Annotated in this window: 54 protein-coding genes and 1 tRNA gene (1 of these 55 cut by a window edge); 29 read left to right on the top strand and 26 right to left on the bottom strand. The window is 41.8% G+C overall.

Annotation, left to right across the window (positions count from 1 at the left end):
* Positions 1-356 precede the first annotated feature (356 nt).
* Positions 357-1388 (top strand): hypothetical protein, encoded by a 1032-nt coding sequence (locus H6G69_RS20850; protein WP_190691035.1) that lies wholly within the window; start codon positions 357-359, stop codon positions 1386-1388.
* A gap of 100 nt (positions 1389-1488) precedes the next feature.
* On the opposite strand, the gene H6G69_RS20845 is transcribed toward H6G69_RS20850, so the two are convergent.
* The 3 genes from H6G69_RS20845 to H6G69_RS20835 all read right to left on the bottom strand — a co-directional run bounded on the left by H6G69_RS20845 (position 1489) and on the right by H6G69_RS20835 (position 6551).
* On the bottom strand, positions 1489-3837 hold the full coding sequence (locus H6G69_RS20845; protein ID WP_190691034.1) for a filamentous hemagglutinin N-terminal domain-containing protein: 2349 nt from the start codon (positions 3835-3837) through the stop codon (positions 1489-1491).
* Between the two features lie 438 nt (positions 3838-4275).
* Positions 4276-4539: a hypothetical protein gene (locus H6G69_RS20840; RefSeq protein ID WP_190691033.1), complete on the bottom strand. Its 264-nt coding sequence runs from the start codon at positions 4537-4539 to the stop codon at positions 4276-4278.
* 437 nt (positions 4540-4976) lie between these two features.
* Complete coding sequence (locus H6G69_RS20835; RefSeq protein WP_190691032.1) at positions 4977-6551, bottom strand: alkaline phosphatase; 1575 nt, start codon at positions 6549-6551, stop codon at positions 4977-4979.
* A 126-nt stretch (positions 6552-6677) separates the two neighbouring features.
* On the opposite strand from H6G69_RS20835, the gene H6G69_RS20830 reads away from it, so the two are divergent.
* A complete protein-coding gene (locus H6G69_RS20830) occupies positions 6678-8144 on the top strand; it encodes an aminotransferase class I/II-fold pyridoxal phosphate-dependent enzyme (RefSeq protein WP_199336174.1) in 1467 nt (488 codons plus the stop codon).
* A 274-nt stretch (positions 8145-8418) separates the two neighbouring features.
* Here the strand turns inward: H6G69_RS20830 and crcB are convergent, their stop codons facing one another.
* The gene (gene crcB, locus H6G69_RS20825; RefSeq protein WP_190691031.1) at positions 8419-8817 is read right to left on the bottom strand and encodes a fluoride efflux transporter CrcB; all 399 of its coding nucleotides are present in this window, start codon (positions 8815-8817) and stop codon (positions 8419-8421) included.
* Positions 8818-9081: 264 nt separating this feature from the next.
* On the opposite strand from crcB, the gene H6G69_RS20820 reads away from it, so the two are divergent.
* The 5 genes from H6G69_RS20820 to aspS all read left to right on the top strand — a co-directional run bounded on the left by H6G69_RS20820 (position 9082) and on the right by aspS (position 13643).
* Positions 9082-9948 carry a M48 family metalloprotease gene (locus H6G69_RS20820; protein ID WP_190691030.1) on the top strand — a complete coding sequence of 289 codons (867 nt, stop codon included), beginning with the start codon at positions 9082-9084 and terminating at the stop codon, positions 9946-9948.
* 39 nt (positions 9949-9987) lie between these two features.
* On the top strand, positions 9988-10392 hold the full coding sequence (locus H6G69_RS20815) for a hypothetical protein (RefSeq protein ID WP_190691029.1): 405 nt from the start codon (positions 9988-9990) through the stop codon (positions 10390-10392).
* A gap of 156 nt (positions 10393-10548) precedes the next feature.
* Positions 10549-11022 (top strand): DUF29 domain-containing protein, encoded by a 474-nt coding sequence (locus H6G69_RS20810; RefSeq protein WP_190691028.1) that lies wholly within the window; start codon positions 10549-10551, stop codon positions 11020-11022.
* Positions 11023-11071: 49 nt separating this feature from the next.
* Positions 11072-11635, top strand: coding sequence for a shikimate kinase (locus H6G69_RS20805; protein ID WP_190691027.1), 564 nt, complete (start codon positions 11072-11074; stop codon positions 11633-11635).
* A gap of 220 nt (positions 11636-11855) precedes the next feature.
* A complete protein-coding gene (gene aspS, locus H6G69_RS20800) occupies positions 11856-13643 on the top strand; it encodes an aspartate--tRNA ligase (RefSeq protein WP_190691026.1) in 1788 nt (595 codons plus the stop codon).
* 59 nt (positions 13644-13702) lie between these two features.
* Here aspS and H6G69_RS20795 read toward each other — a convergent pair whose 3' ends face one another.
* Positions 13703-14098, bottom strand: a complete 396-nt coding sequence (locus H6G69_RS20795) for a hypothetical protein (RefSeq protein WP_190691025.1) — start codon at positions 14096-14098, stop codon at positions 13703-13705.
* Between the two features lie 240 nt (positions 14099-14338).
* On the opposite strand from H6G69_RS20795, the gene H6G69_RS20790 reads away from it, so the two are divergent.
* Positions 14339-14725 (top strand): 6-carboxytetrahydropterin synthase, encoded by a 387-nt coding sequence (locus H6G69_RS20790; RefSeq protein WP_190691024.1) that lies wholly within the window; start codon positions 14339-14341, stop codon positions 14723-14725.
* Between the two features lie 434 nt (positions 14726-15159).
* Entirely contained in the window at positions 15160-15375 is a 216-nt protein-coding gene (locus tag H6G69_RS20785) for a hypothetical protein (protein WP_190691023.1), read from the top strand.
* Positions 15376-15481: 106 nt separating this feature from the next.
* Here H6G69_RS20785 and ribD read toward each other — a convergent pair whose 3' ends face one another.
* The 4 genes from ribD to H6G69_RS20765 form a co-directional block, all read right to left on the bottom strand.
* Positions 15482-16693 (bottom strand): bifunctional diaminohydroxyphosphoribosylaminopyrimidine deaminase/5-amino-6-(5-phosphoribosylamino)uracil reductase RibD, encoded by a 1212-nt coding sequence (ribD, locus tag H6G69_RS20780; protein ID WP_190691022.1) that lies wholly within the window; start codon positions 16691-16693, stop codon positions 15482-15484.
* 260 nt (positions 16694-16953) lie between these two features.
* Positions 16954-17568 carry a rod shape-determining protein MreD gene (mreD, locus tag H6G69_RS20775; RefSeq protein WP_190691021.1) on the bottom strand — a complete coding sequence of 205 codons (615 nt, stop codon included), beginning with the start codon at positions 17566-17568 and terminating at the stop codon, positions 16954-16956.
* 32 nt (positions 17569-17600) lie between these two features.
* A complete protein-coding gene (gene mreC, locus H6G69_RS20770; protein WP_190691020.1) occupies positions 17601-18428 on the bottom strand; it encodes a rod shape-determining protein MreC in 828 nt (275 codons plus the stop codon).
* A gap of 94 nt (positions 18429-18522) precedes the next feature.
* Entirely contained in the window at positions 18523-19530 is a 1008-nt protein-coding gene (locus tag H6G69_RS20765) for a rod shape-determining protein (protein WP_190691039.1), read from the bottom strand.
* 372 nt (positions 19531-19902) lie between these two features.
* Between H6G69_RS20765 and H6G69_RS20760 the strand changes: the two genes are divergently transcribed.
* The gene (locus tag H6G69_RS20760; RefSeq protein WP_190691019.1) at positions 19903-20265 is read left to right on the top strand and encodes a single-stranded DNA-binding protein; all 363 of its coding nucleotides are present in this window, start codon (positions 19903-19905) and stop codon (positions 20263-20265) included.
* Positions 20266-20317: 52 nt separating this feature from the next.
* On the opposite strand, the gene H6G69_RS20755 is transcribed toward H6G69_RS20760, so the two are convergent.
* Positions 20318-21055 carry an SIMPL domain-containing protein gene (locus H6G69_RS20755; protein WP_190691018.1) on the bottom strand — a complete coding sequence of 246 codons (738 nt, stop codon included), beginning with the start codon at positions 21053-21055 and terminating at the stop codon, positions 20318-20320.
* A 99-nt stretch (positions 21056-21154) separates the two neighbouring features.
* Positions 21155-21304, bottom strand: coding sequence for a hypothetical protein (locus H6G69_RS20750; protein ID WP_190691017.1), 150 nt, complete (start codon positions 21302-21304; stop codon positions 21155-21157).
* A gap of 195 nt (positions 21305-21499) precedes the next feature.
* Here H6G69_RS20750 and H6G69_RS20745 point away from each other — a divergent pair, with 195 nt between their 5' ends.
* From H6G69_RS20745 to murI, 5 genes are all read left to right on the top strand, one after another.
* Positions 21500-21919 carry an EVE domain-containing protein gene (locus tag H6G69_RS20745; RefSeq protein WP_190691016.1) on the top strand — a complete coding sequence of 140 codons (420 nt, stop codon included), beginning with the start codon at positions 21500-21502 and terminating at the stop codon, positions 21917-21919.
* A gap of 146 nt (positions 21920-22065) precedes the next feature.
* Positions 22066-23445, top strand: a complete 1380-nt coding sequence (locus H6G69_RS20740; RefSeq protein WP_190691015.1) for a cation:proton antiporter — start codon at positions 22066-22068, stop codon at positions 23443-23445.
* A gap of 573 nt (positions 23446-24018) precedes the next feature.
* Positions 24019-25875 (top strand): N-acetylmuramoyl-L-alanine amidase, encoded by a 1857-nt coding sequence (locus tag H6G69_RS20735; RefSeq protein WP_190691014.1) that lies wholly within the window; start codon positions 24019-24021, stop codon positions 25873-25875.
* A 636-nt stretch (positions 25876-26511) separates the two neighbouring features.
* Positions 26512-28383, top strand: a complete 1872-nt coding sequence (locus H6G69_RS20730; protein WP_190691013.1) for an N-acetylmuramoyl-L-alanine amidase — start codon at positions 26512-26514, stop codon at positions 28381-28383.
* A gap of 149 nt (positions 28384-28532) precedes the next feature.
* Entirely contained in the window at positions 28533-29399 is an 867-nt protein-coding gene (gene murI, locus H6G69_RS20725) for a glutamate racemase (RefSeq protein WP_190691012.1), read from the top strand.
* A gap of 60 nt (positions 29400-29459) precedes the next feature.
* Here the strand turns inward: murI and H6G69_RS20720 are convergent, their stop codons facing one another.
* Positions 29460-29672 (bottom strand): hypothetical protein, encoded by a 213-nt coding sequence (locus H6G69_RS20720; RefSeq protein ID WP_190691011.1) that lies wholly within the window; start codon positions 29670-29672, stop codon positions 29460-29462.
* Positions 29673-30935: 1263 nt separating this feature from the next.
* On the opposite strand from H6G69_RS20720, the gene sds reads away from it, so the two are divergent.
* The gene (gene sds / locus H6G69_RS20715) at positions 30936-31907 is read left to right on the top strand and encodes a solanesyl diphosphate synthase (protein ID WP_190691010.1); all 972 of its coding nucleotides are present in this window, start codon (positions 30936-30938) and stop codon (positions 31905-31907) included.
* Positions 31908-31990: 83 nt separating this feature from the next.
* Here the strand turns inward: sds and H6G69_RS20710 are convergent, their stop codons facing one another.
* Complete coding sequence (locus H6G69_RS20710; RefSeq protein WP_190691009.1) at positions 31991-32467, bottom strand: hypothetical protein; 477 nt, start codon at positions 32465-32467, stop codon at positions 31991-31993.
* A gap of 201 nt (positions 32468-32668) precedes the next feature.
* On the opposite strand from H6G69_RS20710, the gene hetZ reads away from it, so the two are divergent.
* The 5 genes from hetZ to gmk all read left to right on the top strand — a co-directional run bounded on the left by hetZ (position 32669) and on the right by gmk (position 38786).
* The gene (gene hetZ, locus H6G69_RS20705) at positions 32669-33874 is read left to right on the top strand and encodes a heterocyst differentiation protein HetZ (protein ID WP_190691008.1); all 1206 of its coding nucleotides are present in this window, start codon (positions 32669-32671) and stop codon (positions 33872-33874) included.
* A complete protein-coding gene (locus H6G69_RS20700) occupies positions 33867-34844 on the top strand; it encodes a PatU (RefSeq protein ID WP_190691007.1) in 978 nt (325 codons plus the stop codon). The genes hetZ and H6G69_RS20700 overlap by 8 nt, the downstream gene beginning before the upstream one ends.
* Before the next feature lie 373 nt (positions 34845-35217).
* The gene (locus tag H6G69_RS20695) at positions 35218-37530 is read left to right on the top strand and encodes a DUF3488 and DUF4129 domain-containing transglutaminase family protein (protein ID WP_190691006.1); all 2313 of its coding nucleotides are present in this window, start codon (positions 35218-35220) and stop codon (positions 37528-37530) included.
* 223 nt (positions 37531-37753) lie between these two features.
* A complete protein-coding gene (gene remA, locus H6G69_RS20690) occupies positions 37754-38020 on the top strand; it encodes an extracellular matrix/biofilm regulator RemA (protein WP_190691005.1) in 267 nt (88 codons plus the stop codon).
* Positions 38021-38186: 166 nt separating this feature from the next.
* Complete coding sequence (gene gmk, locus H6G69_RS20685; protein WP_190691004.1) at positions 38187-38786, top strand: guanylate kinase; 600 nt, start codon at positions 38187-38189, stop codon at positions 38784-38786.
* A 229-nt stretch (positions 38787-39015) separates the two neighbouring features.
* Here the strand turns inward: gmk and H6G69_RS20680 are convergent, their stop codons facing one another.
* The 3 genes from H6G69_RS20680 to H6G69_RS20670 are packed head-to-tail and all read right to left on the bottom strand — an operon-like array spanning position 39016 to position 40275.
* Entirely contained in the window at positions 39016-39534 is a 519-nt protein-coding gene (locus tag H6G69_RS20680) for a photosystem I reaction center protein subunit XI (protein WP_190691003.1), read from the bottom strand.
* Between the two features lie 57 nt (positions 39535-39591).
* Positions 39592-39741 carry a photosystem I reaction center subunit IX gene (gene psaJ / locus H6G69_RS20675; protein WP_062296705.1) on the bottom strand — a complete coding sequence of 50 codons (150 nt, stop codon included), beginning with the start codon at positions 39739-39741 and terminating at the stop codon, positions 39592-39594.
* A gap of 39 nt (positions 39742-39780) precedes the next feature.
* Positions 39781-40275, bottom strand: coding sequence for a Photosystem I reaction center subunit III (locus H6G69_RS20670; RefSeq protein ID WP_190691002.1), 495 nt, complete (start codon positions 40273-40275; stop codon positions 39781-39783).
* 176 nt (positions 40276-40451) lie between these two features.
* On the opposite strand from H6G69_RS20670, the gene tsaD reads away from it, so the two are divergent.
* A complete protein-coding gene (tsaD, locus tag H6G69_RS20665) occupies positions 40452-41492 on the top strand; it encodes a tRNA (adenosine(37)-N6)-threonylcarbamoyltransferase complex transferase subunit TsaD (RefSeq protein ID WP_190691001.1) in 1041 nt (346 codons plus the stop codon).
* Positions 41493-41561: 69 nt separating this feature from the next.
* Here tsaD and H6G69_RS20660 read toward each other — a convergent pair whose 3' ends face one another.
* The gene (locus H6G69_RS20660; protein WP_190691000.1) at positions 41562-42494 is read right to left on the bottom strand and encodes an alpha/beta fold hydrolase; all 933 of its coding nucleotides are present in this window, start codon (positions 42492-42494) and stop codon (positions 41562-41564) included.
* Positions 42495-42765: 271 nt separating this feature from the next.
* Entirely contained in the window at positions 42766-43485 is a 720-nt protein-coding gene (locus H6G69_RS20655) for a hypothetical protein (RefSeq protein ID WP_062296711.1), read from the bottom strand.
* Positions 43486-44030: 545 nt separating this feature from the next.
* Between H6G69_RS20655 and H6G69_RS20650 the strand changes: the two genes are divergently transcribed.
* The 6 genes from H6G69_RS20650 (at position 44031) to H6G69_RS20625 (ending at position 49009) form a co-directional block, all read left to right on the top strand.
* Positions 44031-44579, top strand: a complete 549-nt coding sequence (locus H6G69_RS20650) for a GNAT family N-acetyltransferase (protein WP_190690999.1) — start codon at positions 44031-44033, stop codon at positions 44577-44579.
* A gap of 235 nt (positions 44580-44814) precedes the next feature.
* Positions 44815-44888 (top strand) — tRNA-Pro (locus H6G69_RS20645).
* Between the two features lie 653 nt (positions 44889-45541).
* On the top strand, positions 45542-46348 hold the full coding sequence (locus H6G69_RS20640) for a Tic22 family protein (protein WP_190690998.1): 807 nt from the start codon (positions 45542-45544) through the stop codon (positions 46346-46348).
* Between the two features lie 3 nt (positions 46349-46351).
* A complete protein-coding gene (gene prmC, locus H6G69_RS20635) occupies positions 46352-47284 on the top strand; it encodes a peptide chain release factor N(5)-glutamine methyltransferase (RefSeq protein WP_190690997.1) in 933 nt (310 codons plus the stop codon).
* Between the two features lie 134 nt (positions 47285-47418).
* Entirely contained in the window at positions 47419-48015 is a 597-nt protein-coding gene (locus H6G69_RS20630) for an L-threonylcarbamoyladenylate synthase (protein ID WP_190690996.1), read from the top strand.
* Between the two features lie 52 nt (positions 48016-48067).
* Positions 48068-49009 carry a sensor histidine kinase KdpD gene (locus H6G69_RS20625; protein WP_190690995.1) on the top strand — a complete coding sequence of 314 codons (942 nt, stop codon included), beginning with the start codon at positions 48068-48070 and terminating at the stop codon, positions 49007-49009.
* On the opposite strand, the gene H6G69_RS20620 is transcribed toward H6G69_RS20625, so the two are convergent.
* The 8 genes from H6G69_RS20620 to H6G69_RS20585 form a co-directional block, all read right to left on the bottom strand.
* Complete coding sequence (locus H6G69_RS20620) at positions 48960-49418, bottom strand: GNAT family N-acetyltransferase (RefSeq protein WP_190690994.1); 459 nt, start codon at positions 49416-49418, stop codon at positions 48960-48962. The two genes, H6G69_RS20625 and H6G69_RS20620, sit on opposite strands and share 50 nt — an antisense overlap.
* 111 nt (positions 49419-49529) lie before the next feature.
* A complete protein-coding gene (locus H6G69_RS20615) occupies positions 49530-49922 on the bottom strand; it encodes a hypothetical protein (RefSeq protein ID WP_190690993.1) in 393 nt (130 codons plus the stop codon).
* Between the two features lie 75 nt (positions 49923-49997).
* Positions 49998-50966, bottom strand: a complete 969-nt coding sequence (secF, locus tag H6G69_RS20610; protein WP_190690992.1) for a protein translocase subunit SecF — start codon at positions 50964-50966, stop codon at positions 49998-50000.
* Positions 50963-52384 carry a protein translocase subunit SecD gene (gene secD, locus H6G69_RS20605; protein ID WP_190690991.1) on the bottom strand — a complete coding sequence of 474 codons (1422 nt, stop codon included), beginning with the start codon at positions 52382-52384 and terminating at the stop codon, positions 50963-50965. The genes secF and secD overlap by 4 nt, the downstream gene beginning before the upstream one ends.
* 228 nt (positions 52385-52612) lie before the next feature.
* Positions 52613-53596, bottom strand: a complete 984-nt coding sequence (locus H6G69_RS20600; RefSeq protein WP_190690990.1) for an alpha-ketoacid dehydrogenase subunit beta — start codon at positions 53594-53596, stop codon at positions 52613-52615.
* 233 nt (positions 53597-53829) lie between these two features.
* Complete coding sequence (locus H6G69_RS20595; RefSeq protein WP_190690989.1) at positions 53830-54120, bottom strand: DNA-binding transcriptional regulator; 291 nt, start codon at positions 54118-54120, stop codon at positions 53830-53832.
* A gap of 328 nt (positions 54121-54448) precedes the next feature.
* Complete coding sequence (hemB, locus tag H6G69_RS20590; protein WP_190690988.1) at positions 54449-55429, bottom strand: porphobilinogen synthase; 981 nt, start codon at positions 55427-55429, stop codon at positions 54449-54451.
* Between the two features lie 301 nt (positions 55430-55730).
* Positions 55731-56072 carry a DUF4870 domain-containing protein gene (locus tag H6G69_RS20585; protein WP_190690987.1) on the bottom strand — a complete coding sequence of 114 codons (342 nt, stop codon included), beginning with the start codon at positions 56070-56072 and terminating at the stop codon, positions 55731-55733.
* A gap of 191 nt (positions 56073-56263) precedes the next feature.
* Between H6G69_RS20585 and prfC the strand changes: the two genes are divergently transcribed.
* Positions 56264-56472 carry the beginning of a peptide chain release factor 3 gene (gene prfC, locus H6G69_RS20580; protein ID WP_190690986.1) on the top strand. It continues 1420 nt past the right edge of the window, so the window shows 209 of its 1629 coding nt (coding positions 1-209); the start codon lies at positions 56264-56266; its stop codon lies beyond the right edge, outside the window.

Raw genomic sequence — 56472 nt, 5'->3', positions numbered from 1 at the left:
GAGATTTTACCGCAGACCCATGAAACATTTGTGCAAGTTGCAATGATTCGGTTAATGCTGAGAAGACTGGCTTAATTGATTCGTTTAATACTTTCCAAACATCCTCTTAGGGGTAAATATTGCGATCGCCTTTAAGAGATTTTTTCTAGCTACAGGAAGACAAGAGTAGACGCAAGCTAAAATTTGAGCTTTACTTTTTAAACTCTCTCAGTAATTGGTTTAAGCGTGTTATGAATGCTTAGGGAGGTTTTCTTTAAATAGAAATCGGTATCACTCCCTATTGCCTCTTCCCCATTCCCCACTCGCTAAAGATTGTGTCATAATAAGCCGACGCATACCCTAGTCAGTTATCCACCGTGCAAGATACCGACGCTATTAATGACCTTGCTGCTGCCCTACAACAGCCCACTGATCTTAGTTTTGAACTACCAGACCCAGAAGATGAGCAAATTCCTGAGTCTGATTTTTTACAGCAGTTAGATATAGCTTGGCAAGTATGCGATCGCTTTGACCTGCAAACAGAAATTTGGCGAGGAAGAATTTTAAGGGCTGTACGTGATAGAGAAAAAAAAGGTGGTGATGGGCGGGGTACGGGCTTTCTCAAATGGCTCAAAGAAAGAGAAATTAGCAAGAGTCAAGCTTATTCGTGGATTCAACTAGCCAATAGTGCCGATACACTTTTAGAAGAAGGTCGGCTAGAACCAGCCGCAGTCAATAACTTTAGCAAACGCGCCTTTGTCGAAACGGCGAAATCTGCGCCAGAAGTACAACAAATGGTGAGTGAAGCTGCCCAAAAAGGCGATCGCATCACCCGGCGCGAAGTCCGCCAACTCACCGATGAATGGATGGCGATGTCTTCCGATTTAATCCCGGAACCAGTCAAGGTAAAAGCTGCAGACAATTCCTTACCACCCCGCTACATTGCGCCACTAGTCAAGGAAATGGAAAAATTGCCAGAACAACATCAAAAGTTTATTCAAAAAGAAATTATTGCCAACCCTGACGTAGACACCATCAAGCAAGTAACGACGGAAGCGCGTCAGTTAGCCAAATATCTCAAATCTGCGGCGCAAGTCCAAGCACTAGCTAAAGAAGATGTAGACATAGAAACCGCCTTAGAAGAAGCCCACAGAGTTGGCTGTTTAAGCGTTGCGGCTGATTTAGTCAATCAAGCTTCCCAAATGGAACAACTGATTGGCAAGTTATACATGACATGGAAACGCATCAGCAGTTTAGCCGATAGATTGTATGTCGATACAGGTGCAAGTACGCCAAACCTGCGATCGCTTTTGAGTTGCATTGAACCTCTGGGTACAGAAATCATGGAACTGCAACTCAGTGGCACAACCGATCATACAGTCCGTTTGCAAATTCAAGAAACGAATTAGAGTGCTGAGTGCTGAGTTAATAGTCATTTGCCGTTGTTTCTTCTCTCTTTCTATCCCCTCTGCTTCCTCTGCTTTTTTACACCCCTACACCCATACACCCCTAATTAGCCGCACAAGACGCAGAACTCAGTATTGGACTATGGGGCGTAACTGTGGGTGCTTGAGCTAACAGAGTCACGTTACCTTGATTATCCATTACCCAACCTTGGGCAGGGTTGATTTGCTTTTCATGATTGACAGAATCAATTTTTTGTGTATTAACTTGTTGCTTAGTGCTGGCACTATTGGTATTTTCGGAATCTAGGTTAATCCAGCCTGCTAAGACAGCATCTTCCATCAATGGTTCTGTGGGACTGGTGGCAATTCCTCCGCGGCCTGTGGCGACAAGGGAACCTTGTTTAAGTTTACCGCCTGGTTGACAAGCAGCAACGATTTGCTGGGATGCGTCAACTGGTTCGGTGGGTAGTTCTAATAAACCTTTGCTGGGGTCAACATCTGGGGTGTTGATTTGGATAGTACCGTTTAACGAGGGATTTTGTTGAGAAAATGCGGTGATATCGCTGGTTGGAACTCTGTTGGGGTCTAGTTGTGTGGGATCGTCGGTTCCTAAGATGCGGACTAAATCGGCGCGATCGCGGCGCACAAATCCAAATATAGTATTAGCCTTGATGGTAATCTTACCCCCAGCACCAGAAAAAGCATTGGCGGTAATGTCGTTATTTCCTAAAGGAGTAGCCACCACAAAGCCTCTAGGTGCATTGATGGTAATGTTGCCACCATTCCCTGGTGCTTCGGACGTACCAGCGTTGGTGGCTATTCGACTATTGCGGCGCATCAACAAGGCATTCCGCACTTGTAGCGAAATATTTCCACCTTGGCCTGTTAGACTATTGGAGGTTAGTTTTCCTTGATTATCTAAAAATACAGAGTTAGCTTTAATAATTAATTCACCTGGTATTCCTAGATCATTTACATTACCTAAATATATATAAGGAAAATTAGGATTTGGGAGTTGACTACTGACATTAATTGCTGCTCCGTCTCTAACTGTCAATCTTCTGGTGTTGACTGTTATTTTTCCTGAATTTCCCGGGCCTAAAGTTCTCGCCAACAAACTACTAGGTGAGCCTGTTGGTGAAGTTCCAATTAGCTCTACAGAATTGGAAGCATTGATATTTAAATTTCCGCCATTACCTGTAGCTGGCTGAAACCCAAGGGATGAACCGACTAAAACGAATCCTCCAGTAGAACCTGAGGATATTTCTGCTCCGTTTTGCAGACTTAATTTTTGAGTATTAATTGTCAGTTCACCTGCACGACCTTCACCAAAAGTTGTGCTTAACAATACACTGATAGTATTTGCTAAGGTGGGGCTACCAACTAGCTCCACAGATTTAAAAACGTTGACATTTAAATTTCCGGCTCTTCCTTTACCAGAGGTAGATGTCCTAACTTGCGCGCCATCTCTTAGAGCTAATTGTTGGCTAGTAATATTGACATCTCCGCCATCGCTAACACCCTGTGTCTCACTTCTTAAGCGTACAGACTTACCAATTAGTTCGACTATGTTACCTTGTACTCCAATGCTACCACCGCTACCTAAACTACTAGCCTCTACAATTGACCCGACTTCAGAACCATTCTGAACTTTCCTTTGGATCAGTTGAATATTTTGAAAATTCTTGACACCTTCATAACTAAAAGTCCAACCTTGATTTGTTGGCTGGAGACTCACTAAGCTATTTCCCGCAACACTTCCTAATTCAATATGTCCTGACTCTGCTGTTAAATTTCCTCCTTCTAGGATCAAATCACCACCTATTAATGCTAAAGTTTTGCCAGATGGGACTTTTAAACCAACAACTTCACCAAACACAGTCTTTTCACCATTTGGACTGGCTTGAGATTGATTACGAATAGGAGCAACTTTAGCTGGAAATTGCAATCCTATAGGTATGCTCGTTGATAATAAAGGTGTGGATTGAGGTTCAGTTGCACTAAATTTTTTTCCGTCTGCAAAATTAATGCTACTGGCTGTACTGGCAATAAATGAACCACCTATATTTAACGTCGCATTCTGACCAAATACAATGCCATTGGGATTAATTAAAAACAAGTTACTGCCAAATTGAGTTGCAATTGTACCATCAATTTGGGAAATTGAATTACCTGTTACTCTGCTAATAATATTTTGTACATCTGCTGTATTTGCAAAACTGGCTGTAGTGCCGTTAGGAATAGAAAATTGCTGAAAGCTGTGGAAGAGATTATTGCCAGCGCGAGTCCCACCTGTAATGAGATTAATATTATTCCCAGAATTCAATACTTGAGAGTTTTCTGGCAGAGTATTATCTGGGATGATTTGGGCGATCGCAAATTCTCCACTATTAATAAAAACACTAGCTGTTGTAATAATTATTCCCCAAATCCAGTTATAATTATTGCTCATACTTAATTTCGATGTTGATATTGCTTTTTATTTAGCAGAGTTGAGTGAATTAATACATAACACACATTATCACGTAGTTACTGAAGCTAATAAAGATTAATTTATTTTTTATGATTACAGAGTAAGAGGATGTTTTAAAAGTTTTGGGCGAATATAATTCGCTACTACACAAGCAAAGTCCGCACTTCGACAAGCTCAGTGACCACCTGCGCGGACTAATGAAAAATCAAGGGGTTTGAACCCACGAAGGTGGGTTTTTTCTGTGTAGCCACGCCACTGCGTTGGGCGGGTTCCCCGACTCCCTCAGTGGCGCGCGATTTCTAATTGCCAAGGAAAGTGATAAATTCAACTTTTAAAACAACCTGTAATTAAACATTAAAAAACCCAATTTCTTTGAGAAACTGAGTTTTGATGTTTGCTCAATAATTTAACTAATACTTAACAAGGAATTATTGTCCCATTAGGTAATCTGCAATCTAAGAGTCTCTTACCAGGAATTGTTAGGGAATGATTATTTGTATTTGACTCAATACCATATTGAAAGTGAAAGTTACTGTCCTCTAATGAAAGACCATACTTTTCTAGTATTTGCTGTACATTCGAGTTCTTCAAGACTTGACTAATTTCCTGGTGAATTTCCTCGTTTAATTCTTGTAATTTTTGAGCATCTAGGACTGTTGCTTGTGTTTTTTGGGATTGCATAAGTTTTGGGTGTGCTGTTAACTGAGTAGATCAACGAATTCATCTATTTAGGATTGCAGAGTTACAAATCACGCTTTAGGAGTGAAATTGTTCTCCATAATTATGACTTCAGCGCAACTCCTGAAAATTACGCAGAAATTTACAAAACTTTATATTTTTATCTGTACAATTACTCAAATATATGCAAAAGACAGGGTTTTTAGCTTCTACAGAAATGCAGAGTCAGCATCTGCTCATATCATTTCACATTCATGATGAATCTGAAATAGTATCACCTAGAGAATCTGTAGAGACGTTGCATTGCAACGTCTCTACAGATTCGGAAACATCACGAGTAACCTTAACCCAAGCGTATTGTCTGATGAGGCAGGTATTGTACTTGCTCTAGCAAGAACGGACAAGTCCCAGAAAATAAAATCATTCTGCCAACACAAGATTTAAGCTTGTCGATATGCCCCTGGTTGCCCATCTTGAACAACAAAGGAGGCTAAGGTTCTAACAGAAGCATTGGGGTCAACTATGCTAGAAACAGCCCGATAATCGCTCTGCCACTGTTTGTGAGTAAGTTGACAGCGCACATACCCCCGGTATGTCCCATCAAAAAACTTGGTATGGGGATTAGCACTTAAAGCTGCTTGCACTGGGGCAATAAATGAAGTGGGAAAGTCGGAAGTAATAGAAGTCCCGACAAACTCAGTCCCCACAACTGGTGAGGATGGTTGATTAAAATCAAGCTTTAAGTCATGTACCCAACTAGAATGAATATCGCCAGCAATCACGACAGGGTTACAAGGTCGTCGCTGGTTGAGAAAATTCAAGATTCGCTGACGTGCAGCTACATAGCCATCCCATTGGTCTAAATTAAACACTCCTATTTCTGGGCGTGGATCAAAATCATATTGGGCAAACATAACCTGTTGGGCAATAATATTCCAACGGGCGGTGGATTTGTCTAATCCTTTAAACAGCCACTGTTCTTGTTCTGTACCTGTGAGAGTTGCATTTTCATCAAAGGCTTGCAGACAACGTGGGTTGAGTCCATCATTACAAGGTTGGTCTGTGCGGTATTGGCGAGTATCCAAAACGTTGAATTCGGCTAAGTTACCAAATCTCAAACGTCGATAAAGCTGCATATTAGCCCCATTCGGCAGGGAAGATAGACGTAATGGCATATGCTCATAATAGGCTTTGTAAGCATTAGCGCGTCGTTGGGCAAATACTTCTGGGTTAACGTTATCTTCAGAAATTAAGTTGGCGTAGTTGTTTTCTACTTCATGATCATCCCAAGTAACTATCCAAGGAAAAGCCGCATGAACGGCTTGCAAATTGGGATCAGTTTTATAAAGTGCATGACGATCGCGGTAGTCAGTAAGAGACATAATTTCTGGGCTATTATGCTGACGCGGCCCTCCTGTTTGTGGCCCATATTCGTAAATGTAATCACCTAGATGCACAACTAAATCAAGGTCTTCATCTGCTATGTGTTTATAGGTTGTGTAATAGCCATTTTGCCAGTCTTGACAAGAGACAAAGGCGAAGTTTAGTTGTTTGGTGAAACTATAAAATTCTGGTGCTGTACGAGTCCGGCCAATGGGGCTAAGTTCTTTGCCGACACGAAATTGATACCAATACCAACGGTCAGGTTCTAACCCTTTAACATCAACGTGTACAGAGTGCGCTAAATCAGCCAGTGCTAGGGTTTTACCTCGCTGCACTACTTTTCGCATATTTTCGTCTAGGGCAATTTCCCAATGCACCATCACATTTCTAGTGGGCATACCACCGCCATTTAATGGGTCTGGTGCTAACCTTGTCCATAACACCACACTATCGGGTAAAGGGTCGCCAGAGGCTACACCTAGGGTAAATGGATAGCTAGAAAACCTGATTCTGGCTAAGACTGGTTCCCATTGGCTAGTAATTGCCAAGCCTGTAAATAATCCCGCACCTAATAAAAAACTCCGCCGTCTGTAGCGATTTGATAATAGGCGATCGCACTTGATAAAATCCATATCCACTCTCTAGCAAGTTTCCGCATAATTGCAATTAACTTACCAATCAGCGATCACACTTAGATTAAGAAAGTGTTAAAAAGTATGAAGTGTGAAGTATGAAGTATGAAGTATGAAGTATGAAATATGATGCTCATTCCAATACAACATCAAACGCCTTTATTAGATGCGATAAAAGCTTGTGCAGCCCATCACCACGCTCCTTTTTACACACCAGGCCACAAGCGGGGAGAGGGAATTTCGCAACCATTGGCTGATTTGCTCGGTGCAAGGGTTTTTCAAGCAGATTTAACAGAATTAGCTCAATTGGATAGTTTGTTTTCACCCCAAGGTGTCATTCAACAAGCCCAAGCACTGGCGGCGGCAGCGTTTGGTGCATCACAAACATGGTTTCTTGTCAATGGTTCTACCTGCGGCATTGAAGCAGCGATTTTGGCTACTTGCGGTACTGGCGATAAAATTATTCTGCCGCGAAATGTGCATTCATCTGCGATCGCAGGTTTAATTCTCTCTGGTGCAATGCCAATTTTTGTTAATCCTGAATATGACCCAGTTTTTGATATTGCTCACAGTATCACACCCAAGGCTGTAGCAGATGCCTTACAACAGCATCCTGATGCCAAAGCAGTTTTGACAGTTTACCCCACATATTACGGTGTCTGCGGAGATTTAGTTGCGATCGCACAAATTACCCATCAATATGATATTCCTTTACTTGTAGATGAAGCCCACGGCGCACATTTCACTTTTCACCCCCAACTACCTACCCCAGCCTTAAAAGCAGGTGCAGATTTAACAGTCCAGTCCATTCACAAGGTACTGGGTGCAATGACGCAAGCATCCATGCTGCACATCCAAGGAAAAAGAATAGATAGCGATCGTGTAAATAAAGCTTTGCAACTTGTCCAGTCTACCAGTCCTAGCTATATATTGTTAGCCTCCTTAGATGCCGCACGTCAGCAAATGGCGATAGATGGGCATAATTTAATGTCTCGCACTTTGGAACTAGCAGATATAGCCAGAAGTAAAATTAGTCAAATTCCTGGTTTATCAATTTTGCCACCAAAAATCTCACCAGGATTTAAGGAATTAGATAAAACTAGGCTAACTGTCAACGTTAGTGGCTTAGGTTTAACAGGCTTTGAGGCTGAGGAAATTCTTGACGAAAAATTGGGCGTAACTGCGGAATTTGCCTCATTGCAAAACCTTACTTTTATTATTAGCCTGGGTAATACGATCGCAGATATTGAACAATTAGTGCAAGGTTTAACAATTTTGGCTCAGAAGTATCAAAACCATCAGATAAATAACTCACACTACCATCATCTTGCTATCAATTGGGAGTATTCTATGCAGATATCTCCCCGTGAAGCTTTTTTTGCTGCTACTGAAACATTACCAATAGAACAAACAAGCGATCGCATCTGTGCCGAAATTGTCTGTCCCTATCCCCCAGGAATTCCTGTCTTGATGCCAGGAGAAATAATTACTCACGATGCTTTAAAATATCTGCAACAAATTCAAGCTATGGGTGTCTTTATTAGTGGTTGTGCCGATACCAGCTTGCACACTCTAAAAGTAGTTAAAAACTAAAACGCTAACGCCGTGTGCAACTTTCTCTCAAACCTAACCCCCGTAGGAAAGGGGAGCAAGATTCAAAGCCTCTCCCCGCTTCGGAGAGAGGTTTGGAGAGGGATTCCAAGAATAAGTTGCACATCGCGTAACCCTATTAAATTTATATAAGAACTCATCAACCTCTCTGCGTCTTTGCGCGGCAGTCGCTTTAAGTCGGGGAACCCGCCCAACGCGCTGCCTTGCCTCTGCGTGAGATAAATTCTTCCATACTAGTTGTCTTTTTTGCCCTCATTTAACGCCACAATTTCGCCAAAAACACACCCAACTGCACACTAATAACTCCTAATAAAGCACTACCACCCCAGTAAATAAATGCTGATAAAAAAACGCGACCACGTAATAAATTAATAGTTTCTAAACCGTAAGTAGAAAAAGTTGTGTATGCTCCTAAAAATCCTGTAGCTACCATTAAGCGAATTTCTGGAGAAATAATTGCCATCTTCTCTACAGCTAAGGTCATAAAAAATCCCATAGCTAAACAACCGCTGAGATTAATAAAAAAAGTACCGTAGGGAAAACTAATACCAAATCGATCAGCAAACCATAATGTAATATAGTAGCGGCTTAAAGCTCCAGCGATCGCACCCAAACTAATTGCGATCGGATAACGTAAATTCGGGTCTTGCAGCATAGTAAAATATTGAACTCCCGTTTTAAAGATTATGCCGGAAATATCTCAATAGTAAACTTGGTAATTTAATATCTAAAATCTAAAATTCAAAATAGTATAAGTTATTATTCGCTAACTTAAGCGTGAAAACCGTACTAAATTGGTGCAAAATTTCTACCTGATGCATATGATTTTGGGTGGATACAATCTATGTGTAGCTTAAGTAATGCTGTTATTTAAAAAAGCTAAATAATATCACAACAGCATTATCAGGAGAGCGAAAATATGGGAAATCAATTCAAAACACTTGCTTTGCTTGCTGCACTCAGTGGCTTATTGATTGCTATTAGTTACTGGATAATTGGTGGTACTGGTGGCTTGATTATAGGAATTGGTTTAGCAGCAGTTACAAACCTATTTTCTTGGTATCAATCAGATAAGATTGCCCTAGCAGTCTATCGCGCCCAGCCAGTGAGTGCGGCACAAGCACCAGGACTTTATCGGATGGTGGAAAAATTAGCTGCACGCGCTAATATCCCTATGCCAGGAGTTTACATCGTTCCCGGTCAAACGGCTAATGCCTTTGCCACAGGACGCGACCCCGAACACGCGGCTGTCGCTGTTACCGAAGGCATCTTAAATATCCTGCCAGAAGATGAATTAGAAGGCGTAATTGCCCACGAACTGACTCACATTATTAACCGTGACACCTTAACTCAAGCAGTAGCCGCTACCATTGCTGGGGCTATTTCCTTCTTGGCGCAAATGGTAAGTTATGGCTTATGGTTTGGCGCAGGTTCCCGCGATGATGATAGAGGTGGCAATCCTTTAGGACTTTTGTTAACAGTATTATTAGCACCCATCGCCGCCACAATTATTCAGTTAGGCATTTCTCGTACCCGTGAATTTTCTGCTGATGCTGGTTCGGCCAGATTAACAGGTAATCCCAGCGCTTTAGCCCGCGCCCTACAAAGATTAGAAGCGGCATCACGGCAGTTACCTTTAGATGCCAACCCAGCATTTGAAACCTTATTAATTATCAATCCTATCTCTGGTAAGTTTTTAGGCAATTTGTTTTCCAGCCATCCTGATACAGAATCTAGAGTTGAACAATTGCTGAAGCTAGAAAAACAACTATCAAAATCATATTAGTCATTTAGTTGTCAAGTTTATCAAGGAGATATTGTAAGTATGAGTGGTAACAATTTTGAACCTATTGAATCTACCGTCGTTGTAGAAATTAGTTCTCAAACTAACGAAGTAGTAGAAGCTGAAATGGCTGGTGAAACTGACGAATTAAAGCGCGAAACCAAAGCTTTAATTGAAGCACTCAAAAGACGCGCCAAAGCTGAAGCAGAATCAGCAGGTACTCTCACCCGTGAAACTTATTTAAATGCAGTGCGCCAAGCCAGAGAAGCCATTGAAGGGGAAAAATTAATTGAACGCGATCGCTTAGAAAATGCTTGGACTGTGATTCAAGAAGAAGCTGAGAAAAACTGGCACTTACTTTGGAAAGAATTTGCTGATTTTAGCGATCGCCTCCAAAGCGCAGCCAAAGCCGCCTGGGAAACCTTCAACGCCCCTCGTAATCATTAATTTAGTTAATTGATAAATTTTTTGTAGGGTAGGCCGAAAAGCCTGCCCGTTTTTTTAATTAAATTTAAAATTCAGGTTCGTGAACGAAATATTTCTATAATTGCAGTATTACTCACTAATTCAGCCAATAGCTTTATCAAATTTCACAATTGCTTTATGACTAATCAACTGTATGATCAAGATTTTAATCTTTGGCGAGAAAGTATCATTGATCAAATTAAACAACACCGTTTTAATGAAATAGATTGGGAGCATTTAATTTTAGAATTAGAAGACATGGGAAAAGCAGAGAAACGGTCTTTTAAGAGTAATTTAACAATTTTGATTGCTCATTTACTAAAATTAACTGTTCAAGCTGATGCTCCTGAAACCATGAAAGGAAGTTGGTATAGTTCTGTGACAGAACATCGTTTTCGTATCAAAAAAGATTTAGAAGAAAATCCTTCTTTTAAAAGTTATATTAATGAAATTATTTCTCAAGCATATACCGATGCGCGAAAATTAGCGATTAAAGAAAGTAAAAATGCCAAATTAGGAGTGAGACAACCTTCAGAAGCAGAATATCCCAGCGATTGCCCTTATCTTTTAGAACAGTTATTAGATGAAGATTTTTATGGAGAAAGTGATTAAATCTCTATAAATATTAATCAATCACGCCTAATTTTTTAATTTAAAAAATATGGTATCAAATATTATCTTGATTGGCCCTATGGGTGCAGGTAAATCTACTATTGGTGAAGTGTTAGCAAATCAACTTGGTATTCCTCAATGCTCAATGGATGAATTACGATGGGGCTATTATCAAGAAATTGGATATGATGAGGAATTAGCAAAACAAAAACGTGAAACAGGAGGCTTATGGAGTATTTGCCAATATTGGAAACCTTTTGAAGCTTATGCAGTAGAAAGATTATTATCAGAACATCAAAACTATGTAATAGATTTTGGTGCAGGTCATTCTGTTTACGAAGATACTTTTTTATTTCAAAGAGTTCAAAAAGTTTTAGAACCGTTACCTCATGTGATCCTTTTGCTACCATCTCCTGATTTACAGGAATCGCTGCAAATTTTAAACGATCGCAACGAATACATCCCTGATGGCAGTCCCAACATTAATGAACACTTTCTGAGCCATCCCTCAAATTATCTTCTAGCAAAGTTTATTGTATACACAAAAGATAAGACACCACAGGAAACTTGCAATGAAATTTTAAATTTGTTGGGCTATTGCGATAAAACTTAGAACTTTTAAATCTGTAACTTATTCTATGTACCCTGTAATCTGGGTAGAAAAAGCATTTCGCACATAGAACCAGTCAAACACAAGCAATCCACCGCCCGTCACCAGCCTTCTGCTAAGATATTGTGTCATCGGTTCTTCAATTAGATACTATTGATGCTAGATAATGGGAAAGCTTTGACTTTTATTGACCCATCTAGCCCGGAAGAACACATTAACTACTATGCGAACTCACTATTGCGGCGAACTCCGAAAAGAAGATATTGGAGAAACTGTTACCTTGTACGGATGGGTAGACCGTCGCCGCGATCATGGGGGCGTGATATTCTTAGATTTACGCGATCGCTCTGGTACAGTCCAAATTGTCAGCGATCCGCAACGCACCCCCGATTCCTATGAGCAAGCCAATGCTTTGCGGAATGAATACGTCGTCGAAATCATCGGCAGAGTAACGCAACGTCCTGAAGAATCTCTGAATAACCGCATTCCCACAGGTGAAGTGGAAATTTATGCGGATAAAATTTCCTTGCTGAATGCTGTCCGTAAGCAGCTACCATTCCAAGTTTCCAGTGCTGATACCGAATCAGTGCGGGAAGACTTAAGACTAAAATACCGTTATTTGGATTTACGGCGCGATCGCATGGCGCGGAATATGCATCTGCGTCATCAAGTTGTCAAAGCTATGCGTCGCTATTTAGAAGACGGCGAAAATTTCATAGAAGTAGAAACACCCATCCTCACCCGTTCCACTCCCGAAGGTGCGCGGGACTATGTTCTACCCAGCCGTGTCAACCCTGGCGAATGGTTTGCTTTACCACAATCACCGCAACTATTTAAACAAATTTTGATGGTATCCGGTATGGATAGATACTATCAGATTGCCCGTTGCTTCCGGGATGAAGATTTGCGCGCCGATAGACAGCCAGAGTTCACCCAACTAGACATGGAAATGAGTTTCATGTCTCAAGAAGAAATTATTGAACTCAACGAAATGTTAGTTTGTCACATCTTCAAAACCGTTAAAGGTATTGAATTACCCCATCCATTCCCCCGCTTAACTTATGCTGAGGCAATGGCACGTTATGGCAGCGACAAACCCGATACTCGCTATGATTTAGAATTAGTTGATGTTTCTGATATTCTTAAAGACTCTGGTTTTAAAGTCTTTAAGGATGCTGTCGCCCACGGTGGAATCGTCAAAATTCTCCCTATTCCCAACGGTAACGACAAAATTTCTAACGTCCGCATTAAACCAGGCGGCGACATCTTCAAAGAAGCCAGCGAAGCCGGGGCCAAAGGTTTAGCCTACATCCGCGTCAGAGAAGATGGGGAAATTGACACCATTGGTGCAATTAAAGACAACCTCACCACCGAACAAAAAGCTGAACTTCTCCGCCGCACAGGTGCAGAAGCTGGACACTTGTTATTGTTTGCTGCTGGTGATGTTGCTACGGTTAACAAAACTTTAGATAGATTACGGCAATTTGTTGCTAAAGAATTTGGGTTAATTGATCCTGAAAAGCTCAATTTGTTATGGATTGTTGATTTCCCAATGTTTGAGTGGAATGCTGACGAAAAACGCTTAGAAGCATTACACCATCCATTTACCGCACCCCATCCCGATGACTTGCACGACTTAAAAACCGCCCGCGCCCAAGCTTATGACTTGGTATTTAATGGCTTTGAAGTTGGCGGTGGTAGTTTGCGGATTTATCAGCGAGAAATTCAAGAACAGGTGTTTGAAACCATTGGCTTGTCGCCCGAAGAAGCTCAAAGTAAATTTGGTTTTCTCTTAGAAGCTTTTGAATACGGTACACCACCGCATGGTGGTATCGCTTACGGTTTAGATCGTTTAGTGATGTTACTGGCGAACGAAGAATCTATCCGCGATGTCATTGCTTTTCCGAAGACACAACAAGCCCGTTGCTTGTTAACAGACGCACCTTCTGGAGTAGATGTCAAGCAATTGAAAGAATTACACGTTGCTTCCACATACAAGCCCAAAGCTTAACCAGCAATCAAAACCCGCTTAGACGGGTTTTGAAAAATTAAGTAGTCATTGAGTTTCGCTTATATCGAGTTTCGATGTCTGATGAAAAGCTGTTCGACACATAACAAGACGATAGTTAGCGTCGTTGCTGCTTGTCCGATGGCATAATTTGTCCAGTTTTCAGTCAGCACGATAAAGACTAACGAAAAAAGCGTTGTGGCAATGATTAGCCAGGGGGCAATCGCGCCTAGTTTTTGCCTCCATACAGCTTGCTCACGGAGTCTACTGTGACTAGTGAGAAAGTATTGCGGCCAAAACTCAAAAGTACTAAGCACTGCAAAAAGATACAATAGCCCTACATTAACGAACAGAACATTTTTCAGCTTTGAAGCCGTGTCAGGTTGCTGAAGCGCAATTGCGGCTAAACAAGTTCCTACGGTTAGATACAAAAGTGTAAACACAGTCAAGCGACGCATTGCTCTATCCTGTCAAAATTTGTTCTAAGTATTAACATGCTCCACCCTAGATTTGATTAAGGGTGAGGATTCTAAATTTTACGTCAGCACTTGCTCTACCATCTCTAACGATAGGTATAACTCCTGTAGACACCAAAATTTTTAACCGCAAATTGTTGCTAAATATCTTTTTCATCACTTTCGTTAAGATAAGGTGACATAATAATCAACCTAATAAATTACTTACGAGGTGATACTAAAATGCCCAAATGGAAAGTAGTCACAGAATTTTCTTTTAATAGCGCGCACTACATCAAAGATTATGATGGCCCTTGTGGTCGGATGCATGGGCATAATTACCAAGTCCGTATAGAAGCAATTTCTACACAACTGCACTCTTCCCAATACTGCCCACATCCAGTTATGGTTGCTGATTTTAGAACCTTACGTTGGGCAAAACAAGATGTTACAAAGGGAGGACTTGATCACTGTATTCTTAATGAAGTTTTGCCACCAGAATATGAGACTACTGCGGAAATGATTGCTAAGTATATTTACGACGAAACTAAGAAACGATTGCCAGCCAATGTACAGTTAAAAGTGCAAGTTTCCGAAACACCAAATAGTTGGGTAGAGTACGAGGACTAGAATATCATCTCCTACAAGGACTGCTATATATTCAACTATAGATTCTTGACAACTAACTCGCCAAAATGTTGAAAGCTAAACTGTAAGAATAATAACCTCAACAACAATACAGATAAATTCTCGAGATTTATCTGTATTTTTTTGAAATATTTTTATTTTTTAATCACTACTTAACCAATATATTACACAATAATTAATTAGAATATGACTTAAGAGATATGCTATTTAAAAAGCAGTATGATAAATCATTCATTGTATCAATTAATTTTTATTAAAAGATAGTGTAACTACCTCATTTCTGAAAGTTCATAAAGTTATAAATCCTAATATTAATTTTTTAATAATACTTGTCTCAAGTTCTACATTCATGCCGTAAATTACTGCCGAAATTGTGTAACCTAAAAACAGCTAGGCTAATCTTCAATTGAGGTCTGATGACTCCTAAAATTCTGCGTCAGCTTTGGTCTGTGGTTGAAACTTCCCACACCATGACCCTTTTGCAGCTGGACGATGCTAGCTTGGTGCAATGGTTAGTAAAACAAACCACAACACAAGTGTTGTTAGATCCTAACGAGACTGATTTTCTCTGTGATTATATTCAATCTCGACTGACTCTCATCCGTGACATGGCTTATGAACGAGAGTATTAACTATAGGACTTAGGCATAAAAACCAAAAATCAAGGGTTTTGGCAAGAGTATAAGGGTGTAAGGGTGATGTATGTATCTAAAACTCTTACACCCTATACCCTGTTAATCAAAACTTTTGAGCTAGATAACCTTCAACCAAGCAATCGGAACCAACCACACGCCAACGAACACGCTCTAAGGGCAAAGCTTCTGTCATATTAGTAAGTCCTAAGTCACCAACTGGCGTAGGCGCATGACTACCACCAATGATTTTAGGCGCAATGAAGGCCAAAACTTTCTGTACTGCTCCTTGAGCGATCGCACTAGCGGCTAATGTACCACCACACTCCCATAAAGCACTGCAAAAACCTCGTTCATATAAATGTGCCATTGTTTGTTCAGGTGTGAGCGCGGGTAATTCCACCACTTCTACCCCTCGTTTCACCAAGAACTTTTGAAAATCAGGGTTAGCTCCTACCTCGGTTAACACTAATGTGGGAGCTTCGGCGGTATCCCACAAGCGAGCGTTTTCTGGCAAATTCAGTTGGCGGCTCATCACCACCCTTAAAGGATTATGCGCCCCTAACTGATGGCTAGTTAAGTAAGGATTATCTTGTCGGACTGTATTACCACCAACCACAATCGCATCACAAGCAGCCCGTAGTTGATGTACTTCATTACGGGCTGCTTGGTTTGTTACCCAAGCACTATGACCAGAATTTGTGGCAATTTTGCCATCTAAAGTCATGGCATATTTCAAAATGCCCAAAGGTTTTTTGTAGAGAATGCGATGCACAAAACCTTCATTTAGTTGCTGACAAGCTTCTGTTTCTACTCCTACCACTACCTCGATACCAGCAGCGCGTAAACGCGCAATTCCGCCACCAGCAACCAAGGGGTTAGGGTCAACCATACCCACCACCACCTTAGCTACATCAGCCGCAATTAACCCTTCCGAACAAGGAGGAGTGCGTCCATAGTGGTTGCAGGGTTCCAGGCTGACATAGACTGTAGCACCACGAGCGCGATCGCCTGCTGCCCTCAATGCAAAAACCTCCGCATGAGGTTCTCCCGCGCGGGGATGAAACCCTTCCCCGACAATTTCCCCATCTTTGACCACAACAGCCCCCACCAAAGGATTCGGTGAAGTGCGTCCCAAAGCACGGCGGGCCAGTTCCAAGCACCGCTGCATCATCCGGGAGTCAAAATCAGCTTCACTACTCATACTGTTCTGCGTTTGTGAATTAGATATGACTGCCGAACGCCCTAGCAGCCTATTCTCTTGAGTGTAAATGGTTGAGGATGTATCTGCTTGCACAACGACTGGAGAATTATCCATAAATTTTGGCTAATAATTTCAATATTTTGCACCTTGTCGGTTTGTTGTTACTTCAACAGTAATATCTCTCGGCTCTTGTTCGCCGTCATGGTGCATACTTATATGGTTTTCTTTGCGTTTTATACATTTAGACAAGCAGGCGGATAAATTAACTCAGCACTTTTTACTATTGACCTATGAGTATTAAAAAGAGCGAGGATTTAGAGCCTATGCCCGTCATTCCTCACTCCTAAATGTAAAAATTCCAAGTTAATACCTATTTACGACTGTTGCTCTAGCATTTTCCGTTTTTGCCACCAACGATTTAGGGGATAGTAAACTACAGGGGCCCAAAGACTACTAAGAATTGCCGAAGCTAGAGCAACTCGTTTGTAATAAGCCCAAATGTATTCCACCTGGCGATCGCCAGTCAAGCTCAACTGCAAACCGAAAATTGTTTCTGCCAAAATTGCCATTAAAAAGACAATTAAAGCAATAGAAATAAAGTCTTCTTGAATAAATCGCTGCTTTTGCAGTAAGCCTGTGATTAAGCCTACTAAACCCAGAGTTATCGCATGGGTGGGATCGGGTGATGTCATGGCATCTTGTAGGAGTCCTAAAACTATACCAGCGATCGCACCTTCCCACATGGAACGCTTGACGCTCCAAGCAACGACCCAAATTAACAACCAATTCGGCCCAATTCCCAACAATTCTGTGCCAGGTAAGCGTGTTGGCAGTAACAGCAAACATAACAGCACAGAACCAACCGTTACAGACCAATCTACCAGTTGAACTACGCGGGGATGCCAACGGGCATTTGGTTGGCGATAAGCCTTACGCTCTGAAGACTTAGGCTTGCTTTGTCGGCGACCATTTAATGAAGGTATCTTCATTGTTTTTAGCTATTTCCTCGCCTCTAATTAGACTATTGCAATTTTTGGCTAGCCTGTTCTTGCTTTGCCGACTGTTGGTTTTCCGGTTCTGGGTTTGTCTGTTTTGGATACACAGCCACCCAATCTAATGACCTAATTGGGGGGAAAAGTTCAACCTTCGCCACCGATGCAGGAAGTTTCTTTAAATCTAAAGACTTGATTCTACCTACAGCTAAACCAGAAGGAAATTTCTGACTGTAAGTTGAAGTAGAAACTAAATCGCCTACTTTCACATTAGGAACTTTTTCATAAAATTCCAGCACGGCTTCTGCTGAAGAATCACCCCGCAAAACTCCTTTAGCTGAAGTCCGCGCAATGGTGACACCTACTTGACTTTTGAGGTCACTAATTAATAACACACGGCTGGTGTTAGGAGTAACACTATCTACCAAGCCAACTAATCCACCCTCAGCCCTGACAATAAAACCTTCTTGAATGCCAGAATTAGAGCCACGGTTGAGAGTAACTTGTTGCCACCAATGATCCGCACTGCGCCCTACTACCTGGGCGGGAATGGGACGTGATGACGCAGGCTGGGCTTGCACGTAGCCTAACAAGTTTTGTAGTTGTTTGTTTTGGTTTTCCAGTTCTTGGATACGCGTTTGCATTTCCATAAACTGGGCATCCTTTAAGCGTTCTTCCAAACGTTCTTCTGGGGTTTGCCCAGAACGCAACATTTGTAAAGGTTGAGTAACTACTTGGTAGACTTCCAGCAGCATTGCCCCTTGAGTCTGTCGTAAAATTCCAGCACCACCTAATACCAGGGCTAGCAAACCAAATTGTAGCCCTTTGCGACCCCACCAACGACGTACAGTAACCATTTATACCTATTTCTATAACTAATGAGATATCGGATTCTATTTATATAGAACCCAAATCACAGCCAAATAGAACCCAACATGCAAATATTTTTGGCTACATATTTCGAGAACGAGCGCTGAATACGCGTTCTAGCTGCTTGAAGTTTTCTAACACACGGCCTGTACCCAACACAACACAGCTGAGAGGATCGGCAGCAATATGAGTGACAATTCCAGTCTCATGGCTGATCAGGGTATCTATCCCTTTAAGCAATGCTCCACCACCAGCTAGCATGATGCCGCGATCGATAATGTCAGATGCTAGTTCTGGTGGTGTCCGTTCTAGCGTCCGCTTGACAGCTTCTATAATTACTGATAGCGGTTCCATCATGCTTTCTCGGATTTCTGGACTTTTGATAGTCACCGTGCGCGGTAAACCAGAAAGCAGGTGTACGCCGCGGACTTCCATCATGGCTTCATTATCATCATTAGTGGGATAGGCTGAACCTAGGCGAATTTTGATATCTTCGGCTGTACGTTCCCCAATTACCAAGTTATGAACTTTCTTCATGTATTGGATGATGGAGTCAGTGAGTTCATCGCCAGCAATGCGGACTGATTCACTTAACACAGTCCCTTGCAAACTCAACACAGCTACTTCAGTTGTGCCACCACCAATGTCAATAATCATGTTTCCTGTAGGTTCAGCCACAGGTAGCCCTGCTCCAATAGCTGCTGCTACAGGCTCATCTATTAAATATACTTCTCTTGCGCCAGCTTGAATTGCTGCATCCATCACAGCCCGTCTTTCGACTCCTGTTACCCCACTGGGAATCCCAATCACAATCCGGGGTAAGATTAACGATCGCCCCTCATTAACACGTTGAATAAAGCTTTTTAGCATTAACTCTGCCGTATCAAAATCTGCAATTACACCATCGCGCAAAGGGCGCAGGGCAATCACATTTTCGGGCGTACGACCGAGCATTTTTTTGGCATCTTCACCTACTGCCAACGCCACCTTTTCGATTTGATCAATTGCCACTACCGAAGGTTCTTGCAGTACAATGCCTTTACCAGATACATAAACAAGGGTATTGGCAGTACCGAGGTCGATACCCATATCCCATGATGAGCGAAAGTTCCTAAACAGCCCCACGCTTCTCTACGCCCCCTATTCGCAATACTTTTTGACTATAAAAAAATGTTAGAGTGAATCGTGCTGGATTCTATTACGTTTTTGATCCTCAGTCTAGTAAAGTTGGCTAGTTTTTATGGGAATTTTAGCCACACTTGCTAACTTTCAAGCATTCACGTCTTTGATATTCTCAGACGAATTCCATATATCCGTACAGTTTTTTTGTTTTCCCAAGTGATAACTCAAATTTTTATAGCCTGCAAGGTTGTTAAGTTTTTAACACATTTTCAATAGCTTCACAATTGGCTATTATAGAAGTCAAAATAAATAAGTACGCCCGTACTAAAAGGAAAGCACATGACTATTAATATAGTCCACCTCATTGGTCGTGTAGGTGGCGACCCAGAAATGAAGTATTTTGACTCTGGTAAGGTTAAGTGTAGATTAACACTGGCAGTAAACAGAAGAACACGTAACAGTGATGAGCCTGACTGGTTCGAGCTAGAACTGTGGGGAAAGACAGCCGAAGTTGCAGGGACTTATGTACGTAAAGGCAAACAAATTGCTGTCAAAGGTTCGCTGAAGTTTGACTCTTGGAACGATCGCCAAACTGGGGTCAGCCGTTCTAAACCAGTTATTCTCGTAGATCAATTAGATTTATTGGGTTCCCGCAATGAAGGAGACAGTGGGATGAACGATATGTCTCCAGATAATTTTTAAATTGTCATGAGTCATTTGTTAGCATCACTAACAAATGACTTATGAGCAATGACTAATAACTAATTTGCAACGTCACTGATGCTTCTACTTCCTGTTCGCCACCAACTACAGGAGTGGAAACGTCTTCCGCCACTTTCGCAGCTTGTAACAATACAGGCGGTGGAGGTGCGCTGGCATTATTAACTTGGATGGTCACTATTTCTTTGGGTTTGAGTCCTAAAGCAGCGAATACAGCATCAGCTTGCTGTTGAGCGTCTTGAGTGGCTTCTTTGAGAGCGACTTGACGAGCCGCAGCGATCGCATCATCACTAGCAATAAAACCAACGCCGTTAATTTGAGTCGCCCCTGCTTTGACCGCATCATCTAATAATGTACCTGCTTTCTCAGTAGGGATACGAAAGCTAACAGTATTACTAGCAGCATAACCAGTAATTCGCTGCACGTTATTGGTATAACTGTAAACCGGATTCAGCCTAATCCCTGTAGTTTCTAGCTTCTCGACATTTCTGCTTTTGAGTAAAGCAACTACAGCCGATGACCTTTTAGCGGCTTCTTGTTGGACTTCTTCAGCAGTTTTTCCTTGAATTTCTACGCCTAAATTAACTAACGACAAAGTAGTCGCTATTGATTCTGTACCACGTCCGCTCACAGTCAAAGTTCGCCACAACTTTTCTTTTTCTTGCGCGGATGCAGGTAAAACCAACGTCATAAATAACAGTAAAGCTAACGGTAAAGATTTCCAAAAATTGCCAGCAGAAAACTGTGAACCAGACAAAGCGGTTCTAGACATAAACTTGCACTCCTCTGAAAAATATATACAGATGCTAATAAGTAAACTGCATCCAGCAATCATCCGTTAACTGTTAAGTATTAATAGTTAACAGTCAGTTCAACTCAGAACTTTGGGTGCGATCGCTCGATAAGATTTGGATGTTTCTACTGTGACACTGCTGTAGTCAAAATCAGGTATTGTTACATTTTTGGAAACTAAAAAAATTACCAGCCTTTCAGGGATGGCACAGGGATAGGACTTACGCACAAAGATTGTCTGTGAAGACTGAGTTAATGGGTTTTGGATACATACACCCCTACACTCTTGCCCCCTTCTCCAAACCCTGGATTTTTCGTTTTCATACGTAAATCCTGAGGGAAAACAATAGTCCAAGCATATAAATCCTAACTGTTGCCCGTTCCCTGTTTCCTTCCTCACAACAAAACTTCTGGAGATTGACTCATGGCGTATTGGTTGCTGAAAACTGAACCAGATAAATATTCCTACGCGGATTTGGCGCAAGATGGCAGTACAGTTTGGGATGGAGTCACCAATGCTTTAGCTCTCAAACATATCCGCACCATGCTGCCTGGTGATTTGGCTTTGATTTATCACACAGGTAAAGAACGGCAAATCATGGGTGTAGCAGAGATTATTAGCCAACCTTACCCCGACCCAAAACTCAATGATGCCAAACTGGTAGTTGTCGATATACGCGCAGTCCGTCCAGTTTCCCAGCCTGTTAGCCTCACCCAAATCAAACAAGACGAGAAATTTACCGACTTTGACTTATTGCGACTGCCCAGATTATCTGTTGTCCCAGTATCCGAAGCTCATTGGCAACATTTAATTCACTTAACAAGAATAGAACTTTCGCAGTGAGATGAGAAATCACAAGGTTTGATAAATCTAAGTCAAACCCTTACACCCCACACCCTCATCCCCTGACACCCTATCTCAAGGGGTAAGTCCTGAGCTAGAATTGCCACAAAAGAGTAAAAATAAGGAGAAGGATTTTTGCGGAAACCATGCAGTTTTTAGTCGGAATCAACTTCTCTTTTCCTCTGCTCGCTACTAACGCAACAGAAGCAGCAGACGGCTCTATGGTAGTAGCAGCAGTCCTACTGAGTTTAGTGGTCATTTACCTTGCTAGCAAAGTCGGCGGGGAAATATCCAACCGAGTGGGCTTACCACCTGTGTTAGGTGAACTCGTAGGTGGTGTATTCGTAGGTATTTCTGTCGCCCACCTGTTAGTATTTCCTGGAGGCGGTGTAGATAGTTCTAATTCTTTAATCATCACTTTCCTCCAAGTTACTGCTGGTCTTAGCCCAGAAGCAGCACCACAGGTATTTGCCGCCCAATCAGAAGTCATCACTGTGTTATCAGAATTGGGCGTAATCATCTTATTGTTTGAAATTGGCTTGGAGTCTAACTTAAAAGACTTAATGGCAGTTGGTATCCAAGCCACAATCGTGGCAATCGTGGGGGTCGCAGTACCCTTTACTGCTGGAACTGTCGGTTTAATGACTTTATTTGGTATTGGTGCTGTACCAGCAATTTTTGCAGGTGCAGCGTTAACAGCAACAAGTATTGGTATTACCTCGAAAGTTTTGTCCGAATTAGGCAAGCTCAATTCTAAAGAAGGGCAGATTATTCTGGGTGCGGCAGTGATTGATGACGTACTAGGAATTATTGTCTTAGCTGTAGTTGCTAGTCTTGCCAAAGATGGCGTAGTAGATGTAGGTAAAGTTGTTTACCTAATTATCAGTGCAACAGGGTTTCTTTTAGGTGCGATCATTCTGGGGAATGTTTTCAATAAGAGCTTTGTGGCGATCGCTAATAGTCTTAAAACCCGCGGTGAGTTAGTCATTCCTGCCTTTATTTTCGCTTTTGTGATGGCATATCTAGCTGCCATCATTCAACTAGAAGCAATTTTAGGAGCTTTTGCGGCTGGTTTAGTTTTAGAAGAAACTGATAAGCGCCTAGAACTACAAAAGCAAGTGATTCCTGTCGCCGATTTGATGGTGCCAATTTTCTTTGTCACCGTTGGGGCAAAAACTGATTTAGGAGTGCTAAACCCAGCCATTCCTAGCAATCGAGAAGGTTTAATTATGGCTATTTTCCTGATTACAGTAGCCATTATTGGTAAAGTGATTACAGGTTTGAGCGTATTTGGTCAACCCCAAATCAATCGTCTGGCGATCGGCGTGGGTATGATTCCTCGCGGTGAGGTGGGATTGGTATTTGCTGGTGTCGGCGCAGCTAGTGGCGTTCTCTCAAAACCATTGGGAGCGGCAATTATCATGATGGTTATTTTGACAACCTTTTTAGCTCCACCTTTGTTACGTTTCGTATTTCCCGAATCTAGCAAACTGACAACTGATTCTGAGAAATTAATTCAAGATTAAGAATTAATGATTGGGGATAAGGAAGAATTCAGACTCAATTCTGGTGACTTTCTTCCCCAATCTCTCTATGCAAAGGAAACTTCTATTTCTCTATTTACGTCCACTAATATCGTTGTTTATATGCCTTTAGAGCCGATAATTCGCATTCAGAAAGTCATTAGTTGCCTAGATTACTTTGATGCTAATCCTTACTTAAAAGTGTCTTCGATAATTTAGAAACTAATAACTCCCATAATGGCAAAATTAGTTAAAAGCAGTTAAATTTTCACAATCAAAAAATTGTTTTTAAGCCCTATAAGAACCCAAAATCAATGTTTAATTAATCTTCCAATCCTTAAGGATTGACTGAGACCAGCTAATTCTGGTTAGATTTTTGTTGCGCCCTCATCTGTTGATCAAAAAACTTGACAGCAAAATTATATGTAAGCAATTTATCTCATTAACTGTTTTTTAACCAAAAACCGAAGTCAAAGTCAAATCTCCTAGCTCAAAATTAGCTAGTGACGATGGGAAAACTTACCCAGATGTGGAGATATTGACAAATCCCATGAATGTGAATCAGGAGAAAGGATTGTGAAATTACACTGGTTACTACCCGGTACTGTTGGGATGATCTGTTTATTGTCGTCGCCAGTTTTGGCAGGTAGATTAGATTCTTGGCGTTTTGATGCCAAGCAAAACCGCCTGGAGTTTAATACTGTAGGCGGTGTTCAACCCAAGGCGCAATTAATCTTTAATCCCACACGCCTGGTTATTGATTTACCAGACACAACCTTTGGCAGACCACAGTTAACTCAGCCTGTAGGTGGTGCAATTCGCGCTATCCGTGTTGGACAGTTTGAACCCCAAACGGCGCGAATTGTGGTGGAATTAGCTCCTGGGTACACTCTTGACCCGCAAGGCATCAAATTTGTGGGGATAACTGCTAGCCGTTGGACGGTACAACTACCAAGGCCAAAACTAGAGTCATTTCAGTCTTCCTCAGACAGTGTTTATAACGTAGTTACCTTAAACTCGAATAATAGAGCAGAGTTACCAAGAGTTGCCAGCACCACACAAGCAACAACACAAATAGAAAACGTGCAAGTTACAGGGGATGGTTTGTTTGTCCGGACTAATGGTGGCAATCCCCAAATTAGGCTTAATCGTAGCCGCGATCGCTCTACTATTTTTATGGATATCGCTAGCGCAACTTTATCAGGAAATTTAGCGCAACGAGATTTAAGCGTGAATAGACATGGTGTGAGTCGAGTTGAATTTACCCAACTCCAAACCTCACCCCCCACAGTCCGCATGACTTTGCGGGTAGATAAAAATAGCCCCGACTGGCGAGCCACCAGAAGTGGCACTAATGGTTTAATAGTCCTGCCCAATCGCTATGCAAGACTCCCAGGAAATAACTCAAACATTTCCTCAGACAATCAACCAGACTTTTCACCACCTAGCCGCATTGCGCGTGATGAACTAGCAACAATTGAAACTGTCGAACTTGATGATGAGCGTAAACAACTAATAATTAGAGCCGATCGCTCCATCTCTGCTAACGGAGGATGGGATCGCACGTCAGGGTTATATCGCATTACTATTAACAATGCTCGATTAGCTTCTCGCATTAAAGGCCCGACCTTTAACGCCAATAGCCCCATACTGCGGGTACGCCTGCAAACACCCCAACCAGATACAGTAGTTTTGTTAGTGCAACCAGCCGCCGGAGTCCAGATTGGGCGCATTAACCAAGACGGTGAGCAACTAGCACTACAATTACAAGGTTCTCGCCGAGTCGTCACTGTTCCCGGAACCTTGCCTTTTCCTTCAGAGCGAGGTCAATTACCAGACCCCAACGAAAATTCCCGGCCTCTTCCCCAACCAGGCACACGTCCCCTTCCCAGAGGTAGATTAGTAGTTGTAGTTGACCCCGGACATGGTGGCAAAGACCCAGGTGCAATTGGCATTGGTGGAGTCCGGGAAAAAGATATTATCTTACCCATTGGCAAAAGAGTAGCAGAAATTCTCCAGCAAAATGGTGTGCAAGTCATCATGACGAGAAATTCTGACTATTTTGTCACATTACCCGGACGAGTCCAAATGGCAGAACAAGCTAACGCTGATGTATTTGTGAGCATCCATGCCAACTCCGCAGGTGCAGGTCGTCCAGATGTCAGTGGTTTAGAAACTTATTATTATGACAGTGGTTTAAGTTTGGCTCGCGTTGTACATAGCACCATTTTGCAAAGTTTGAATGTGAGAGATCGCGGAGTCAGACGCGCCAGATTTTACGTCCTCAGAAAAAGTTCGATGCCTTCCATTCTGGTAGAAACAGGTTATTTAACTGGTCGAGAGGATATTGCTAAATTACGCACTTCCGCTTATCAAAATCAAATGGCAGAAGCGATCGCTCAAGGTGTACTTCAGTACCTCAGACGCAGATAATAATTCAATTACAAAAATCAGGTAAATCTACTTAAAAGCATTAGCACTCAGCCATTAATTACTTCCACGAATCGTCATCTTTCTAATCAGGAGCTAACATTTGAAGTATTTTTACTGAGTGAAAATTATTGTTCTCACTGCTGGCTAGTGGGAACAAGTTTTTTTAGTATCTATCAATACTTACATCCATAATATTGCTTTGAAAATGCTAGATTAAATCTCATCAGGTTTACCCAATCAATTGTTAGTCGTGGGAACTTTTTGGGTACATTGATTATCAGCAATCAGACAAATCAACACCAATTTTGACGGATTTTCTGTGTCCTGCACTGAAGTTATTTATTTACAGTTAATTTTGATTAGTTTTTATTTGGTGTTATTTCATGCTTTCTCAGTAGAATTTCTGACTAGGAATGCATGAAAAAATCTTATAGGCGTGCTAGTACCTTACGCCATTAACTATATTTTGAATACCAGAGCAAGATTTTTGGCGGACACGGAAGTTCTCATGAACAGTAAATACTGTACAGGCTTCAGAATAAAAACTAACTCAAGTCTGGTGGTGATGGTGTGAGGATTGACCAATACGTTTATATATAAACGGCTCCCATGAACGTGAATTAGGAGAAACATACTGTGAAACTACACTGGTTATTAACCGGTACTATTGGAACTATCTTCTTACTATCGTCGCCGACTTTGGCAGCGAAGTTAGAATCTTGGCGTTTTGATGCCCAGCAAAATCGCCTAGAAATTAATACTTTGGGCGCAGTTCAACCCAAAGCCCAACTGGTATTTAACCCTACACGCTTGGTAATTGATTTACCAGATACAGACTTTGGGCGACCCCAGTTAACACAACCAGTCGGTGGTAGAGTCCGTTCGATTCGGGTTGGACAATTTGACCCGCAAACAGCCCGAATTGTTGTAGAGTTAGCCCCTGGTTATACTATTGACCCCCAACAAGTGAAGTTTCTCCCGACTACAGGTAGCCGTTGGATAGTACAATTACCTACACCTACAGCAGAACCACTTAGCTCATCGGCAGATATTTCACTACAGCCAGAAACCAAACCACCAAACTCAACATCTAATTCTGAGTTACCGCCGAGAAATGTTTATAGTGTAATTACCACAGAACCTCCAACTACCCAAAGACCTGTTGGTAACACTATCGCCGCAGTCACCCAATTAGAAAGCTTCCGAGTCACAGGGGATGGTTTTTTTGTCCGGACTAATGGTGGTAATCCTCAAATTCGAGTAAATCGCAGTTCTGACAAACGGGCAGTTAATATCGATATTACTGGCGCGTCCTTATCGCCAAGCTTGTCTTCACAAGATTTATCTGTGAATCGCTACGGTGTTAGTCGCATTCAGTTTTCCCAACTGCAAACAAGACAACCCACAGTCCGTATGACTTTATATGTGGATCAAGATAGTCCAGACTGGCGGGCAAGTACTAGCAGTATTGGTGGATTCGTAATTTTACCCAATCGCTTTGGGCGATCGCCTGGTAATAATGATTCTAATGTAGTTTCTGAAGCTACAGATTCACCCGCAATCATTCAAGCTGTGGAATTAGCGGATAATGGTAGCCAACTTTTAATTCGTTCTAATCAACCTGTAGCTGCTAAGAGTGGGTGGGATAGATCCTCTGGTTTATTCCGCATTACGATCGCTAATGCCAAATTAGCACCCAGAGTGATTGGCCCTGCTTTTAATGCCAATAGTCCCATCCTACGAGTACGTCTGCAACCCCAAGATGATTCAGTCACAGTTTTAATTCAACCAGCAGCTGGGGTACAAATTGGCGAACTCAACCAAATCAGCAATCAGTTATTAGCTTTACAATTACAGCGTGGTCGAGCCATCACACCGCCAGTAGTTTTACCGCCACTACCACCACCAGGCCAAAATATCAATGTTCCCCAACCAGTAACACCACGTACAATCAGCCCAGTCCCCAGAGGCAAATTACTAGTAGTAATTGACCCCGGACATGGTGGTAAAGATTCTGGCGCACCTGGATTAGGTGGACTATTAGAAAAGGATGTAGTTTTACCTATTGGTAAACGCATAGCAGCTATTTTAGAACGAAATGGTGTACAAGCAGTACTGACAAGAGATGCCGACTTTTTTGTTGAGCTGCAAGGCAGGGTAGATATTGCTGAAAGAGTCAATGCGACTGTATTTGTCAGCGTTCACGCCAATTCTGTAGATAGCCGTCCTGATGTCAATGGCTTAGAAGTATATTATTACGATAGCGGTTACGATCTGGCAGAAGTAGTACGCAAGACTATTCTGGAAGATATTGGCACGATTAAAGACCGCGGCACACGCAAAGCCCGCTTCTACGTTCTCAGAAAAAGTTCTATGCCTTCGATATTGGTAGAAACAGGTTATATGACTGGACGAGAAGATAATCCCCGCTTAGGTTCTCCAGAATACCAAAATCGGATGGCTGAGGCGATCGCTCGTGGCATTCTCAAATACCTCCACCAAAGGTAAGAATACAGCTAAGTTCAAAATATAGTATTAATTTTTAATTAACGAGGTCTTATGTAAACTTTTGACTTGCCAAGAATTTAGTAGTCAGTTGCGAAATTGTCTGCTAAATTCTGTATTTTAAATGCCAAAATCTCAATCAATATTTGCCTGTGTATTCATCTTCTCTTTTTGAAGGTAATCTTTACGATTTTTCTGATAAAGAACCTCAACGCGCCCCTATCGGCGTTTTTGACAGTGGTGTGGGTGGGCTGACGGTACTACGACAAATCTACCGTCAATTACCAAATGAATCGATTATTTATTTTGGTGATACTGCTAGATTACCTTACGGTATCCGTTCCCAAGCTGAAATTCTCCAGTTTGTCCGCGAAATTCTCTACTGGATGCAGCAGCAAGGCGTAAAAATGGTGGTCATGGCTTGTAATACCAGTTCCGCCTTGGCTTTAGAAATTGTACGTCAAGAATTTAACTTCCCGATTTTAGGCGTAATTCTCCCAGGTGCGAAAGCCGCAGTCCAACAAGGAAAGCGAATTGGTGTGATTGCTACTCCAGCTACAGCTAAAAGTAATGCCTACAAGCACGCAATTTTAGAAATTGACCCAGAAGTCCAAGTTTGGCAAGTTGGCTGTCCAGAATTCGTCCCACTCATTGAACAAAATCGCATTCACGATCCTTATACCACTGAGGTAGCGCGTTCTTATTTAGAGCCTTTACTCCAGCAAGAAATTGATACTTTAGTCTATGGCTGTACTCATTATCCTCACTTAGCACCAGTACTGCGATCGCTTCTACCGTCTCATGTCAAATTAGTTGACCCAGCAGTTCATGTAGTAGCAGCCTGTAACCAAGAATTAGATTTACTTGGCTTAAGTAACACTCACCCCCCACTACCAACTCGCTTTGTAGTCAGTGGTTGTCCTCAACAATTTGCTCAGTCAGCCATTCAATGGCTAGGGCATACCCCAATGGTTGAAGCTGTAGATTTAACTAACACAGTAGTTTCGCAACTCTCATAAAAAAATGAAGTATGAAGGTTAAATTTCATACTTCATCCTTCATACTTTGCTTTTCATACTTTAGGTAACGATTGACTCTTGACTATTCACCACCTCTGTCATCTGTGGTGCGGCTGGAACTTCTATTTGATGTTTCTCATTATTTCCCGACACAAAATTTCGCGCATTAGATTTTTGACCGCTACGTTTTGCTAATGCTAATAATAAGTAAACTGTGAATAAATATCCGGCAGCTAAAATAAAAATCATCATAGGCATATTCGCGTACATCATTGTTCTACCAACTTTTTTCCAGAGAAATAAAAAATTCCATACAAGAAACTCAACCGCAGTCATTCAAGAAAATTCTTGATGACCGTAGTTTGTGATACGAAACTGCACCGTAGAGTCATCGCACTCTTCGGTTGCCCAAGTAACTATTTAATTGAGTTATTTACAGACTAGAAACGCCACAACAGTTAAATTGCCGAACGGCACAGTTAACTGCGCTCCTCAGCTGTTTGCTTAGTCTGAATTATTGTTTTTCATGCCTCTGTGGTAGGATATACCACGACTTTCAGCAGAAGCTGTAAGCCGAAAGCGAACTCCTATAAGGATACCGCCTAACTCCATCCCAAGAAGTTTTCTTGCCGCCCAAAAACTTCAAGAAAGATTTTCTTGGTTTGATTGGCGGCATTTAGCTATTCTGGACTTCCAACAGCGTGAAGGTAACATCACAGAAACCTGCTTGACCTTCACATTGTTAATACCTGAAAAATTTAAAATCCCTACATTTTAGCGTAACACAATCATCCTGACTTTTAAGCCTTCTTAGAGGCTAAATTTTGCAATTTCTACAAGGTTAAATTTCCAGCCAGGATAGATTTTTATTTATTCAAAATATTATTTGTGTCAAAGTTTATGGAGAATAATTAAAGCAAAATATTTTTAGAATGTGCTTAATAACACCTTCATAATTAACACTAAATATAAATTTAGCGTCAAAATAAAAGCAATTGCCAGAAAAAATGCTTATTTACTTGCGAACTCAAGCACTGATGTTAATTTCTATCATAGAATATACTGATATACTTAAGTAAATATAACGCTGCTACTGAGGAAAATCTAAGTAACAGATACTTAAGTCTCAATAAATAAACTACCAGTATAAATACGGTAACTAAAGCCCAGCTAGAGTTTTGCATTTACAAGGGATAAGCAGTCCCTTAGGACTTACGCACAAAGTTTATCTGTGGAGGTTGGGTTAATGGTCGGAAACACCCAGGACTATTTTGATGCGTAAGTCCCCATAGCATAATATTTGCTCTTAAGATCCGATCTGTCTTCATCCTCTGATGTCTAAAAATTAATCTAGCACTCAAAAATTTTTCATATCTCAAAATAGCCTGTATACCTTGATGAGAGCCAGATTGTATCAACTGTGCGTCCTGATTTGACAGGCAATCTCTCAGCAAAACCTTGCGCTGGCACAGGGTTATCTTAAAATGAGTATAGGATATGTAAACTTTCGTAACCTAAGCCAGAATCCGGCCATCCATGACCCCAGCTACCTCCCTGTTTACCCCTGTGGAAGCAGATTTGCAAATACTAGCCGATAACCTTAAGCAGCTAGTTGGCAATCGCCACCCCATTCTTTTTGCCGCCGCCGAACATTTATTCGGAGCTGGGGGAAAGCGCATCCGACCAGCGATTGTTCTGCTGATATCGCGGGCAACAATGTTAGAAGAAGATATTACCCAGCGTCACCGCCGCCTAGCCGAAATCACAGAAATGATTCACACGGCAAGTTTAGTGCATGACGATGTGGTGGATGAAGCACAAATGCGGCGTAGCGTGCCTACCGTTCACAGCTTATTTGGCAACCGCATTGCTGTTCTTGCAGGAGACTTTCTTTTTGCTCAATCATCGTGGTATCTGGCAAACTTGGATAATTTGGAGGTAGTCAAACTACTTTCAGAAGTAATTATGGATCTGGCTACTGGAGAAATCCAGCAAGGCATGAACCGCTTTGATAGTAGCTTGGCAATTGAAACCTACCTGCAAAAAAGCTATTACAAAACTGCTTCACTCATTGCTAATAGTGCCAAAGCAGCAGGTCTACTCAGTGATGTTTCCCCAGAAATAGCCCAACATTTATATAGCTACGGGCGTAATTTAGGATTAGCTTTTCAGATTGTGGATGACATCTTAGACTTTACCAGTACCACAGATACTCTAGGGAAACCAGCTTGTTCAGACCTCAAAAGTGGCAATCTAACTGCACCTGTTCTATTTGCCTTAGAAGAAAAACCCTATTTAGAAGTGTTGATTGAACGTGAATTTGCCCAAGAAGGAGATTTAGAACAAGCATTGACATTAATTCAAGATAGCCAAGGTATACAACAGGCGCGGGAATTAGCGGCTCATCATGCCAAGTTAGCAGCAGAAGATATTGCCGTGCTGACACCTTCTGAACCGCGTCAAGCTTTAACCGACATTACGGAATATGTACTAAGTCGGCTTTATTAAAATTTTTTGATTGTGAATTTTTCATATAGGAATTTGGAGTTGAAAAATTGGGTGGTATCCAAAATTTCAACTCCAAATTTATTTTAAGCAAGATTAGGTGGAATGTTATTAGACTGCTTCTTTGGCTGATGTTTTAGCTGTTTCTCAATGGCTTTTTCTAGCTGAGAACGCTGTACTTCAAAAGCGTTATTCAGTGTTCCAGGTGTTTCTAAAAAAACTATACTATCTACGGGTTTTAACGCTAGTAATTGGAACAAAATATGGGTGACAGCGATGGGTGTAGCCACCACTTGAGGGTCTCGCCCAGCAGATGGAATTAGGGAAATATCCTGTATGGTAGAACAAGCGTAAATCACCTGCTTCTCCAAACCGGGATCTGCACGGTGGCTCAATGTAGTTAAGACCCAGCTTCCCTCCTTCTGGAGAATATAGTACTGGGAGTGGCGTAATTGTTGAGCGATCGCACGCAAAGCAGGAGCAATTGCTGTAATAAGATGTGGTGTAATACCATCGCGGGGTGCATTGTCGATCAGCAATTGAATTTGTGTTTCTACATCCATAATTACTTGTCACCGACTTTTGGGGAATAGCAATAACAGCAAGGCAAAGTGTGAACAATCCCATTCAGTTGGGAATAATAAAATCAGCGAAATCCTATATGCAGAGCAATCCTGCATTTAGCTTATAAGCAAATACACACAGCCAATACCCACAGTCGAGCAGGTTATCTATATGTATAGGGTCTTTTAAACACCGAGACTATGAATTCAGCCGCAACCGCAACTATTCCAACCGCAACATTTCTGGGAGAAAATACTATCGGCGTGGAGGTGATCTTTCCACTCCTGTATAAGGAGCTTAAACAATCAACCAAAGCCTCTGAACAAAATTGCCATGATGTGGCAACACGCATTTCTACCGAAGTATACCGAATTTGCAGCGAAAGTAAACGCATCCAAGCTTCCGGTGCTGTAGAAAGCTCGGCAATGACCCTAGCTAGACACCGCCTGCAACAATGTCTCAGGTACTATCAGTTGGGTTCCAATAGAGGCAGAGTTGAATTACACAGTACTTTAAGTGCCATTATTTATCGTTACATTAATCCTCCTCAGCGGCAATTGAGCTATCAAGGGCGGCTGACTATCATAGAAGATTTTCTACAAAGTTTTTATCTTGAAGCATTAAACGCTTTCCGGCGGGAAAATCAACTAGGTACTACCTATCGTCCCCAAACTCTTTTGGAATTAGCAGAATACATGGCCTTTACCGAACGCTACGGTAAGCGGCGTATTCCTTTACCAGGCCGTCAACAACAACTAATTATTCTGCGGGCGCAAACTTTCTCCCAACAACAACCTCCCGAAACCAGCGTCGATATCGAACAAGCTGCTGAAGGTAGCTCGAGTGATGGAGATGGTTCTTGGGAAGAGCCAGCAGTACAGCAATTACGCTCCACAATGGCCACACAACCAGAACCAGAACCTGAAGAAGATACTCTGCGTTCTGTTGTGATTACCGAATTGATGAGTTATTTGGAGCAAAAACAACAATCTGATTGTGCTGATTACTTCTCATTGCGTCTGCAAGATTTATCAACACAAGAAATTGAGACAATTTTAAATCTTACCCCTCGTCAGAGAGATTACTTACAACAACGCTTCAAATATCATTTGATTAGGTTCGCTTTATTACATCGTTGGGAACTAGTTCACGAATGGTTAGAAGCTTCTTTACATACAAATTTGGGGTTAACGCCTCAACAGTGGCAAGCCTACACTGCTCAACTAGACGAGAAACAACGGGCAATACTCGACTTAAAACAGCAAGGACAAACTGACGAAAAAATTGCCAAAACTTTAGGGTTATCAATGGCACAACTTCAAAAACGCTGGTTTAAGATTCTGGAACAAGCTTGGGAAATTCGTAACTCATTAGTGTCCGGATCAGGTGCATCTACTCATGAATAGTGACTCAGAATCCTTAAAAAACCAATTACTCACTTGGTTGTTGGCAGATACCGACACCAGTGAGACTAACTTGGTCGAGTTTAAGGAAAATGACGGGGTTGATAACTCTCCTGAACAAGCAGCCACTTTCGCCAGTGGCGCTCCAAAGTTAGGAGGGAAACCCCAAAACTTTAAACTGGGAGACATTCCTACTGTGCAAGACCGTTTCCAAGCCATAATCAAGCATCGGTTACAGACCGAAATCGAAAACCAGCCTCCTTTGTTTCCTTGGGAAACACAAATGATGGAATATCCTGAGCGTTTGGAAGAGCAATTGCTCACTTTAGTTCCGGCTTGGGGTTGGAAGGCTCAACAATATAAGCTGAATCTACCGATTACTCTGCCAGAAGAAGTTTTTCGGGAGTTGTTAGAAAAGTGCCAAACACTGCTGACTGCTTCACTACCTTTGGGAGCTAAATTAGTTCAGGCAGTGGAAAGCTTCTTTCCACAAGAGTCACACGCACTTAATGATATCGCTGGTTTGGTACTAAGAAGTACCTATCGGTCTGCGGATGTTCTCGATCAAAAATTAACTATCGAGAATGATTACCCAGATTTACAACCACGTCAACAAATGGCATTGTCTTTGATGGCTGCTAAACAACTGCTAGAAAATCTGAGCCTACCAGTTACGCCTAACAGCCCAGTAGTAGAAAGACAATGGTTTACCAGTGAGGGTCTATTGACTCTCCGGGTAGAATATCAATCTCGTGGTAAACAGACTCAATTGCAAGTTCAGGCTGATTTACCAACCAAAGGGATATTGACATTAAGAGCAGATGGTACTTTGGCAATGGCTCAATCGTCAAGTGCAGGTTGCTTGAATGTTGAGTTATCCTGTCAGGAATTTAACCCAACTTATACATTAGAAGTTGAGTTTCCTGAAATTGACCAACAGCCTTTGTTGTTTGTAATTAATCCTATGAACTGAACAAAGTTGCCAACTCTACCATAATTAGGTCGGTTGACTAAGGCTGAAAAATTAAGAAAGTTATTGTGGTTTTGGAGCTTAATTTTTAAATAAACGATCATTAGGGCTTCTACGTTTTTGAAACGATCATTAGGGCGAAAAATATTCAACTCCCAAAGTTTGCTTCGGGGAGTTACTGTCATCGGAAGAGAATTTTCAGCAGGGTATGAGCTATAGCAGGAAACAGGGCACAGGTGAGAGGTTTAAAAACCTTTTTTGTCTCAGGTTTATCATCTGTTGATGTCCTAATCTATACTTCCATTGCTATAACTAGGTAAGTGTTGGACTGACCAAGCATCAGTTGAGCGCATTTACACCATTGCTGAACCTTTAAATGTTGAATTCATCCAGGAATTGGTTTTCGCGTCTACCTGTAGTTACTAGTTGGCGGCAAAATAACCAGGGGTCGCCTTTAATGGTAGTCGAAGATTCTCTGTCTTTGCGGGGGCTAGTCTTAGGACTAGTAATTATGGGAACTGTGGCAGTAGATATTGCTGCTGATACCCAATTTAGTTTTTGGGCAGTGCCGCTAAGTGTTGTCGGTACAATTTGGAGTTACCGCTATCGTCGCAATTCTAATATCCCAATTAAATTCTGCATTGCCATTGGAATGCTAGTAGCACTAGGGGCGTTCTTTGGGCGGTTGTTAGGAGAGTTAAATGATACGCGGTTAGCTTTAGCAGAGTTATTAATTCAATTACAAGTTCTCCACAGTTTTGATATGCCCAGACGTAAAGATTTGGGCTATTCAATTGTAATTGGATTGATTTTATTAGGTGTGGCAGCAACGCTGAGTCAAACTTTGGCGTTTGCACCTGTATTACTGTTATTTTTAGCGATCGCTTTACCAACTTTAAGCTTAAATTACCGTTCCGAACTTGGTTTAGATAAGTCAAAAGTTAAAAGGGTAAAGGCAAAAGAAACCCAATTAACATCAAAATTACCTTTTTATTTTTTACTTTTTACATTAGTTGTTGCACTAGGACTAGGAATTTTTGCAGTTTTACCCCGATTTCCTGGTTATCAATTACGCACCTTTCCAGTGAGTACGCCGATTGAAGTCAAAGGTGGTTTTACGGGACGAAGTATTATTAATCCTGGCTATGTACGTCAAGGTAATGCTGATAATCAAGGTAATGGCACAGGTGGAAACAAAACTGGGCAACCTGGTAAGGTAGACGATAATTTTTATTACGGTTTTAATAGCCAGATGAATCAAAACCTGCGGGGTTCGATGAAACCTAAGGTAGTTATGCGAGTACGATCGCAGGCAGAAGGATTCTGGCGTGTATTAGCATTTGATCGCTACACAGGTAAAGGTTGGGAAATTTCTCGTAATGAGAATGTGACCACTCTCAAGCGTTCGCCTTGGTCTTATCAAATTTATCTGTCTCCACCTGCTACTTCTGCCAAAACTAGAGAAGTAGTACAAACCTACACAGTGGTGGCAGATTTGCCTAACTTGATTCCGGCGATGTCCTATCCCAAAGAAATTTACTTCCCCACACCAGTTATTGCTGTGGATAAAGAAGATGGATTGCGATCGCCTGTGGGTTTATCAAAAGACCTGACTTATACAGTTATATCGGAAGTCCCGTACCGCGATCGCACAGAGTTAGGCAAAGCTACTACTGACTATCCCCAACATATTAAAAAATACTATCTGCAAATTCCTCCAGAAATTGCACCTAAAGTCAAGCAGCTAACGGAAGAGATTCTGGCTAACTATAGCCGCAATAATGTTTCTAAGTTCTCTAACTCTGCCCCAGAGTCAATTTATGAGAAGACATTGTACTTAGCGCAGTACCTCAAGCAACGCTACTCAATTCCCGAAAATCCCTTCGATGTGCCTTATTTAGAAGAAAAAGAAGATTTAGTAGAAGCTTTTTTGTTTAAGCATAAAGGCGGCTACCCAGATCATTTCTCCACTGTGCTAACCATGATGCTGCGTTCCATCGGCATTCCCGCGCGGTTAGTAGCGGGGTTTAGTCCAGGGGAATTTAATCCGTTTACAGGGATGTATGTTGTGCGTAACACAGATGCGTACGCGATGACGGAAGTTTACTTCCCTAAATATGGCTGGTTTGCTTTTGATCCAATTCCCAATCACCCTTTAATTCCCCCATCTATCGAAGACTCGCAAACTTTTAGCGTTTTACGCCAGTTTTGGAATTGGGTGGCAGGCTGGCTACCTACCCCTGTGACTGGATTATTGAATAATATATTTGGCGCAATTTTTACTTGGGTCACAAAAGCGATCGCTTGGTTTTTTGCTTTATTCGCTCAAGGTTGGCTAGGTGTGTTAACTGGCTTAACTTTGGCAACTACAATCGCTTTTTTTGGTTGGTTAGGTTGGGTACAATGGCGCGAGTGGTTAAAACACAAGTGGATGAGTAAACTACCACCGATGGAAAGGCTTTATCAACAAATGCTGCAATGGACTGCCACAAAAGGTTTAGGTAAACATCCAGCACAAACGCCCCTAGAATACGCCCAAGTTGTTTTTCAACATCATCCCCCAGCCATAGCGCAAGTCATAGATGAAATTAGTCAAGCTTATGTTAGCTGGCGTTATGGTGGTCAGACTCCTAATTTGCAGCAATTACGCCAAAAATGGCAGGAATTGAAAAAAGTCAATAGTCATTAGTGTTTTTTTATCCCTGATGCTACTAGATTACATTTTCATAGTTTCGCATACCTCTTTGGGAGGATTTTCAGTATATTTGGCAAATAAATAGCTAAAAAAAGCATTTGCTCTATAAAAACTAAAGCAAGCTAAATGGGATGCGTTGTAACTCCTGTTTTTTATGGATACCATAGAAATAAAGTCCTTACTGGATTCTTGAGTCACATTTAGTGTCAGTTATTTTATGGACATTCAATTAATAAATATCGGTTTCGGCAACATTGTCTCGGCTAACAAAGTAGTTGCGATTGTCAGCCCAGAGTCTGCCCCAATTAAGCGGATTATCACCGATGCGCGTGAAAAAAACCAGTTGATTGATGCAACTTATGGTCGTCGGACAAGGGCTGTAATTATCACTGATTCTAATCATGTCATCCTTTCCGCAATTCAGCCCGAAACGGTAGCAAACCGATTCGTGATTTCCCGCGAGCATCATACGGTAGATAATTAACCAAGGATAGTTGACAAACGACTATTCTGTTTGCACCATATCGGCAGTACCATGTGAATTAGACTGGTTTTTGTCACCAGTGCTACACATTCGTTAGTCGAGGTTTCTCTGGCAACGAACACACACTCCCAAATCATTTGTATTGATTAATTCACAGGTTGAACGGATGATGCAAGTTTTACCCATCCAGACTAGTGCTACTACCAAACAAGACCCGTCTACAGGCAAGTTAGTTGTTTTAACTGGCCCTAGTGGTGTTGGCAAAGGTACATTAATGCGATCGCTGTTGCAGCGTCATCCACAACTTTATTACTCGGTATCCGCAACAACTCGTTCTCCTCGCCCTGGAGAAATCAACGGCAAAAACTATTACTTTATTGATCGTCATAAGTTTGAACAGTTGGTGGCTCAAGGTGAGTTTTTAGAGTGGGCGGAATTCGCGGGGAATTATTACGGCACTCCTCGTGAAGCAGTAACAAACCAAATTAAGTCTGGTAAGTTAGTAGTGCTGGAAATTGAGCTAGAAGGAGCAAGGCAAATTCGCGTTTCCTTTCCTAACGCCCTCAGCATTTTCATTTTGCCGCCTTCCTTTGATGAATTAGAAAAACGGATACGTGGTCGTGGACAAGATTCTGAAGAAGCGATCGCTCGTCGCCTAGTCCGTGCTAAAGCGGAGATTGCTGCTGCTGATGAATTTGATATTCAAATCGTGAATGACGATTTTGAAACTGCACTGGGAGCGATCGAAGCGGCTTTATTTGAATAATTACAACCAAGCATTTCATACACCAAATAATGAAGGACACATAATTTTATGTGTCCTTCAAATGTTGTTGTCAGTATACATTTCAGCTATTCTCTCGTTCCTTGGCATAACACATTGGTAAATGGTAATCAGTAATTAGAAAGTTATCATCTGAAGTTATTTTTACTATTAAAATAACTCTTGATTTTTAACTTCCATTAATCACTAATTACCAATTACCAAAAATTAATTAGCCGATTAGACCTTGAATTAGCGCAATATTGCTAGTTAAGAAGTAAGCAACTACCGCACCACCAATGCCACCAATCAAGAAAGCACTGGCGAAATTATTCCAGCCTTCTTTAGATTCAAAAGCATCTGGAGGGTTGGGTGCAGTCACACTAGCCAATGCTTTAGGAGGATTGCTATTAGCATACAAAGATAATGCAGCTGTCAGCAATACAACTAAACCAATGGAGGCTATTAATCCAGCTAAGTTAGCATTTTCCGCATTACGCAGTGGGCCATATTTGGCAAAGGGGCCAAATAGCCAGTAGCCATGTGCCATACCAACTTCTAGCCCACGTCTGAAAGGAGTTAGACCGGGGCGGTAAGCGGGCAAGTTACTGATGAACCACTTGACCAAAGGAGAAGAATTAACTGGAGTTTCGAGATTGCCTATTTGAGGATCACGATGTGCGGGAAAAACTACTTCCCGATTTCTAGGATCGCTCGGCGAATCTTTGGATGCATCTACTGCTTGCGCCATAATTCTATGTTTGCCTCTCAATTACACGTGCAACAGTTTTCAAATCCCATACGCCGCTTATGGCAGTGGGTGGAACAATAAGTCGGGGAAAAAGCGGTTAAATTCGATCAAAATGCCTGCTGTAATTGTCAGCCAGATTGTAGCCGCCACTGGTGCGGTGGAAATAAATTTAATCAAATAGGATGATTGATCGCCTTTTTCAGCCATGTGTTTAGTCTCCAAAACAGTGAATTAGTTAAGCGGAACCTAACGAGGAGAAACAGGAATCTCTGAATCTTTTGCAGCTAATTCGCCAGCTAAGAATTCTTTCAAAGCGGCGGCTGGCCAAGCAAAACCTGTGGCTATGATGGGCAGAGCTATATTCAAATCGATTTGAATTTCTTTTTGTTCAGAGTCAGATTCTTTTCTAACTGCGATTAGGTAAGCACGACCTACCCAACCAATCCATCCAGTAATGTAAAGAAAAAGAATGCTGGGAATTAAAAAGTCACCAGCACGATCTAGGCGGCCATCCACGATTAAGTGAGGATAGCCTTCAGGGCCACAGAGCGCTTGAGAATAACGCTCAAATCTCTTTTGGCCTGATTGAGGATCGGCAGTGGTATTCCGGGCATTTTGAGCTAGTGCTTGAAATGCGGGGTTGTCTTGACAAGGTGTCAGGTTAGCTCCTAAAGCTTTAGCTGGCGGAGCAAAATTGAACCAAAGACAAATCGCTAAAATCAAAGCAAACAATCGTCGCATGGAGTTGTTTCCTTTTATTACAAAAGAAAAAGTTTTTTGTACAAAACGAAGCGGCTTGTACATTCTTTATTTGGCTAACTAGCAAGTCATCATACTCTTGCCTGGGAACCGAGTAAAGTTTAAGTAAATAAAAGTTAAAGCTTCTCAACCAAGTCGGTATTTGGATGAACCCTGGTATGGCAACTGTTTTAGCAATCGAAACCAGTTGTGATGAAACTGCCGTCGCAATTGTTAACAATCGTCAAGTTCGCAGTAGTATTATTGCCTCACAAATCCCAATCCATCAGCAATACGGTGGAGTTGTGCCAGAGGTGGCATCTCGCCAGCATTTAGAAACCATAAACGAGGCGATCGCCCAAGCTCTAGAACAAGCTGGGTTAGACTGGTCAAATATCGATGGTATAGCCGCCACCTGCGCCCCTGGACTAGTCGGAGCGTTGTTAGTGGGATTAACTGCTGCCAAAACTTTAGCGATGGTATACAATAAACCATTTTTGGGAGTTCATCACCTCGAAGGCCACATTTACGCGACTTATTTGAGTGAGCCAACTTTAGATCCCCCTTTTCTTAGCTTACTGGTTTCAGGCGGACATACAAGCTTGATTTATGTTAAAGAATGTGGTAGTTACGAAACCCTGGGTGAAACTCGTGATGATGCGGCGGGGGAAGCTTTTGATAAGGTAGCACGGTTGTTAAAACTAGGTTATCCGGGCGGGCCAGTCATTGACAAGTTAGCTCAACAGGGCGATCCCCATGCTTTTGCTTTACCAGAAGGGAGAGTTTCACTGCCGGGTGGAGGGTATCATCGCTATGATGGCAGTTTTAGCGGCTTAAAAACGGCTGTATTAAGGCTCGTACAGCAATTAGAGCAAGATGACAAGCCAATACCTTTAGCAGACGTAGCCGCTAGTTTCCAGACTACAGTAGCCAAAGCTTTGACCAAAAGAGCGATCGCTTGCGCCCTTGACTACGGATTAAATACTATTGCTGTTGGTGGTGGAGTTGCCGCAAATAGCGGCTTGAGGCAACACTTACAAGCCAGTGCCAGCGAACATAATATACGTGTTTTATTCCCACCTTTAAAATTCTGTACCGACAACGCCGCCATGATTGCCTGTGCAGCATCAGACCATTTATCGCGTGGTCATGTTTCACCCTTGACTTTGGGTGTGGAATCGAGATTGTCCCTAACTCAGGTGATGAAGCTATATATTTAGGTGAAATATAATCTAGCTAAAAGCATTATTCATGAATCATTGGAAAAACAAATAACTCATGCATAATGACTATTGACCAATAACTACTGACTCTTGACTCTTAACAATTGACCGAATATGACTAGCTACAGCATCTGGTTGTTCTAACATAGCGAGATGTCCACAATTAGGAATTTCAATCACATTGTCACCACAGTATTGAAAAAGCCTATGAAAGCTAGCTAAATGACGCACATACTTGGGTTCCATTACCTTGTCATCAGCTCCAGCCAAAAAGTAAACAGGCTGTTTTATTTGTGACACTAATTGAGGTAAACGGTTAACTTCCTCCTCAGTAGTCGAGTCTAATAGCGAACCCACAGCAGCTTCTGGGTCAGCAACCACAAAATCTATGACGCGTTGCCTGGCCCAGTATCGGTCTAAGGGTCGAGATACACTAGCTCTAGTAAATAGCAAATCAATTAAAGGTAGCTGAGATAGCCAGCGTGGACGAACTTGTAAAAACCGCTGACCTGCAGAACGAAATTGTTCAAAAGCTTCTTTCAGATAAATACCACCGCCAGCGTTAATACAGATCACGCCTTGAACGCGGTCAGGTATCAAAGCAGCTGTCCAAAGTGCGATCGTACCACCTAAAGAATGCCCAACTAGCCATACACTGTTAATATTTAGCTCTTGCAACAAAATAGCTAAATCCTGAGCATAGGCAGTTGGTGTATACAAAGAGTCAAATTGTGAGCTAGATGTATCAAGCAAATCGAATGTCAGCCCAGCAGTAGTTTGTACCCGATTTACATCAGTTTCTGGTTGAGATTGCGATTCACCAAAACCTCGCAAATCATAAGATAAACACTGTAAATCCGTTGACAAACGGGAAATCACAGGTTGCCAGTACCCACGGCTATTGAGCCAACCGTGGATAAAGACTAAAGCATGGGAGCATGACGTAGGAGCTGTTAACTCGTATGCGTGTGGAACGCCCAAGATTTCAATAGTTGCCATATTTCTATCGTACTCCTAAGGATGGGTACGACCAAATACAGAGTGCAAAAGGTTAAAAATAAAGACTAGAAGCACTTATGTTAGGTATTAGTTTTTGACTTATAGCAAAGTGCTGTTAGCGGTAGCGGGAGTTGAGCAGCGTGCTGAGTAGGAACTCAGTATTTTCAAGAATTTCAGCCACAAACATAGTCCTCAACTATGCTTCGACTGTTATAACCTTCAGCATATTCAAATCAAAAGGCAAAAAAATTTCAGACTTCAGACTTCAGAATCATTTCCCCAATAATCGCTGGCGGACTCCTTCAGCAATTTTGTGTCCTAGATATTCTGGAATCAAGCTTTCATTCGGCCCCAATAAATAAAGAATCAGCCTTGTGCGTCCACGCCAAACGAGTAAATTAGCATTGACTACTAGTAAGTCTTCTTGCCAGATAGCGTACATCACTTTGTAAAACAATCCAGGTTGGTTATCGGCTTCAATCACCAAAGCTGGTAAATGAAATACTGGATCAACGTAAAATTCAGTTTGTACCTGTTCTAAGCCAGCATCTAAATTAAATTCTACAGCCAACATTTCTTCCACCTCAAACCGCCCCCCTAAAGCCTCTCGAATAGCACGACAGACATTTTCTGCGGTTTTTTCTGTCAAAGCTTTGCTACCACGAGATACCAAAAGTTTGATAAAAACCAGCATTGGTGGACGAATTTGCCCGTAAAGACTTAAACCGTGGATGGTCAAACCGTAAGCGGCTAGTACACCAAAAATGTCGCTGAGGAGAAAAGATTGGTTACGGTAGGCAAAATGCAGCGCACTTTTACTACCTTCCGGTTTCAATTCGATGACGGCGCGTCTGGTTTTATAGAGACGATAAGCTAGCCGTAAATTTTGCAGTTGAATTTCACTACTGACAAATTGCTCATAAAACTGGGGAAACGCTCGGTTAAAGCGCTTTAGGAGTTCTAGTGTCGAAGATTTTAAACCAGAAGCCATCGTGGGGGTAGACTCGCTTGCTTTTATCGCCTGGGAACCGGATACTTGGTATGAACAAGGTATTGGGGGTTATGAAACAGTATTCCCAATACACAATATCTAATACCTATGCCGATCGCTTTATATGTAATTGATTCTCCGAATTTTAGTGGGAAATTTTGGATTTTGGATTGATCTTTCGCCTCAAGCTCTAACTCCACTTGCTTTATACCGAAAAACCTGTCCACCGCAGTGGTGATTCCATGTGGATGCAACAAATCTCCAAGCTTTTTGTTCAAATCTCAAATCTAAAATCCAAAAACTAAAATTTTTTGACCTAATATCTAGCCTTTGAGGGAATTTCTTCTAGCCTTTACAACAAAATGCTAAAGTTGAAAATGATTGGTATGAAACACGCGATCGCCAGCTGCTGTCATTGCCTATCCCAATAACACTCAACAAAAATCAGTGTATGGGGTTAAAATGATATTAGCTTGATAAAACGTGCATTATCACTCCATAAAGAGTGGTGGCCAATTCAGTTATACTACCCGAACCACATTGGCATGGGTTTTTGGAAAACTTGGTTTAGTACTCCTGAATCTGTAGCGACAAATAAAACAACTTCCTTTGAAGAACATACAGGGGAGTTTGGCAGTGGCTCTAATGCTAATAGCGATGCTGCGGCTCGGAACGCGGAACGCATTGTATTTAGTACAGAAAGAGACATTGACCTGTATGAACTGGAAGAACTGTGTGATGCAGTTGGCTGGTCGCGTCGTCCCTTACGAAAAGTTAAAAAAGCAATTGAGCATAGTTTTCTTGTGGCCTCTATGTGGCAAGTGCGAGGAAACCAAAGACGGCTCATAGGTTTTGCCCGTGCTACTTCTGATCATGCCTTTAATGCCACGATTTGGGATGTAGTAGTCCATCCAGACTTTCAAGGTAAAGGACTGGGGAAAGCCTTAATGAAGTACGTACTCAAGAAACTCAGAAGCGAAGAAATCAGCAATGTAACTTTGTTTGCCGACCCTCATGTTGTAGATTTTTATCGGACTATGGGTTTTATGCCCGATCCTGAAGGTATCAAAGGAATGTTTTGGTATCCTCATTAAAAAACATCTGGCTCAAATTCAAAAATCCTGCATCCTAGCAGGTTGAAGCAGTGAGCTGACTAGGATGGAAACAAAAGTGGCATTTGCAAAGGGCGAAACATCAAAGTAGTTTACAAATATATGTTAAAGTTGGTATATTGATGTTGGTGGCGTGATAGCATAGTATTCTTGAGCATTAGCTTGAATTTTGCTGTGGTATCAACAAGTCAAACCAGCAAAGCTTAACTTAGGTCTTCGGGATGTAGCGCAGCTTGGTAGCGCGCCTGCTTTGGGAGCAGGATGCCGCAGGTTCAAATCCTGTCATCCCGACTTAAACATATGGTTTGCAAAATATCCTATCTGTTAGAAATCAATATATAGGATATTTTTTTGTGTTTTCCAATCATAATTAAAATTTACTATAGGTAAATTTTGTCTGGAATGAGGTTTGTGTAGTAAGTTTAACAATTAAATTGTAGATACCACAGGCAGAAATAATTTTATTTGTCGAGCTTGGCGGCAAATTTGAGAGTCAAAACCCTAATAGTAAAGTCAGCGAGAAATTAGTGATAGGTATTGATTCAAGCAGTCGTCAACTCAACCAAGCAATGGAACGAACAAGTTGGCGATCGCGTCACTTTTTTTGAGAAAGACAATAAAATGTCACTAAATGTCTCAACGGTAAGCAAAATTTTTAATTGCTTGAGAGCGGCCTATAATAGGCATCGATAATTCTTGTGCAGGAATTCAGTCAAAGCGAAATTTAACAAATCAGGTTGCAGCCCAGTTAACTGAGAAAAAATCCTATAGGATTTCTCAACAATTTAGAAAGATGACGCTTTGCAAGTTGATTGTGAGCATTTAACAGCCGTTGCGACTTTTTTACATCTTAAATGGATTGCTATATAACTAAAACAAGTTAGTGCTGTGCAAATCCATCCATTAGTCTGACTTAATTAGAAGCATTGACACGAGGAGTAGTCATGAAAGCATTAGTTCGCTGGGGCGCAACATTGGGTTTAATCGGAAGTACTCTGCTAGGCACAGTTGTAATCGGTAACGTCCCAGTGCTGGCATTGTCAGAACAACAAATCAAAGAAAAACTTGATTCAGTACCCGTATATCTCATTACCAATGAGAAAGGATTGCCTTTGAGTCGTCCTTTACCAGAAGGGCAAAATGGTCAAAAAACAGGTGGTTCAGTCACAGGTGTTTATCTCAGTCGCCAAGAGGCTCAAGCCTTTATCAACCAACTGCAAAGTACTAATAAAGATCCGAAATTGGCAGATATAGTTAAAAGCCTACAAGTAACAGCAGTACCTTTGGGCGTGATTTATCAGCAATTGCAACAAACCAAAAACCAGCCAAATCGCTTGGTATTTGCCTTTAAACCTGTAGATCAAGATGTCAAAGGTGCAATGGATTTACTCCGTCAAGGTGGTCAAAAAGTAGAGCAATTCCGCAGTGTACCGATTTTTGCTGTTAGATTTGCACCAGATCAAGGATATGTACCCATTCAATCTGGCAATGGCAAAGAACAATTTGTACCTTTGTTTGTCAGTAAACAAGATGCAATAGGTTTGTTAAACCAAGTCAAACCGAAATTTCCCAAAGCGGATATTCAGGTAATCGACATAGATGGTGTGATCAAAACTTTAAAAGAGAAAAACGAACCTTGGTTGAACCAAGTTGTGTTAGTACCATCCCAAGAATCAAGAGCGTACATCCAAACTCTGCCGAAAAATTCTGCGACTGGCAATAATGCCCAACCTGCAAAGCCAAAACGCTAAAACATGATGGAGCAACAGTCGGTAGTTTCTGGTGGAGAACTGTGGCAGTGGCGAAATCAAGCAATCCAAGGTGCGATCGCCTCTGCTGTACCACCATACGAAGTTGATTGGCTGCTGCAAGAAATTGCTGGTTTAGACCGCTTGGCACTGCGTTTAGAATCTTTCAAAGACTGGTTGGAAATCCCGATCGCAATGTCTTTGGTAGATTTAGAACAGCTTTGGCAAAGACGACTGCGCGATCGCTTACCAGTGCAGTATATTGCTGGGGTTACGCCTTGGCGACAATTTAAATTAGCGGTGTCGAATGCGGTTTTAATTCCCCGACCAGAGACAGAATGCATAATTGATTTAGCTGTGTCAGCGATAAATGGGAGTGCAGCCAACCCACCCTTAGACCAAGGACACTGGGTTGACTTGGGAACAGGCAGTGGTGCGATCGCCATTGGACTAGCAGACGCATTACCCCAAGCCACTATTCATGCTGTTGATTACAGTCTTGCCGCCTTAGAAATTGCCCAAACCAACGCCAAAAATTTGGGATTTACTCATCGGGTGCAATTTTATCAAGGTTCTTGGTGGCAGCCATTAGCATCCTTAAAAGGACAAGTGAGTGCGATGGTTTCCAATCCGCCCTATATTCCCACAGCAACCGTGGCTACCCTAGAACCAGAAGTTAAGCAGCATGAACCGCATTTGGCTTTAGATGGCGGTAGTGATGGTTTAGACGATATCCGTCATTTAATTAGTGTCTCTCCTGAGTATTTGCGACCTGGTGGCCTTTGGCTAATTGAGATGATGGCAGGACAAGCCAATACAGTGCGAGAACTTTTGCAAAATCAGGGTAGCTATTGCAATATCCAAATTCATCATGATTTGGAAGGAATTGAACGTTTTGCTTTAGCTTATAGAACTGAAAAACTTTGTCTACACAGATAAAATCTACCTGGGTGGATTTTAAAAGCTGCGAATTTTATCCAAGCATATAGGAGTTATGAATTTTGGGAGATAAAAGCGAAAATAAACAAATCGCTTTTTTTCCATTCATAACTCCTAAGTTTTATTGCGTAATCATGGCTTTAGTAAATTTAGAAACTCTGATAGCTGGCGCACGCGCTGGTCAATTGGTGAGTTTTCCTACCGATACTGTACCTGCACTTGCAACATTGCCAGAAAAAGCAGGATTAATTTTTGCGGCGAAACAGCGCAGTCAAGATAAACCTTTGATTTTGATGGCTGCTAGGGCTGAGGATTTGTGGCCTTACGTCAAAGGTAGCCAAGATGAGTATGAAATTTGGCAACAAGTAGTCAACAAATATTGGCCTGGGGCGTTAACTTTGGTGTTACCAGCTAGCGATGTCTCCGACGGGCTACGCCTACGCTTACCTCCAGCAATGAACCCTAACGATCCTACTACCATTGGTATTCGCGTACCTAATAGTGCGATCGCTCGTGCTATTTTGGCGAAAACTGGGCCTTTAGCCACAACAAGTGCTAATTTTTCAGGACAACCGCCGTTATCAACAATGGCGGAAATTGCTGTACAGTTTCCTGATGCGTTGTCCTTGGCTACTAATGAAGGCTTAGGAGTTGGTGTACCTTCTACTGTTGCTAAATGGACAGGGACAAATTGGCAAATTTTGCGTCAGGGTGAAATCACACTGAATTAATCCGTGGTTTTGTATGATTGTGTTCTCTTAAAAAGTTAATTATTGCCAAATTATGGATTGGAGCAACTGGGTATATATCGGCGTTGGATTAGGATTGGGAATGGGTTTAGGCCAGTTAATTCGCAGGTCAAAAAATCAGGAATTTCCCTCATTGCCAGGAGAATCACCAGTACAACAAAATGTGCCAGAACTGCTGCAAGAAATCAAACAAACGCAGCTAGCATATCAAATGGCACAAGAAATGAGCCAGTTTAAAGCCGGATTTTTGGCGCGGACTACCCATGAATTGCGATCGCCACTTAACAGTTTGATTGGCTTGCATCAATTGATTTTGTCAGATTTATGTGAAAATCCCGCAGAAGAACGAGAATTTATTGAACAAGCCCATGAAAAAGCTTTGAAATTACTCAGTTTGATGGATGAAATTCTCAGTGTAGCCAGAACAGAATATGGGACAAATAAATTAAATATTCAGCCGCGCTCTTTAGAAACAATTTTTCAAGAAGTTAAAGATTTAACTTATATGTTGGCAGCCAATCGCAATTTTTCCTTGCGTGTGTCACCAGCCGATCCCACAATTTTTGTTTTGGCTGATCACCGTTGGCTACGCCAAGTATTAGTCAATTTAATAGACACTGCGATCGCGCAAATGGAAGAAGGAAGTATTCATCTTTCTAGTAGTGTTTCATCTCCTAATCAGACAGTTAATATTTGTTTAGATGTACCTAGCCAAGCATTATTTAACAGTGAACCGATTGATTTAATGCAAACTAATATAGAGCCTCCCCAAACGCAAAATGAGCAGGCTACTTTATCACCAGGAATGAAATTATTACTTAATCAAACTTTGTTAGATGTGATGGGAGGGAAGTTAGAAATACTTCCCCATACAACAAAAGAATCAATGGAAGTGCTGACTAGGGTACAAATTGTTATTCCCCTCGCTATTCCTGAAACTGGAGTTCCGCAGCCGATAGAGAACCAAGCTGTTTAGATTGATTTAGCACCATAGTTGTAGTGCTGTTGGGTTGAAAACCAATTTTTTCGTAAAATCCCTGTTGGTGAGTTGTCATTAAATAGACTCGCTCAACCCACCTCATACGGGGATGACTCAAAACAGTCTCAACTAACTTACTTCCTAGTCCCGTTCCTTGATAGTCTGGGTGAATTACCACATCCCAGATTGTGGCGCGATAGATACCATCAGAAGTTGCTCTGGCAAAGCCAATCAGTTTTGTCTCATCCCACAGAGAAATCACTGGGTCGCTATTGGTAACGGCTATGCCTAAATCCTCGATGCTACGTCCTTTAGCCCAAAAAGCAGAAATATTAAATAGCTCTTGGAGTTGGTAAAGGTCTACATCAGAGTGGCGATCGCTAAATCTAATCTGAGGATATTTCATTTGTAGGCGCTCAATTGTAGCAATAAGTATCTTTGCTTTGGTTTAGTCATATTGTGCTAAATATTTTACATAGGTATATTTACAAGCCGGATAAATTTTTTTATTCAAGATTTACTGACAAATTAACTTCCATAGAGGATGAGTGGGCCCCTGCTGGCGGATGCGACAAACTTGTTTTTCTAAACGTTCTTTTTCTTGTTGTGGTAGCCCAATTAAAATATTGCGGCTTTGCCAAACTAAAACAGCAACGGTCATCCCAATGCAGAAGCTTAATCCTAGGGTAGACAGGGGATGATAGAGAAGCCCATACCGTACCGCTACCCAGGTAAAATATTGCTGCCACAAAGCAATCTCGGAGCGTAAATCCCATAGACAAAAAGGTACTATGGTCAGCCATAAAAAAGTAACAAACAACCATCTGCCGTATACAGTCAGCTGATGTAGTTTCTGTACTTGTTGAGCAAACGATGGGTCAGTTATTTGTGGCTGTTCAGATTGATCCATATTTCACTACGAGAAGCAGGAGATTGATAAGTAGAGGGAAAATAAGAAAATTTTGATGAAATAATTTTCCGTAGATTAAATTGCTTCGTTGCTTGTTCCCAGATTAGATTTACCTGTACGTTCTCGCCATAAAGCTAAGAGAGTACTAGCAATAAAAATACTGGAGTAAGCGCCTGCTGTGAAGCCAATAATTAGAGCTAAGGCAAAGTTTTTGAGTGTTGCTCCCCCAAACAGAAAAATGGCAAATAAAGTCAACAAAGTTGTTAAAGTAGTGTTGATTGACCTAGACAAAGTTTGATTAACCGCATCATCTACAATCTCAGCAATGGGGCGATTGGGATTGGTTTTGAGTGTTTCTCGAATGCGATCGTAAATTACTACTGTGTCGTTGACAGAGAAACCTGTAATTGTTAATAAAGCGACAATAAAGAGGCTATCGACTTCAGTTCCCAAAACCAGACCTAAAATTGAGAATATGCCTGTTGTCATGACTACATCATGAAACAGAGCAATGATCGCAAAGACGGCATAATCTAGCTGGAATCGGAAAGCCAAGTAAACAACAATCCCCCCAAAGGATACAATCAAGGCGATCACCCCAGAGGTAAATAATTCTCGCCCTAAAGTCGGGCCAACAGTATCAATTTGATTTTTCTGCTGGTCAAAAGTACCAACTTTTGCGCTGAGAGCATTTTGCAACTGGGTACGCTGATCGCGGTTTAAATTTTTCGTCCTAATTAATATCCCGTTTTCTGCACCTGTTTCTTTATCAGCGACAATTTGGATACTACTATCACCTAGTCCTTGTTCTTTGGCAACTTCTCGAACAACATTAATATCAAGTGGTTGCTCGCAGTTCTTAGGTTGAGAGCAATCCCTTTCAAATTGTAATCTTGTGCCACCGATAAAATCTAAACTAGGACGTAGGGGCGCGCGAATATTGGGGTTTTGCCAAGAAATAATCATTGAGATTATCCCCGCTATAATGATGGCAGATGAAAGAAACCACCAAAGCGATCGCGATTTATTAATACTCAGTTTCATTGCGCTACCTCAGTCTTATTAGATGCTCCTGATGCTGACAAATTGGGACAGAAAAATTCTGGTTTTCGCAGTGCAGGAATCGAAATTGCCACAAACATGAAAGTACGACTACAGGTAATGGCTGTAAACATACTCACTACTACACCTAAAGCCAAAGTTAAAGCAAAGCCTTTAACCAAACCAGCACCTAGCCAGAATAGCGCAGCACAGGCAATAACTGTTGTGACGTTGCCGTCTAAGATACTAGAAAAAGCTCGGTAAAAGCCAGATTCCACAGAACGATACAATGACTTACCTGCTTGTAATTCTTCTCTTGTGCGCTCAAAAATTAGGACGTTAGCATCTACCGCCATCCCAATACTGAGGATAAAACCAGCAATCCCTGGCAGTGTGAGAGTTACACCCAACAAAGAAAAGCAAGCCCAAGTCAGAATTGCGTAGATAATTAGAGCAATATCCGCAATTAATCCTGGTAGTCTATAGTACAAAATCATAAATATTAATACTAAAAACAGACCACCAGCACCAGCATAGATGCTGCTAACAATACTGTCTTGTCCCAAGGTAGCCCCAACAGTACGGATTTCAGCAATTTCTACGGGTACGGGTAAAGCACCACCACGCAACTGTACGCCTAAATCATTGGCTTGTTGGGCGGTAAAGCGTCCTGTAATGACCGCTGCACCACCAGTAATCCCAGTTGCAGCAAATTCAGGGCCAACTACAGGCGCACTGATGAGTTCGTTATCGAGAAAAATACCGATACTGCGACCTGTACCAGCTAGATTCTTTGTAAGTTCGGCGAATAATTCCCCACCCTTTTGGTCGAAGCGAATAGCAACATTCCAATTGTTACCTTGAGTGGGTTCACCATAAGCATCTTTGAGATACTGCCCATTGAGTGGGGGGTTGGTACTTTCAAACAAATCTAAAATTGCTTGATTATTTTTTTGTAATTCTTCTTGATTCTTGGCAACTGCAGCTTTATCTTTGCTGTTGCGTAATTCTTGCTGCTTGGCTTTCAGTTCTGCGCGCGAGGATTGAAAGGCAAACACTTGAGTTTCTGTTCCTGGTTTTTGTTGACGAAATTCTAATTGTGCTGTGCCACCTAGTACTCTTTCTGCTTGCTCTGGGTCGTTTACCCCTGGCAACTGTACTAATATTTTATCTGCACCTACGGTTTGGATGACTGGTTCGGAAACACCAAGGCTGTTAATTCTACCTTCGACTACTTTCTTCACCGCGTCCAATTCACGGTCGGTGATTTGTTTAATTTCTTGGGTAGGTTTTACCTGAATTGTAAGCTGGGAACCGCCCCGCAAATCTAACCCCAGAGGCACTGGAATTGTGGCAATCACCGCGATCGCAGCGATTACCAACACTAATATCAAAGCTAATAGCGACTGCTGTCTTTGCATATCATAACTCGCAACTGACAAACGCTATAATAACGCTCTTTGATTGAGTTACGGAAAGTATGAAGTGTGAAGTATGAAGTGTGAAGTATGAAGTATGAAGTATGAAGTATGAAGTGTGAAAAATGCACAGCGTCTTATGGCAGTTTAGGCTGAAGTTCATATTTCAGACGCTACGCAACCCGGAGTGCCAAAGGCGAACAGATTTCAGACTTCACACTTCAGATTTTTTTAAACCCGCATTGCGACCATTTTTTGTACAGCTTCGACGATTTGCTCTGGCTGGACGATGGTAAGACGCTCTAGAGTGCCGTTATAAGGTGTGGGAATATCTTGAGAAGATAAACGCAAAACAGGCGCATCTAATTCATCAAACAAGCGATCGTTAATTGAGGCGGTTAACTCTGCGCCAATACCACCAGTTCTCATACACTCTTCCACAACAATCACGCGGTGAGTTTTGCGTATTGATGCGCCGATGGTATCAAAATCTAATGGTTTGAGTGATATTAAATCAATTACTTCTGGGTCGTAACCTTGTTTTTCTAAAGCTTTCACGGCTTGCATCACATGATGACGCATCCGGGAATAGGTAAGAATTGTGACATCTTTACCACTACGCACCACTTCCGCCTTATCTAAAGGCAGGATGTATTCTTCTTCTGGTAAATTTTCTTTCAAGTTATACAGCAGTACGTGTTCAAAAAACAGCACTGGGTTGTCATCACGAATGGCTGCTTTGAGCAATCCTTTAGCGTTATAGGGGGTGGAGCAAGCAACAATTTTTAATCCTGGTACAGCTTGGAAATATGCTTCTAAACGTTGGGAGTGTTCTGCACCGAGTTGTCTACCAACACCACCAGGGCCACGAATTACCATTGGAATCTTAAAGTTACCGCCGGAGGTATAGCGCAACATCCCGGCGTTGTTAGAAATTTGGTTGAAGGCTAGGAGCAGAAAGCCCATGTTCATTCCTTCAATTATCGGTCGCAACCCAGTCATGGCCGCCCCGACTGCTATACCAGTAAAGCTATTTTCGGCAATGGGAGTATCTAAAACTCGCAAATCACCATACTTTTTGTATAGGTCTTTGGTAACTTTATAGGAACCGCCGTAGTGTCCTACGTCTTCACCAAGCACGAATACACTGGAATCACGCGCCATTTCTTCATCAATGGCTTCGCGCAGAGCGTTGAAAAATAATGTTTCTGCCATTTAAACCTTTAGTTCCGACTGTTGTTTTAGAATCTTATCGTGCCTTCGTGGCTAATATCGTGAGCGATCGCACTAGTCAAATTTTGACTTAAAAATAGAGATTAGAGGCTAGAGAGTCTCAAACATTTTCTTAACTCTAGTCCCTAGTTTCTGTTTGATACACCAGATTTGCTCACCCAAGCTATCACCATAAACTAGATTTTATCAGTGGCTATGCTACAGTTAGCAGACTATCAGGTACAAACTGGCGAATCCGTCATCTGAGCTACCTGATTATCAGGAAAGCGTTTTGGTCTGCCTGGTTTACGTTTATGTCGTTGATTAATGGACTTTTCGCTGGCGGCGGCTAATTCTTCTGGTGTACATCTAAACAAACGCAAAGCTTCTACATATTTTTTTGGTGTCATTGTTGGTTCCGTGCGTCCGGCTTCCCAGTTGCGAACGCTCGTTTCACTGATTGCAAGCCTGAAGGCTACCTCAGCACGGCTAAGTCCAGCACGCTCTCTCAGGACTTGCATATCCATAATTCCATGCTCCCCTTTAAAATAATTTAAAAGTTAATTTATTAAATCAATTGACCAAAAAGACCAATTGCCAAGAATTTGTCAATTATTTTATTGGATAAGCGATCGCTCGTTCCTCTAGCAAACGAGGTAATTCCTTTAGGGAATACGCATAAAGATTATTTGTTGAGACTGGGTGTAAGGGTATAAGGGAAAATCCTACTGATAAATCCTAAAATCAGTAAAATATTTATACACAACAATCTCACGCCTAAACACAAAAACACAAAGAAAGACTTCGCGCCTCTGCGCCTTGAGCGTGAGATGAAATACAACTGAAAAAATCAACCTACCGCAACCAACGGGCAGCATCTTTGGCGTGGTAAGTTAAAATTAAATCTGCACCAGCCCGTTTAAAGCTGGTTAAAGTTTCCATAACTACGCGCTCTTCATCAACCCAGCCGTTGAGAGCCGCGGCTTTAATCATGGAATATTCACCAGAAACATTGTAAGCCGCAACGGGCAAATTACTTGCTTCCTTCACTCGCCAAATAATATCCATGTATGCCAAAGCCGGCTTCACCATTAGCATATCCGCGCCTTCGGCTATATCTAATTCAATTTCCTTAATGGCTTCACGGGCGTTACCAGGATCCATTTGGTAAGTTCTTCTGTCGCCAAATTGCGGTGTAGATTCGGCGGCATCCCGGAATGGGCCATAATAAGCCGAAGCATATTTAGCAGCATAAGACAAAATCGGTGTGTCTTGGAATCCCGCTTCATCTAAACCTGCCCGAATTGCTTGAACAAAGCCATCCATCATCCCTGATGGGGCAATGATATCTGCACCAGCTTTGGCTTGAGAGACTGCTGTTTTTTTGAGCAATTCTAAGGTGGGGTCGTTTAATACCCGTCCTGTCAAATCACCAACTTGTAAATAGCCACAGTGACCGTGACTGGTGTATTCACACAAGCAAGTGTCAGCCACCACAATTAAATCTGGTACTGCTTCTTTCACAGCAGTCGCCGCTTTTTGGACTATGCCACAATCATGCCAAGCACCAGTAGCATCTGTATCTTTATCCGCAGGAATACCGAATAAAATAATGGCGGGAATTCCTAAGTCATAAACTTCTTTGGCTTCTTCGACAATTTTATCTACCGATAGTTGGTAGACTCCAGGCATAGATTTGACTTCGTTGGCAATACCTGTACCTGGTACGGCGAACAAAGGGTAAATCAAATCACTGGTTGTGAGGACAGTTTCACGTACCATCCGGCGCAGTTGAGGATGGCTACGCAGACGGCGGGGGCGTTGTATGGGGAACATAATGTTTTGTAAGGGGGATATAATGCGATGGACACAAAACAAAGCGTCACAAAAGCAGAGATTTTCTCTGCCGCAGTCGGACAGACTACAATCAGTGCTTAACTGTCCTTTGCCCTACTCTTGATGAAGCTGTAGGGCAATTTTGTATTTTACTGCTTGGTCGGCGCTTAATGTAGCTAACAGTTACGCAGAAAAATATTAATTTTTAATGCTCACGCTCCAGGCGCAAAGAAGCAGAGAGTTTTGAGAGATTGTTATATTACGAACGCTCAATTTTTTATTAGCAATTGACATGATTGTGCTATAAGACACGGAAGATGAAGGGATAGCGAAAAGGTTGATCTGGATTGGTAAGTATACGAGCGATCGCCCAAATTGTTAGTCCCCAATGCAGCAAATAGCCAATACCAGCTAAGGGGAATAACAAACCCAAAGTCAACCAAATCAATGCTGTAATAATAATTCCATAAATCCAAACATTAAAGTGGAAATTAATAGATTCTTTGGCATTTTCTTGCACAACAGGATCGTTAGAGATAAATAGCATAGCAATGGGTATGCCGACTGATACAAAAGCTGTACTGAAAAAAATGGCTGCATGACACAAAGCCGAGAAAAGCTTTCGCTTGTCTGGGTCGTACATTCTTTTCTCCTTTTAGAAGCTAGAGGCTAGAGGTTAGAGATAAAAATCAATGACAAAGGACAAATGACCATTGACCATTGACTCTTTGACCCTATCACGAGCCTCGTTGTTTTAAGATTAAAAGACTTACTAAAGTAGAGAAAAATTAAGTTAAGTAAAGTAACAAGGTAAGGAATACATTTAGGTTAACTATGTCAACTGAGATTCAGTCAGAACTTCACCAAGCGGTAGAACTGCGACGCAACTTTGCAATTATTTCTCACCCTGACGCGGGTAAAACTACACTCACAGAAAAGCTACTCCTGTATGGAGGTGCAATTCACGAGGCTGGGGCGGTAAAAGCGCGGCGGGCGCAACGCAAAGCCACCTCCGACTGGATGGCGATGGAACAACAACGGGG

The sequence above is a fragment of the Nostoc sp. FACHB-110 genome, from assembly GCF_014697425.1.
In the GTDB taxonomy this organism is placed as follows: Bacteria; Cyanobacteriota; Cyanobacteriia; order Cyanobacteriales; family Nostocaceae; genus Nostoc_B.
Note: the sequence above shows the minus strand (reverse complement) of the source record. Positions and strands in the feature narration are given on the sequence as shown.

Coding starts and splice junctions, on each gene's coding strand:
- H6G69_RS20845 (WP_190691034.1), bottom strand. CDS start 3,837: ATGAGCAATAATTATAACTGGATTTGGGGAATAATTATTACAACAGCT.
- H6G69_RS20840 (WP_190691033.1), bottom strand. CDS start 4,539: ATGCAATCCCAAAAAACACAAGCAACAGTCCTAGATGCTCAAAAATTA.
- H6G69_RS20835 (WP_190691032.1), bottom strand. CDS start 6,551: ATGGATTTTATCAAGTGCGATCGCCTATTATCAAATCGCTACAGACGG.
- H6G69_RS20830 (WP_199336174.1), top strand. CDS start 6,678: ATGATGCTCATTCCAATACAACATCAAACGCCTTTATTAGATGCGATA.
- crcB (WP_190691031.1), bottom strand. CDS start 8,817: ATGCTGCAAGACCCGAATTTACGTTATCCGATCGCAATTAGTTTGGGT.
- H6G69_RS20820 (WP_190691030.1), top strand. CDS start 9,082: ATGGGAAATCAATTCAAAACACTTGCTTTGCTTGCTGCACTCAGTGGC.
- H6G69_RS20815 (WP_190691029.1), top strand. CDS start 9,988: ATGAGTGGTAACAATTTTGAACCTATTGAATCTACCGTCGTTGTAGAA.
- H6G69_RS20810 (WP_190691028.1), top strand. CDS start 10,549: ATGACTAATCAACTGTATGATCAAGATTTTAATCTTTGGCGAGAAAGT.
- H6G69_RS20805 (WP_190691027.1), top strand. CDS start 11,072: ATGGTATCAAATATTATCTTGATTGGCCCTATGGGTGCAGGTAAATCT.
- aspS (WP_190691026.1), top strand. CDS start 11,856: ATGCGAACTCACTATTGCGGCGAACTCCGAAAAGAAGATATTGGAGAA.
- H6G69_RS20795 (WP_190691025.1), bottom strand. CDS start 14,098: ATGCGTCGCTTGACTGTGTTTACACTTTTGTATCTAACCGTAGGAACT.
- H6G69_RS20790 (WP_190691024.1), top strand. CDS start 14,339: ATGCCCAAATGGAAAGTAGTCACAGAATTTTCTTTTAATAGCGCGCAC.
- H6G69_RS20785 (WP_190691023.1), top strand. CDS start 15,160: ATGACTCCTAAAATTCTGCGTCAGCTTTGGTCTGTGGTTGAAACTTCC.
- ribD (WP_190691022.1), bottom strand. CDS start 16,693: ATGGATAATTCTCCAGTCGTTGTGCAAGCAGATACATCCTCAACCATT.
- mreD (WP_190691021.1), bottom strand. CDS start 17,568: ATGAAGATACCTTCATTAAATGGTCGCCGACAAAGCAAGCCTAAGTCT.
- mreC (WP_190691020.1), bottom strand. CDS start 18,428: ATGGTTACTGTACGTCGTTGGTGGGGTCGCAAAGGGCTACAATTTGGT.
- H6G69_RS20765 (WP_190691039.1), bottom strand. CDS start 19,530: ATGGGTATCGACCTCGGTACTGCCAATACCCTTGTTTATGTATCTGGT.
- H6G69_RS20760 (WP_190691019.1), top strand. CDS start 19,903: ATGACTATTAATATAGTCCACCTCATTGGTCGTGTAGGTGGCGACCCA.
- H6G69_RS20755 (WP_190691018.1), bottom strand. CDS start 21,055: ATGTCTAGAACCGCTTTGTCTGGTTCACAGTTTTCTGCTGGCAATTTT.
- H6G69_RS20745 (WP_190691016.1), top strand. CDS start 21,500: ATGGCGTATTGGTTGCTGAAAACTGAACCAGATAAATATTCCTACGCG.
- H6G69_RS20740 (WP_190691015.1), top strand. CDS start 22,066: ATGCAGTTTTTAGTCGGAATCAACTTCTCTTTTCCTCTGCTCGCTACT.
- H6G69_RS20720 (WP_190691011.1), bottom strand. CDS start 29,672: ATGATGTACGCGAATATGCCTATGATGATTTTTATTTTAGCTGCCGGA.
- sds (WP_190691010.1), top strand. CDS start 30,936: ATGACCCCAGCTACCTCCCTGTTTACCCCTGTGGAAGCAGATTTGCAA.
- H6G69_RS20710 (WP_190691009.1), bottom strand. CDS start 32,467: ATGGATGTAGAAACACAAATTCAATTGCTGATCGACAATGCACCCCGC.
- hetZ (WP_190691008.1), top strand. CDS start 32,669: ATGAATTCAGCCGCAACCGCAACTATTCCAACCGCAACATTTCTGGGA.
- H6G69_RS20700 (WP_190691007.1), top strand. CDS start 33,867: ATGAATAGTGACTCAGAATCCTTAAAAAACCAATTACTCACTTGGTTG.
- H6G69_RS20695 (WP_190691006.1), top strand. CDS start 35,218: ATGTTGAATTCATCCAGGAATTGGTTTTCGCGTCTACCTGTAGTTACT.
- remA (WP_190691005.1), top strand. CDS start 37,754: ATGGACATTCAATTAATAAATATCGGTTTCGGCAACATTGTCTCGGCT.
- gmk (WP_190691004.1), top strand. CDS start 38,187: ATGATGCAAGTTTTACCCATCCAGACTAGTGCTACTACCAAACAAGAC.
- H6G69_RS20680 (WP_190691003.1), bottom strand. CDS start 39,534: ATGGCGCAAGCAGTAGATGCATCCAAAGATTCGCCGAGCGATCCTAGA.
- psaJ (WP_062296705.1), bottom strand. CDS start 39,741: ATGGCTGAAAAAGGCGATCAATCATCCTATTTGATTAAATTTATTTCC.
- H6G69_RS20670 (WP_190691002.1), bottom strand. CDS start 40,275: ATGCGACGATTGTTTGCTTTGATTTTAGCGATTTGTCTTTGGTTCAAT.
- tsaD (WP_190691001.1), top strand. CDS start 40,452: ATGGCAACTGTTTTAGCAATCGAAACCAGTTGTGATGAAACTGCCGTC.
- H6G69_RS20660 (WP_190691000.1), bottom strand. CDS start 42,494: ATGGCAACTATTGAAATCTTGGGCGTTCCACACGCATACGAGTTAACA.
- H6G69_RS20655 (WP_062296711.1), bottom strand. CDS start 43,485: ATGGCTTCTGGTTTAAAATCTTCGACACTAGAACTCCTAAAGCGCTTT.
- H6G69_RS20650 (WP_190690999.1), top strand. CDS start 44,031: ATGGGTTTTTGGAAAACTTGGTTTAGTACTCCTGAATCTGTAGCGACA.
- H6G69_RS20640 (WP_190690998.1), top strand. CDS start 45,542: ATGAAAGCATTAGTTCGCTGGGGCGCAACATTGGGTTTAATCGGAAGT.
- prmC (WP_190690997.1), top strand. CDS start 46,352: ATGATGGAGCAACAGTCGGTAGTTTCTGGTGGAGAACTGTGGCAGTGG.
- H6G69_RS20630 (WP_190690996.1), top strand. CDS start 47,419: ATGGCTTTAGTAAATTTAGAAACTCTGATAGCTGGCGCACGCGCTGGT.
- H6G69_RS20625 (WP_190690995.1), top strand. CDS start 48,068: ATGGATTGGAGCAACTGGGTATATATCGGCGTTGGATTAGGATTGGGA.
- H6G69_RS20620 (WP_190690994.1), bottom strand. CDS start 49,418: ATGAAATATCCTCAGATTAGATTTAGCGATCGCCACTCTGATGTAGAC.
- H6G69_RS20615 (WP_190690993.1), bottom strand. CDS start 49,922: ATGGATCAATCTGAACAGCCACAAATAACTGACCCATCGTTTGCTCAA.
- secF (WP_190690992.1), bottom strand. CDS start 50,966: ATGAAACTGAGTATTAATAAATCGCGATCGCTTTGGTGGTTTCTTTCA.
- secD (WP_190690991.1), bottom strand. CDS start 52,384: ATGCAAAGACAGCAGTCGCTATTAGCTTTGATATTAGTGTTGGTAATC.
- H6G69_RS20600 (WP_190690990.1), bottom strand. CDS start 53,596: ATGGCAGAAACATTATTTTTCAACGCTCTGCGCGAAGCCATTGATGAA.
- H6G69_RS20595 (WP_190690989.1), bottom strand. CDS start 54,120: ATGGATATGCAAGTCCTGAGAGAGCGTGCTGGACTTAGCCGTGCTGAG.
- hemB (WP_190690988.1), bottom strand. CDS start 55,429: ATGTTCCCCATACAACGCCCCCGCCGTCTGCGTAGCCATCCTCAACTG.
- H6G69_RS20585 (WP_190690987.1), bottom strand. CDS start 56,072: ATGTACGACCCAGACAAGCGAAAGCTTTTCTCGGCTTTGTGTCATGCA.